The 50,637-nt window shown below is 51.0% G+C and carries 54 protein-coding genes and 1 riboswitch; of the genes, 7 read left to right on the forward strand and 47 right to left on the reverse strand.

What is annotated here, in order from left to right:
- Window positions 1–244: 244 nt before the first annotated feature.
- On the reverse strand, window positions 245–913 hold the full coding sequence (locus OEL90_RS10080) for a GntR family transcriptional regulator (protein WP_291400144.1): 669 nt from the start codon (window positions 911–913) through the stop codon (window positions 245–247).
- Window positions 914–1,099: 186 nt separating this feature from the next.
- Between OEL90_RS10080 and OEL90_RS10085 the strand changes: the two genes are divergently transcribed.
- From OEL90_RS10085 to OEL90_RS10095, 3 genes are all read left to right on the forward strand, one after another.
- Window positions 1,100–1,951 carry a YitT family protein gene (locus OEL90_RS10085; protein WP_291400142.1) on the forward strand — a complete coding sequence of 284 codons (852 nt, stop codon included), beginning with the start codon at window positions 1,100–1,102 and terminating at the stop codon, window positions 1,949–1,951.
- A 65-nt stretch (window positions 1,952–2,016) separates the two neighbouring features.
- A complete protein-coding gene (gene rbsK / locus OEL90_RS10090) occupies window positions 2,017–2,973 on the forward strand; it encodes a ribokinase (protein ID WP_291400140.1) in 957 nt (318 codons plus the stop codon).
- 31 nt (window positions 2,974–3,004) lie between these two features.
- Window positions 3,005–4,168 carry an amidohydrolase gene (locus tag OEL90_RS10095; protein ID WP_291400138.1) on the forward strand — a complete coding sequence of 388 codons (1,164 nt, stop codon included), beginning with the start codon at window positions 3,005–3,007 and terminating at the stop codon, window positions 4,166–4,168.
- Between the two features lie 130 nt (window positions 4,169–4,298).
- Here the strand turns inward: OEL90_RS10095 and OEL90_RS10100 are convergent, their stop codons facing one another.
- Window positions 4,299–4,688, reverse strand: coding sequence for a YbaN family protein (locus tag OEL90_RS10100; RefSeq protein ID WP_291400135.1), 390 nt, complete (start codon window positions 4,686–4,688; stop codon window positions 4,299–4,301).
- Between the two features lie 34 nt (window positions 4,689–4,722).
- A complete protein-coding gene (locus OEL90_RS10105) occupies window positions 4,723–5,178 on the reverse strand; it encodes a Fur family transcriptional regulator (protein WP_291400134.1) in 456 nt (151 codons plus the stop codon).
- A 721-nt stretch (window positions 5,179–5,899) separates the two neighbouring features.
- Here OEL90_RS10105 and OEL90_RS10110 point away from each other — a divergent pair.
- The 3 genes from OEL90_RS10110 to OEL90_RS10120 are packed head-to-tail and all read left to right on the forward strand — an operon-like array spanning window position 5,900 to window position 8,885.
- Complete coding sequence (locus OEL90_RS10110; RefSeq protein WP_291400130.1) at window positions 5,900–7,039, forward strand: acyl-CoA dehydrogenase; 1,140 nt, start codon at window positions 5,900–5,902, stop codon at window positions 7,037–7,039.
- Between the two features lie 12 nt (window positions 7,040–7,051).
- On the forward strand, window positions 7,052–7,843 hold the full coding sequence (locus tag OEL90_RS10115) for an electron transfer flavoprotein subunit beta/FixA family protein (RefSeq protein WP_300688328.1): 792 nt from the start codon (window positions 7,052–7,054) through the stop codon (window positions 7,841–7,843).
- Between the two features lie 25 nt (window positions 7,844–7,868).
- The gene (locus tag OEL90_RS10120) at window positions 7,869–8,885 is read left to right on the forward strand and encodes an electron transfer flavoprotein subunit alpha/FixB family protein (RefSeq protein WP_291400126.1); all 1,017 of its coding nucleotides are present in this window, start codon (window positions 7,869–7,871) and stop codon (window positions 8,883–8,885) included.
- Window positions 8,886–9,007: 122 nt separating this feature from the next.
- Here the strand turns inward: OEL90_RS10120 and OEL90_RS10125 are convergent, their stop codons facing one another.
- From OEL90_RS10125 to OEL90_RS10320, 40 genes are all read right to left on the reverse strand, one after another.
- The gene (locus OEL90_RS10125; protein ID WP_300688332.1) at window positions 9,008–9,736 is read right to left on the reverse strand and encodes an HAD family hydrolase; all 729 of its coding nucleotides are present in this window, start codon (window positions 9,734–9,736) and stop codon (window positions 9,008–9,010) included.
- 257 nt (window positions 9,737–9,993) lie between these two features.
- On the reverse strand, window positions 9,994–10,398 hold the full coding sequence (locus OEL90_RS10130; RefSeq protein ID WP_300688335.1) for an FMN-binding protein: 405 nt from the start codon (window positions 10,396–10,398) through the stop codon (window positions 9,994–9,996).
- Between the two features lie 14 nt (window positions 10,399–10,412).
- Window positions 10,413–11,015 (reverse strand): TetR/AcrR family transcriptional regulator, encoded by a 603-nt coding sequence (locus OEL90_RS10135; protein WP_300688337.1) that lies wholly within the window; start codon window positions 11,013–11,015, stop codon window positions 10,413–10,415.
- 176 nt (window positions 11,016–11,191) lie between these two features.
- Complete coding sequence (locus tag OEL90_RS10140; RefSeq protein ID WP_291400117.1) at window positions 11,192–11,584, reverse strand: DUF5655 domain-containing protein; 393 nt, start codon at window positions 11,582–11,584, stop codon at window positions 11,192–11,194.
- Between the two features lie 274 nt (window positions 11,585–11,858).
- Window positions 11,859–13,598: an NADH-dependent [FeFe] hydrogenase, group A6 gene (locus OEL90_RS10145; protein ID WP_291400115.1), complete on the reverse strand. Its 1,740-nt coding sequence runs from the start codon at window positions 13,596–13,598 to the stop codon at window positions 11,859–11,861.
- A complete protein-coding gene (locus OEL90_RS10150; RefSeq protein WP_300688341.1) occupies window positions 13,595–14,962 on the reverse strand; it encodes a complex I 51 kDa subunit family protein in 1,368 nt (455 codons plus the stop codon). Before OEL90_RS10150 ends, OEL90_RS10145 begins: the two co-directional genes overlap by 4 nt.
- Entirely contained in the window at window positions 14,955–15,524 is a 570-nt protein-coding gene (locus OEL90_RS10155) for a complex I 24 kDa subunit family protein (protein WP_300688343.1), read from the reverse strand. The genes OEL90_RS10150 and OEL90_RS10155 overlap by 8 nt, the downstream gene beginning before the upstream one ends.
- A gap of 252 nt (window positions 15,525–15,776) precedes the next feature.
- Window positions 15,777–16,703, reverse strand: coding sequence for a radical SAM protein (locus tag OEL90_RS10160; RefSeq protein WP_300688346.1), 927 nt, complete (start codon window positions 16,701–16,703; stop codon window positions 15,777–15,779).
- Window positions 16,704–16,728: 25 nt separating this feature from the next.
- A complete protein-coding gene (locus tag OEL90_RS10165; RefSeq protein WP_291400107.1) occupies window positions 16,729–17,103 on the reverse strand; it encodes a NifB/NifX family molybdenum-iron cluster-binding protein in 375 nt (124 codons plus the stop codon).
- 87 nt (window positions 17,104–17,190) lie between these two features.
- A complete protein-coding gene (locus OEL90_RS10170; protein WP_291400105.1) occupies window positions 17,191–18,744 on the reverse strand; it encodes a glutamate synthase-related protein in 1,554 nt (517 codons plus the stop codon).
- A gap of 73 nt (window positions 18,745–18,817) precedes the next feature.
- Entirely contained in the window at window positions 18,818–19,645 is an 828-nt protein-coding gene (locus OEL90_RS10175) for an Mrp/NBP35 family ATP-binding protein (RefSeq protein ID WP_291400103.1), read from the reverse strand.
- A 343-nt stretch (window positions 19,646–19,988) separates the two neighbouring features.
- Complete coding sequence (locus OEL90_RS10180) at window positions 19,989–20,921, reverse strand: ATP-binding protein (RefSeq protein ID WP_300688352.1); 933 nt, start codon at window positions 20,919–20,921, stop codon at window positions 19,989–19,991.
- Window positions 20,893–21,759, reverse strand: coding sequence for an ATP-binding protein (locus OEL90_RS10185; RefSeq protein ID WP_300688355.1), 867 nt, complete (start codon window positions 21,757–21,759; stop codon window positions 20,893–20,895). The genes OEL90_RS10180 and OEL90_RS10185 overlap by 29 nt, the downstream gene beginning before the upstream one ends.
- A gap of 1 nt (window position 21,760) precedes the next feature.
- Window positions 21,761–22,135 carry a NifB/NifX family molybdenum-iron cluster-binding protein gene (locus OEL90_RS10190; protein WP_291400097.1) on the reverse strand — a complete coding sequence of 125 codons (375 nt, stop codon included), beginning with the start codon at window positions 22,133–22,135 and terminating at the stop codon, window positions 21,761–21,763.
- Window positions 22,136–22,146: 11 nt separating this feature from the next.
- Entirely contained in the window at window positions 22,147–22,551 is a 405-nt protein-coding gene (locus OEL90_RS10195; RefSeq protein ID WP_330583694.1) for an iron-sulfur cluster assembly scaffold protein, read from the reverse strand.
- Complete coding sequence (locus OEL90_RS10200) at window positions 22,548–22,931, reverse strand: DUF134 domain-containing protein (RefSeq protein ID WP_291400095.1); 384 nt, start codon at window positions 22,929–22,931, stop codon at window positions 22,548–22,550. Before OEL90_RS10200 ends, OEL90_RS10195 begins: the two co-directional genes overlap by 4 nt.
- A 276-nt stretch (window positions 22,932–23,207) precedes the next feature.
- A complete protein-coding gene (locus OEL90_RS10205; protein WP_291400093.1) occupies window positions 23,208–24,470 on the reverse strand; it encodes an L-lactate MFS transporter in 1,263 nt (420 codons plus the stop codon).
- Window positions 24,467–24,946, reverse strand: a complete 480-nt coding sequence (purE, locus tag OEL90_RS10210) for a 5-(carboxyamino)imidazole ribonucleotide mutase (protein ID WP_300688389.1) — start codon at window positions 24,944–24,946, stop codon at window positions 24,467–24,469. The genes OEL90_RS10205 and purE overlap by 4 nt, the downstream gene beginning before the upstream one ends.
- A 44-nt stretch (window positions 24,947–24,990) precedes the next feature.
- Window positions 24,991–26,229, reverse strand: a complete 1,239-nt coding sequence (purK, locus tag OEL90_RS10215) for a 5-(carboxyamino)imidazole ribonucleotide synthase (RefSeq protein WP_291400091.1) — start codon at window positions 26,227–26,229, stop codon at window positions 24,991–24,993.
- A gap of 139 nt (window positions 26,230–26,368) precedes the next feature.
- On the reverse strand, window positions 26,369–26,731 hold the full coding sequence (locus OEL90_RS10220) for a DUF2294 domain-containing protein (protein WP_291400089.1): 363 nt from the start codon (window positions 26,729–26,731) through the stop codon (window positions 26,369–26,371).
- A 204-nt stretch (window positions 26,732–26,935) separates the two neighbouring features.
- Complete coding sequence (locus OEL90_RS10225; RefSeq protein ID WP_291400088.1) at window positions 26,936–27,226, reverse strand: YdeI/OmpD-associated family protein; 291 nt, start codon at window positions 27,224–27,226, stop codon at window positions 26,936–26,938.
- A 22-nt stretch (window positions 27,227–27,248) separates the two neighbouring features.
- Window positions 27,249–28,220, reverse strand: coding sequence for a hypothetical protein (locus tag OEL90_RS10230; RefSeq protein ID WP_300688361.1), 972 nt, complete (start codon window positions 28,218–28,220; stop codon window positions 27,249–27,251).
- Window positions 28,221–28,271: 51 nt separating this feature from the next.
- Window positions 28,272–30,335: an alpha-amylase family glycosyl hydrolase gene (locus OEL90_RS10235; RefSeq protein ID WP_291400083.1), complete on the reverse strand. Its 2,064-nt coding sequence runs from the start codon at window positions 30,333–30,335 to the stop codon at window positions 28,272–28,274.
- 46 nt (window positions 30,336–30,381) lie between these two features.
- Window positions 30,382–30,552, reverse strand: a complete 171-nt coding sequence (locus OEL90_RS10240; protein WP_291400081.1) for a hypothetical protein — start codon at window positions 30,550–30,552, stop codon at window positions 30,382–30,384.
- A gap of 34 nt (window positions 30,553–30,586) precedes the next feature.
- Window positions 30,587–31,066, reverse strand: a complete 480-nt coding sequence (locus OEL90_RS10245) for a DUF1801 domain-containing protein (protein WP_291400079.1) — start codon at window positions 31,064–31,066, stop codon at window positions 30,587–30,589.
- A 226-nt stretch (window positions 31,067–31,292) separates the two neighbouring features.
- Complete coding sequence (locus tag OEL90_RS10250; protein ID WP_291400077.1) at window positions 31,293–31,439, reverse strand: hypothetical protein; 147 nt, start codon at window positions 31,437–31,439, stop codon at window positions 31,293–31,295.
- 439 nt (window positions 31,440–31,878) lie between these two features.
- Window positions 31,879–32,454, reverse strand: a complete 576-nt coding sequence (locus tag OEL90_RS10255) for a DUF937 domain-containing protein (protein WP_291400075.1) — start codon at window positions 32,452–32,454, stop codon at window positions 31,879–31,881.
- Between the two features lie 380 nt (window positions 32,455–32,834).
- Window positions 32,835–33,311 carry a glycine/sarcosine/betaine reductase complex selenoprotein A gene (grdA, locus tag OEL90_RS10260; protein WP_291400074.1) on the reverse strand — a complete coding sequence of 159 codons (477 nt, stop codon included), beginning with the start codon at window positions 33,309–33,311 and terminating at the stop codon, window positions 32,835–32,837.
- A 179-nt stretch (window positions 33,312–33,490) separates the two neighbouring features.
- Window positions 33,491–33,757, reverse strand: a complete 267-nt coding sequence (locus tag OEL90_RS10265; RefSeq protein WP_291400073.1) for a YkoF family thiamine/hydroxymethylpyrimidine-binding protein — start codon at window positions 33,755–33,757, stop codon at window positions 33,491–33,493.
- Window positions 33,727–34,401 (reverse strand): class I SAM-dependent methyltransferase, encoded by a 675-nt coding sequence (locus OEL90_RS10270; protein ID WP_291400072.1) that lies wholly within the window; start codon window positions 34,399–34,401, stop codon window positions 33,727–33,729. The genes OEL90_RS10265 and OEL90_RS10270 overlap by 31 nt, the downstream gene beginning before the upstream one ends.
- Window positions 34,402–34,606: 205 nt before the next feature.
- A complete protein-coding gene (locus OEL90_RS10275) occupies window positions 34,607–35,356 on the reverse strand; it encodes an ABC transporter ATP-binding protein (protein WP_300688369.1) in 750 nt (249 codons plus the stop codon).
- Window positions 35,334–36,368: an ABC transporter substrate-binding protein gene (locus OEL90_RS10280; protein ID WP_291400068.1), complete on the reverse strand. Its 1,035-nt coding sequence runs from the start codon at window positions 36,366–36,368 to the stop codon at window positions 35,334–35,336. The genes OEL90_RS10275 and OEL90_RS10280 overlap by 23 nt, the downstream gene beginning before the upstream one ends.
- 78 nt (window positions 36,369–36,446) lie before the next feature.
- Entirely contained in the window at window positions 36,447–37,211 is a 765-nt protein-coding gene (locus OEL90_RS10285; protein WP_300688373.1) for an ABC transporter permease, read from the reverse strand.
- Window positions 37,186–37,470, reverse strand: coding sequence for a thiamine-binding protein (locus tag OEL90_RS10290; RefSeq protein WP_300688376.1), 285 nt, complete (start codon window positions 37,468–37,470; stop codon window positions 37,186–37,188). The genes OEL90_RS10285 and OEL90_RS10290 overlap by 26 nt, the downstream gene beginning before the upstream one ends.
- Before the next feature lie 54 nt (window positions 37,471–37,524).
- Window positions 37,525–37,631, reverse strand: a riboswitch (TPP riboswitch).
- 102 nt (window positions 37,632–37,733) lie between these two features.
- Entirely contained in the window at window positions 37,734–39,098 is a 1,365-nt protein-coding gene (locus tag OEL90_RS10295) for a DEAD/DEAH box helicase (RefSeq protein WP_300688378.1), read from the reverse strand.
- 292 nt (window positions 39,099–39,390) lie between these two features.
- Window positions 39,391–40,182 (reverse strand): arsenite methyltransferase, encoded by a 792-nt coding sequence (arsM, locus tag OEL90_RS10300; RefSeq protein ID WP_291400061.1) that lies wholly within the window; start codon window positions 40,180–40,182, stop codon window positions 39,391–39,393.
- 96 nt (window positions 40,183–40,278) lie between these two features.
- On the reverse strand, window positions 40,279–40,863 hold the full coding sequence (gene sigZ, locus OEL90_RS10305) for an RNA polymerase sigma factor SigZ (RefSeq protein WP_300688381.1): 585 nt from the start codon (window positions 40,861–40,863) through the stop codon (window positions 40,279–40,281).
- 27 nt (window positions 40,864–40,890) lie between these two features.
- On the reverse strand, window positions 40,891–41,631 hold the full coding sequence (locus OEL90_RS10310) for a hypothetical protein (RefSeq protein ID WP_300688383.1): 741 nt from the start codon (window positions 41,629–41,631) through the stop codon (window positions 40,891–40,893).
- A gap of 156 nt (window positions 41,632–41,787) precedes the next feature.
- The gene (gene glgX, locus OEL90_RS10315) at window positions 41,788–44,031 is read right to left on the reverse strand and encodes a glycogen debranching protein GlgX (RefSeq protein ID WP_331488128.1); all 2,244 of its coding nucleotides are present in this window, start codon (window positions 44,029–44,031) and stop codon (window positions 41,788–41,790) included.
- Window positions 44,024–44,788 carry a DUF434 domain-containing protein gene (locus OEL90_RS10320; RefSeq protein WP_291400055.1) on the reverse strand — a complete coding sequence of 255 codons (765 nt, stop codon included), beginning with the start codon at window positions 44,786–44,788 and terminating at the stop codon, window positions 44,024–44,026. The genes glgX and OEL90_RS10320 overlap by 8 nt, the downstream gene beginning before the upstream one ends.
- 238 nt (window positions 44,789–45,026) lie before the next feature.
- On the opposite strand from OEL90_RS10320, the gene OEL90_RS10325 reads away from it, so the two are divergent.
- Window positions 45,027–45,398, forward strand: coding sequence for a hypothetical protein (locus tag OEL90_RS10325; protein ID WP_291400054.1), 372 nt, complete (start codon window positions 45,027–45,029; stop codon window positions 45,396–45,398).
- A gap of 205 nt (window positions 45,399–45,603) precedes the next feature.
- On the opposite strand, the gene OEL90_RS10330 is transcribed toward OEL90_RS10325, so the two are convergent.
- From OEL90_RS10330 to OEL90_RS10345, 4 genes are all read right to left on the reverse strand, one after another.
- Window positions 45,604–46,131, reverse strand: coding sequence for a GNAT family N-acetyltransferase (locus tag OEL90_RS10330; RefSeq protein ID WP_291400052.1), 528 nt, complete (start codon window positions 46,129–46,131; stop codon window positions 45,604–45,606).
- Between the two features lie 222 nt (window positions 46,132–46,353).
- Window positions 46,354–47,856 (reverse strand): glycine betaine uptake BCCT transporter, encoded by a 1,503-nt coding sequence (locus OEL90_RS10335; protein WP_307730964.1) that lies wholly within the window; start codon window positions 47,854–47,856, stop codon window positions 46,354–46,356.
- Window positions 47,857–47,905: 49 nt separating this feature from the next.
- Window positions 47,906–49,231 carry a betaine reductase selenoprotein B gene (grdH, locus tag OEL90_RS10340; RefSeq protein WP_291400049.1) on the reverse strand — a complete coding sequence of 442 codons (1,326 nt, stop codon included), beginning with the start codon at window positions 49,229–49,231 and terminating at the stop codon, window positions 47,906–47,908.
- 15 nt (window positions 49,232–49,246) lie between these two features.
- The gene (locus OEL90_RS10345) at window positions 49,247–50,578 is read right to left on the reverse strand and encodes a glycine/sarcosine/betaine reductase component B subunit (protein ID WP_291400047.1); all 1,332 of its coding nucleotides are present in this window, start codon (window positions 50,576–50,578) and stop codon (window positions 49,247–49,249) included.
- Between the last annotated feature and the right edge of the window lie 59 nt (window positions 50,579–50,637).

The following is a 50,637-nucleotide window of genomic DNA, read 5'->3' on the forward strand; positions in this document are numbered from 1 at the left end:
AGACTGTCTGAATTTTTCAATTCTCTTGGTCACATTCATGATTTTAGCCTCCTGATATACAGCATTTCCAATGTTCGGAGCACATTATCTTCAAGCTTTATATTTTATATTTTATAATATATAATCTTGATTACATTATAATAGTCATTTCATTTTCAGTCAATCTAAAGGGCTGCTCTGCGCAACACAAATTTTAACCCCAATTTCAAACTTTTCCCAGCTTGTGTCTTACTGCTTGAATACGCTAAAGCTCTTCCCGTTTCAACGCGTCAATCAGTGAGGTCATGGCCATCCGCATGTGCTGTTCCAGATCAAAGCAGGCCTGATCCATATTTTTTTCCTCAGCCGCGCTGAGAATCCGCCGGTGGAATTCCTGGGAGAGATCATTGTTGAGATGCTCAATCAAATACCGGCGCATGTACCGCTCCACCTGATAGTGCAGCGTTTTGATCAGCTCCAGCAAAAAAGTATTGCCGCAGCGTCCGTAAAGCACCTTGTGAAGTTCCAGATTGAGCCTGCTCAGGGCTTTCCCCGTCTCTGCCCGGTCCAGCTGCTCAATGAGCTGGGCAGCTGCTTTAAAATCCTTTTTAGTCAGCCTGGGGATGGACATGGCTAAGGCGCCCTTTTCTATCAGGATCCGGGTCTCGAAAACCTCTCTGGCCCGCTCGCTCGAAAGTTCGCTGACAAAAGCGCCTTTATTGGGGTAAAAAGTGACCAGACCTTCCGTCTCCAGGTTTCTGAGTGCTTCCCGTACCGGAATCAGACTGCTGTCAAAACGTCTGGCGATCTCCTCCTGTTTCATCTGAGTACCTGCTTCAATCTCGCCATTCAGGATGGATTCCCTGAGCTCCTCGGCTATGATCGCCGGCAGATTTTGATAGGTCTTGCCTTTTTTCTTCAGATCGAGTGCCATGTCAACAACCCTTTCAGCGGACTAATCTAGCTTTCAACTTTTGCCATTCCCAAAGTCAAGCCGCAACCTATGTTTTTGTTTTAAGTATACCAGAAATGCCTCTCCCCTGAAGCCCCATTTACGCACACTGAAGAACGTGGTAACATTATGAGCAAATCATCAGCGTTTCCAAGGAGGCACCTAAACTTGAAAAAGAACATTAAAGAATTTTTCCTTATCAACCTTGGTCTAGCCATGGTTGCAGCGGGCATCTATTTCTTCCTGGTGCCCAACAATGTCGCCGCCGGCGGCGTCAGCGGCCTGGCCATGGTCATCAATTACTATCTGCCAGAGATCCCAATTGGCGCCTTTATGATGATGATGAACGTGATCCTGTTTATCATTGGGATTATTTTTATTGGCAAGGACTTTGGCGTTCGAACCATTTACTCCAGTCTGATGCTTTCAGGCATGATCTGGTTGTTTGAATCCCTCTTCCCCCTCACCGAACCGCTGACCGGAGACATCCTGCTGGAAATGATCTACGGGATCATGCTGGCGGGCGGCGGCATGGGCATTGTCTTCCTCAACAACGCCTCAACGGGTGGGACGGACATCATTGCCAAAATCCTCAATAAGTATTTTCAGATCGCCATCGGCAAAGGTCTTCTTATGGCGGACTTTCTCATTGTCTCTGCCGCAGGCGTCACCTTTGGCATTCAGAGCGGCCTCTATGCGCTGCTGGCAGTCATCATCAACGGCTTTGTGATCGACGCGGTGATCGAGGGCCTGGAGACCAACAAACAGGTGACGATCATTGCCACCGAGGTGGATCAGATTACGCGGTTCATCATGGACGACCTGGGACGCGGCGCGACGCTGTATCAGGCCAGAGGTGCCTATACCAATGAGTCAAAGGAGATCATCATGACTATTGTGGACCGCAAGGAATTTATCCGGCTCAGAAATTACATCAAGTCGGTGGATCAGCGGGCATTCATTTCCGTCAGCAAAATTCACGAGACGCTTGGAGAGGGCTTTAAGAGTTTATTGCATTAGCGCCCTGTGAGCGCGAACGCCGGATAACTTTGACGCCCTCCACTTAACCGAAAGGACAGAGGCTAATGAGATCAAAAATACTGGTCGTGGGCAGTCTTAATATGGATCTGGTGGCCACGGTGGAACATCTTCCCCGGCTTGGGGAGACCGTGACGGGAAAGCGCTTTGACACTTATTCCGGCGGCAAGGGCGCCAATCAGGCGGTGGCTGCGGCGCGGATGGGGGCCTCTGTGGCCATGGTCGGCGCGGTGGGTCAGGACGATTACGGCAGGCGACTGCTGGAGGGTTTGTCCCGGGATGGGGTTGACGTTCAGGGTGTCCAAACGCTGCCTGACCTTCCAACCGGCGTCGCTGTGATCACGGTTTCTGCCGATGGTCATAATACCATCACCGTCATCCCCGGCGCCAACGGCGGAGTCCAGCCTTCTGACCTCGACCTGGCGGCGGACGCGTTCTCAGCCTGCGACCTGGTGGTCCTCCAGCTTGAGCTGCCTACGGACACTGTTCTTCGTGCGGCGCAGCTCGCCCATTCCTACGGTAAAAAAGTCATCCTCAATCCGGCACCCTATCAGACGCTGCCTGAGTCGCTGCTTCAACTTGTCGATGTGCTGGTGGTCAACGAGATTGAAGGCCTGCAGCTCAGCGGACGTGCGCCTGAGTTTCACGAGTCGGGTAAAGTCACCGGCGCATCCCCTTCAAAGCTGTCTGGTATGGTTTTTTCACCTGGCGATGTTATGAAGGCTTTGGTCGAGCTGGGCTTTCCTATTGTTCTCATGACTATGGGGGCTGACGGGGTTTATTACAGCGGCGAGGGTCGATCCGGCCACATTCCCGCCGTTAAGGTCTCTGCAGTGGATACGACTGCTGCAGGAGATACGTTTGCCGGTGCCTTTGCGGCATTTTGGCAGTCGGTTGGCCTGGAGAAAGCGGTCGAACTGGCGGTAGAGGCTGCCGGCATAACTGTCACCCGCCCGGGAGCGCAAGTCTCCATCCCATTTGAATGGGAATTGAGGGGCAAGTAAAATAATCCAAAGTGGTCAGGAGGACTTTCAGATGTCTGTGAAAATGTTGATTAAAGAATACAAAGATTACACCATTGCCATGCGCAGAGAATTCCACCAACATCCGGAGCCCAGCATGAAGGAATTGCGAACACAGAAGCGCGTCATGGAGGAGCTTGCCGCCATGGGCATAGAATGCCGGGAAGCTGGCGGTACCGGTGTTATTGGCTGGATTCGGGGCGCACTGCCAGGCAAGACCGTGGCGCTGCGGGCTGACATGGATGCTCTGGAGCTGCAGGAAGATAATGCTGTCCCATACAAATCTCAAACTGATGGCCTCATGCACGGCTGCGGCCACGACGGCCACACTGCCAGCCTGCTCGGCGCCGCCCAGATCCTCAAGGATCTCAAAAATGATTTTGAAGGCACCGTAAAATTGATCTTTCAACCCGGTGAGGAAACCGCCAAAGGGGCTCTCGCTATGATTGATGCCGGGGCTCTGGAGGATGTGGATGCTATCTTTGGTCTCCACTTGTGGAATGATGCGGAAGTGGGCAGAATTTCCGTAGAGCCCGGTCCCAGAATGGCTTCTGCAGGGATCTTCAAGATTCACGTCACCGGCAAGGGCGGCCACGGGGCCATGCCGCATCAGACAGTGGATGCTGCTGTGGTTGGGGCTTCCATCCTTCTGAATCTGCAGACCATTGTCAGCAGGGAGATCAATCCGCTGGATCCGGCGGTGGTGACCATCGGCAAAATCACTGCAGGGTCGCGGTTTAATGTCATAGCTGCGGAAGCGTTCCTCGAGGGGACGACGCGCTGCTTCAGCCATGAAGTCAACGACGCTTTTGAGGGGCAGATTCGGCGAATTTCGGAGAGCATCGCGCACTCTTTTCGGGCTGAGGCTAAGCTGGATTATGAGCAGCTGGTCATTCCTACAATTAACGATCCGGGGTTGTCTGAGATCGCTGCCCGGTCGGTGGATGCCCTGTTTGGTCCGGAGGCGCGGCAGAGTGTGCCTCAGAATACAGGGGGCGAGGACTTTTCCTTTTATGCAAAATATGCGCCTGCCGTTTTTGCCTTTGTGGGCTCGAAAAATACCGAGAAGCTCGAGCACTTCCCGCACCATCATCCGAAATTCGATATTGACGAGGATGCCCTGGGCATTTCCGCCGGGCTGTACGCGCAGTTTGCGCTGGATTTTTTAAAGGCTTAATGATTTAACGTTTTAACGGTTTAACGGTTTAATGGTTTAATGGTTTAGGCGGGTAAAACTAAAGCCACCACAGGTGCCCAATAAATTATGGGCAATTGTGGTGGCTTATTCATTTTGGAAACCTAGATCTTTAATCTGCCGGCTGCTCGCTTTCGATTGTCTTCAGTGTAAACAAGTGTATGCTCACGGCGACGCCTATAAAAACGAGAAGGAGCCTGATGTGAAAGTGATCCACCAGGATCATGGAGATGCTTAGGGTCAGCCACAGCATGGATAAAGCCGCGGTTCTGGCCTTGCGTCTGACGCCTCTGTACGTGATGTAGTCATAGAGGTATGGGCCCAGGATTTTATGGTTCATCAGCCAGTCGTACAGGCGCTTTGAGCTGCGCATGTAACAATAGGAGGCCAGAAGCAAAAAAGGGGTCGTAGGCAGGACGGGTAATACGACGCCAATGATTCCGAGAATCAGGGCAAGACTGCCGGCCAAGATCAGCAAATGTTTTTTTAGTCTGCTCGACACCTGTTCACCTCCAAAATGTGGATTAAACGCCTTTTTACTTTTTCAGACATTTTGGGCAAGTCCCTTTGAAATAGACATTCTTGTCGTCAATGCCAAAGCCCTTTAACTCTTCCGATACAAGTGCCTCATCAATGACGCGAAAGTTGAAGATCTCGCCACAGGTGTTGCATTTAAAGTGCCCGTGAAAGTCGGTAAGGATATCATACCGCGCTTCATTTTCCACGATATCCAGCACTCTGACGAGCCCTGCTTTTAGAAACAGATTCAAGGTGTTGTAAACGGTAGCTCTGGACAGCGTTGGCACTTTAATCAGCAATTCGTTATAAATCATATCTACGGAAGGATGATTGTGGTGGGTCAGCAAATATTCCAGGATCATAAGCCGCTGCTGTGATGGGCGGACTTTGTGGACTGAAAGCATAGTGGTGAGCTGCTGGACGGTTGGGGGTTCATGCGCGTAGCCATCTGTTTGCTTTTTCGTGGCTTTCATTGGATTCCCAGCTTTCTCTTAGGATGATCTTCTCCTTGAAACCTTAGCCTAACGAAAGAAACCGCTATACTGAACCGGTGTAGATATTTTCTGGTTTTATAATGATTATAAGTTATTGTACTCTCATTCGAAATGAGCGTCAAGATTGGCGAAATGGTCGGTAAAGGTGGGGGACGCGGACGACTTCAACTTTGGTGACGCGGACAGCTTCAACTTTGGTGACGCGGACAGAAATGAAAATTGTACCGGAGCTTCAGATAACAATTCTCACTGACGTAAAAATGAACGCTTGTATTACAAAGACATTTCTGTCCGTCCCCAACCCAAAACCTGTCCGCGTCATCAACTCCCACTTCGTCCGCGTCCCCTTCCATTAAAAAGCCATGCCCGGCACTTGCCGGGCATGGCTTCAGCTCAACTTACAATCCATTTAACGACATTCAATAGTTTGGGGTCAGACACCAAAACAAAAATTCCTTCTTTGTCATAATTCCATAAAGCGAAACTGCTCTTTGTTAAATTAAAATCAAAAAAACTCAAATTAAATGATCTTTAATCACCACCTATCAAGAAGTGTTGCTCTGCTTTCAATCCCCTTCAATTAACACTTCAATTATTATATAATGGCGTTGGAATACCAATCCGTTAGTAGGTTTTACAAAAATGATTGAAATTTTTTTGATACTTTTTGTGAATCTATTAACAACTTTAGGAGGTTGTTATGAACTTCTCTTTGTCAAAAGAACACGAAATGCTTCGCGAACTGTATCGCAGCTTCACAGTTCAGGAGGTCAAACCTCTCGCAGAGGAAATCGATGAGGAAGAGCGCTTCCCGGTGGAAACCGTCGAAAAGCTTGCACGCTACGGCTTCATGGGGATCCCTTTTCCGAAGGAACTCGGCGGCAGCGGCGCAGGAAACCTGGCCTATGCCATGGCGGTCGAAGAGCTCTCAAAAGCCTGCGGCACCACCGGTGTCATTGTCAGCGCTCACACCAGCCTTTGCGCTGCACCTATCTACGAGTTTGGTACTGAAGCGCAAAAGCTAAAGTATCTCCCGCCTCTTGCCAAAGGCGAAAAAATTGGCGCTTTCGGCCTCACAGAAGCCAACGCTGGAACTGATGCCAGCGCCCAGCAGACTAAAGCGGTCCTCCAAGGTGACCACTACGTCCTGAATGGCAGCAAAATCTTTATCACGAACGCCGGTCATGCGGACACCTATATTGTCATGGCCATGACAGACAAAGCCGCAGGCACCAGAGGGATCTCGGCCTTCATTGTGGAGCGCGGTTTCCCGGGCTTTTCCATCGGCAAAAAAGAGAAAAAGATGGGCATTCGCGGTTCGTCTACCTGCGAGCTCATCTTCGAAAACTGCATAGTGCCAAAAGAAAATTTGCTCGGCAAAGAAGGCCAGGGTTTCAAAATCGCCATGAAAACGCTGGACGGCGGCCGTATAGGCATCGCTGCTCAAGCCCTTGGCATTGCTCAGGGCGCCATTGACGAGACTGTCAAATATGTGAAAGAGCGTAAGCAGTTCAACAGGCCAATTTCAGCCTTCCAAAACACCCAGTTCGAGCTCGCCGGTATGCAGACGAAAGTCGACGCTGCCCGTCTCCTGGTCTACCGTGCCGCCACCCTGAAGGAAGCCGGCGCGTCCTACGCCACCGAAGCCGCCATGGCCAAGCTCTACGCGTCAGAGGTCGCCATGGAAGTCACCACCAAAGCAGTCCAGCTGCACGGCGGCTATGGCTACACCCGGGAATACGGCATTGAGCGCATGATGCGCGACGCGAAGATCACTGAAATCTACGAAGGCACCTCGGAGGTCCAGAAAATGGTCATTTCGAGCGCAATGCTGAAATAGGAGGCCTGTCCCATGAAGATAATCGTATGCATGAAGCAAGTTCCGGATACCAATGAGGTCAAGCTGGATCCCGTCACCGGGACGCTGATCCGCGACGGTATTCCGTCCATCATCAACCACGACGACAAAGCCGGCCTCGAAGCCGCCCTTTGCCTGAAAGATCAGTATGGCGCTCACGTCACCGTCCTCACCATGGGACCGCCGCAGGCCGACAAGGCCCTGCGGGAAGCCCTGGCTATGGGCGCGGACCGCGCTATCCTCCTGACAGATCGCCGTTTCGCCGGAGCGGATACCTGGGCGACGTCCCTGACGCTCGCCAGTGCCATCCGCAAGATGGATTACGATCTCATCATCGCCGGCCGCCAGGCCATCGATGGTGACACAGCTCAAGTCGGCCCTCAAATCGCAGAAAAGCTCAGCATCCCTCAGGTCAGCTACGTGGAGGACCTCGAGGTCGAGGCTGGCCAAGCTTCCATCATAGTCAAGCGCATTTTCGAGGAAGGCTATCACCGCATCCGCGTCAAGTTCCCTTGCCTGATCACAACCCTGGCAGAGATGAACACGCCGCGCTACATGTCCGTTGGGGGCATAATGGCCGCTTATAATGAAAAGCAAGTCGAAACCTGGACCCTGGACCAACTGGACATGAACCCGGACCACGCCGGTCTCAAGGGCTCGCCAACCAAGGTCAGAAAGTCCTTTACCAAAGCGCCGAAGGCCCCGGGCAAGAAATTCAACACCGAGCCGGACGCAGCCGCCAGACTCATTCTGGACGCGCTCAAAGAACGCTTCATTGTAGAATAACGCTGATTCGATCAGGAGGTATAGCATGGAAATCCAAAATTATTCTGATGTCATGGTCTTTGTCGAGCAGCGTGAAGGCCACGTCCAAAAGGTGTCCCTCGAACTCATTTCCAAAGGCAGAGAGATTGCCGATGAGCTCGGAGCCCGCCTAAAAGCCGCCGTTCTCACAGCGGGTCTGACCCACCCTGTTCATTCGCTCATCGAACTGGGCTGCGATGAGGTCATCCTCGTCGAGCATCCAATCCTTGAACCTTACACCACGGAGCCTTATACCAAAGCGCTCACAGAAGTCATACGCGCCCACAAGCCGGAGATTGTCCTGTTTGGGGCAACGACCATCGGCAGAGACCTGGCACCTAGGGTTTCTTCGCGGCTGGATACCGGCCTCACCGCGGACTGCACGAAGCTGGAGGTCGACCTTGAAAGCCGAAATCTTCTGATGACGCGGCCGGCGTTTGGGGGCAACATCATGGCGACGATTATTTGTCCAAACCACCGTCCGCAAATGTCGACGGTGCGTCCCGGTGTCATGCAGATGGCGGAACCGGTTATTGGTCGAATTGGCGTCTGCAGGAATTTTGAGATCGCGTTCTCGCCGGAGGATCAGCACGTGGAAGTGCTCGAGGTCGTTAAGGCGAGCAAGAAAAAGGTCAATATTGAGGATGCGACGATTCTGATCTCCGGCGGTCGCGGCATTGGCTCGCCGGAAGCGTTCCCGATTCTGGAGTCCCTGGCGGACAAGCTGGGCGGCACCGTGTCTGCTTCCAGGGCTGCGGTGGATGCCGGCTGGATCGATCGAAACCACCAGGTCGGCCAGACCGGAAAGACGGTGCGCCCTGACCTGTATATTGCCTGCGGTATTTCAGGCGCTATTCAGCACCTTGCGGGCATGGAGGAGTCTGAGTTTATAGTGGCAATCAACAAAGATGAAGGCGCGCCTATTTTTGACGCCGCGGATCTCAGCATAGTTGGGGATGTCCATAAGATCATCCCCGAGCTGATCCGGATTTTGCCGGAGCTTGGGAATAGAAACGCGCAGTAGGGCATAAGCCGATGGGCGTTAGCATTAGGACATAAGCAGTACGGATTAAAAGGTAAGGCGTCAGGAAAACGGTTTTCAGCAAACCATTTTCCTGACGCCTTTTTATTTTAGTGTCACCCAACTTACCGTGTCGATTTTGCTGTCAAGTCCGGCAATTCTTCAATCCATGTCTTTAAAGTTTCGAAGTTGCCCTGTCTGTGATGGGACAGATCTTCCTCCCCTTTGTGAATCAGGTGATCCGTCAACAGGAAGGTGTCCATACCCAGATCCGCAACGCACAGGTCTTCTTTGGCATCATTGCCAACCATCAGGCATTCTTGCGGCTCTTTTTTGAGGGCCTTTAAGACGTCTCTGTAATAATCCAGGTTTGGCTTACAATGGCTGCAATTCTCGTAGGTGGTCACCAGCGAAAAGTCCTCTGGTTTTAAACCCGCCCACTGAATTCTAAAATGCGTCGCTATGGCAGGAAAAAGCGGATTGGTGGTCAGAGCCAGGGTATAGCCTTTGCGCTTTAGCAGGTCGACGCATTCGCGGGCCAAGGGATTTTGGCTGGCGACTACTTTAGCTTTATCGAATTCCGTCATATAAAATTCTTCAAGCAGAGGTCTCAGGGCATTGGCATCACCCTCGTAGACGTTGTCGAACACACGCCAGAACTTTTCCTCATTGGTCATGGGACCGTCGTTTCTGACCATGGCTTCCGTACCGGTCCAGATCGCTTTGAAAAGCGGTTTAGGCTCTATGCCCCTGGATGCCATCATCTTGCCCATTAGTCCAAAATAAGTTTCCAGAAATTGATCCTGATCCAAGGGAAGCAAAGTCCCGTCCAAATCGAATAATACGGTATTCATAACGCCATAACCCCATTTCTCAAGCGCTTGCGCTTAGCTAGAAAGTTTACCTTTCAAAGTTTACCATAATCGAATTGAAAAAGGTAGTTAAGGCATGGTGACAATATGGGAATTATTGCGCCTTAGCTCTGTCCCAAAGTTCAGTTCGGTGCCTGTCACTGAGTTAAGTTTGGTGCCTGTCACCAAGTCAAGTTCGGTACCTGTCACCGAGTTCATCTCGGTGCCAGAGCTTCACACAATTCACTACAATTTGTTTTTTACTGCTCAGCTGCTTGCATCAGCGCGTCTTCGATTGCCTTCAAAATCACCTTGCTGCTGTAAGAAGCGCCCACTACCAAATCGACGTCGAGAGATTGCGCCTGCAAAACAATCTCAGGCAAAATTTCAGCATTTGCCCCCTGGCCGTGCTTGTGCTCGATCAACTCAATCGAAACAATTTTATGATTTTTAAGCTCAACTTGAACTTCGGCTTCCACTGGAAGCGCAGAATGACTGCCTGTAAAGACGCCATCCTTTGTCTGATCCAGATCAATATCCGCCAGTTCCAACGCCATAAGCCCATTCAAATTGCTCTCAATTTTTTTCATAACCACCTGCGCAGCCAGGAAAATCAACACCAGCACTATCAAAATCCCAATGAGCAGTTTTTTCTTTTTAGACACTTCATCCCTCTCCTCTACAACAAATGATCCACAATTTTCTCCAAATCTTGATAGGCTTGATCTTCTGTCATATCCCCGGCGCTTGAAAAGCGCAGTGTCAGCAGTCCCTGTACGGAATAGATCATCAGCTTTGCCACAATCTCAACGTCTTCCGGTTTTAGAATGCCATTTTGAACAAAAGCGCCAAAGGTTTCCGACCACATAGAAGAAAAATCCGGATCATGACTTTGATCTTCCGAGCCTCCAATGGATTCAACATCAGGTTTGGTCAAAGGATAAAAATAGAAAAATCTAAAGACCTCCGGATGTTCAAAGAAGTAACCCATATACAGTTTAAATACTTTCTTGATATCTTCCTTATTTTTAACCGGTGATGACATCTTTGACTTAACGGCTTCAACGAGCTCCTGGATCATGAGCTGCCGCGTCTCCCACAATAACGCATTTAGATCTTTGAAATAATTGTAGATTGTCGCATAAGAATAACCTGCCGCATCAGCGACTTTACGGACCGTCAGCTGGTCAGCCCCCTCATTTTTTACGGCTGCAATCGCGGCTTCAAGGAAGTAGTTTTTCATGCGCTTCTTTTTGATTTCTTGACGTTCCTCAGGGTGCAAGTGGTTTCATCTCCTCCACGGGCAATTATTTACACTGCCGTTCAAAAATTCGAACAGAAGGTAAACAACAATATGTAATATTAACGTTGTTAATTATATGGACAAAAAATCGAATTGTCAAGTTGAATGCTAGCAACAGTCCTTGATCTTCTGCGACGGAATAGGATCCCCATATGTTATCGCATCCCAAAGTTATAAGCTTCCCTCAACCAATCCAGAAGCTCTTCATCCAGGTCTTCCTGCGCGGAGAGGATGAGGTGATGCATCCATCGGCCAGGGTAGGGCTCTACAGATTCAACGATTCGCGGGCTCACAACTTGGTGGTTCAGGCTTAAGCTCAGGATGAAATAGTGCTCCGGACGTCCCTTGACTTTGTGGATTGGCAGCCAAACGTAGGCAAAGCTCTTGCCTGAGGAAAATGAGATTTGGGTCTTTTGAACCTTGCGCGTTACGTCACCCAGCGCATAAAGGAGGGGTTCCAGCGCCTGATAAAGAGGCAGCACACAAGGATCCGCCGCGAAAAACGCGTCTATGTCATTTGTTGTTGGTGTAGTCTCAGCATCTTGCATTCAATTAGCCTCCTTCCGCAAGTTTTATTCAGCGTACGTTAATTATACCCATTGCGAGGCCGTAAAAAAGCAGCCCGCATTAATCGCCGGGCTGCTGAGGATTACATCATTCGCAAAACTAACAGACGTGCAGACTGTAACCGCGTACCCGGGTTGCTGGCGCAGCGAGGAGGCAAATCAATATTACAATTTCATTACCGTCCGCCCCAAGTCAAAACCTGTCCGCGTCCCCAGATTAAAACCTGTCCGCGTCACCAACCTTCAACTCCCCACATTACTTCCCCCTGCTGTGATAATGGGTGTGCAGCAGCTCGTGGGACTTGTGGCCCAGGGGCTCTCCCAGCCAGGTTTCATAAAGCTTCAGGACATCCGGATTCTTGTGGGACTTGCGGATTGGCTGTGCTTCATCAATCTTGTAAAGGGCGTCCATACGCTTCTCCCTGACATCGTTGGTCGAGCGGATCGGCTGTCCGCCGCCGCCCAGGCATCCGCCCGGACAGGCCATAATCTCAATAAAGTGATAAGGCGACTCACCCCTTCGAATCTGCAACATCAGCGTCTTGGCATTGGAAAGACCATTGGCGACGGCAACCCTGAGGACAACCTCATCCCCAATCGCAACTTCTGCTTCCTTGATCCCCTCAAGACCTCTGACCTCTTTGAACTCGAGGCTCAACAGTTCCTCCCCGGTCACGACTTCATAAGCTGTGCGAAGCGCGGCCTCAGTTACGCCACCGGTAGCACCAAAGATCGCGCCGGCTCCGGAACCAATGCCAAATGGCGTATCGAAGGTTTCCTCCTCGATCTCAGCAAACTCAATGCCGGCAGAGCCAATCATGCGCGCCAGCTCCCGGGTCGTTAAAACCGCGTCCACCTCACGAACACCGCCGGAAGTCATTTCAGGCCTGGCCGCCTCATATTTTTTCGCGGTACAAGGCATAACAGACACCGTGAAAATATCCGATGGCGCCAGCCCCTTCAGCTCCGCATAATAGGTCTTCGACAGCGCCCCAAACATCTGCTGCGGCGATTTGCAGGTGGACAGATGGTCTAACAAGTCATCGTAAACACCTTCGATGTAATTGATCCATCCGGGAGAACACGAGGTGACCATCGGCAAAACGGGCTTTTCTCCTTTGGAGAGTTGGGACAGCCTTGACAGCAGCTCATGGGACTCCTCCATAATGGTGAGGTCTGCGGTGAAATTGGTATCGAAAACCTGGTCAAAGCCCAGGCGCCTCAGCGCCGCCACGGTCTTGCCCGTGACAATTTCGCCCTTCGGCAGGCCAAAAGCGTCCCCGAGGGCCACGCGCACCGCAGGGGCAACCTGGACAATGACGTGTTTCGAAGGATCCTCAATGGCTTCCCAGACCAGGTCCGTATCATCCTTTTCCACAATGGCGCCGGTCGGGCACACCGCCGCGCACTGGCCACAGAAGACGCATAGGGTGTCCTCCAGCGGCATTTCGTAGGCCGGCGCAATGTTGAACCGGGTGGATCGGTGGGAATGGGTCAGGACGTGAACCTCCTGAACGTTCTGGCAAGCCTCCACACAGCGACCGCACTTGATGCATTTGCTGGAGTCCCTGACCAGGGACGGATTGGTATTGTCCAGAGGCAGCGCGTCGACTGCGTCCTCCAAATGAGTGCGCGAAATGTTAAACCGCTCGCAAAGGTCCTGCAGCTCGCAGTTCCCGTTGCGGTGGCATTTCAGGCAGTCCTGGTTGTGGTTGGCCAGCATCAGCTCCAGGATCCCCCGCTGCATGTCCCTGACTTTCCTTGTGTTGGTCAGAACCTCCATACCTTCCCAGACCCGGGTCGAGCAGGCGGCAGACAGCTTCCGGCTGCCCTTGACCTCAACGACGCAGATCCTGCAGTTGGCCTTGATCTCCTGGTCCGGATGGTAGCAGAGGTGCGGAATGTTGACCGCGACCTTCTTCGCCGCTTCCAGCACCGTCGTCCCCTCTGGCACCTGGATCGTCTTATGGTCAATGGTCAGTTGAATGTCCTTCATGCCCGCTCCCCCCTTTCGCCCTTAAAGCTGTGTTTGCCGATGGTTTCGCCCACAGCCACCCCAGCCGCACTTGCCTTTACATTTGCATTTGCCTTCAGACCCGCCTCATCCCCCTCGCCGAACGCGCCCAGCTCAAACACCTCTGGAAAATGCCGAATCGCCGAAAGCAGCGCGCTCTGAGCTGTCTCGCCCAATCCGCAGAATGAGCAGTTTGACATAATGGTCGCAAAGCGCTTAGCGGTTTCCAGGTCATCCGGCCTTGGTGCGCCGTCCGCAAAGCGGGCAATGATCCGCCCGATCTGCCGGTTCCCTTCCCGGCACGGCGTGCATTTGCCGCAGCTTTCGTGGATGAAAAAGTCCTGGATGGACTCAAGGAATTCAATCACGGAAGTGCGGTCGTCCACCACCAATATGCCGCCGGAGCCTACGTCGAGCCCGGCCTTGGCCAAGTCCTCGTAGGTATAAGGCGTGTCCAGCAGCGAGGCAGGTGCTATTCGCCCCGAAGCCCCGCCCAGCTGTACAAGTCTGAGTATCCGTCCTTCTTCAAGACCTCCGCCGATGGTTTCAATAATGGCCCTCAAGGTCATCCCAAAAGGGATCTCATAAGCGCCGGGTCGCCTGACATTGCCTGCCAGGGAGATCAGCTTCGTTCCCGGTGATTTCTCTGTGCCGTAAGCTTTGAACTCCTCAGCGCCAAAATCCAGAATCGCCGCGGCAGCCGACAGCGTTTCTACGTTGTTGACCAGCGTCGGCTTTTGAAAAAGTCCGCATTCTTTTATAAACGGAGGCTTGATCCGCGGTCTCCCACTTTTGCCCTCCATGGATTCAATAAGGGTGGAGCCTTCGCCGCAGACGTAAGCCCCGGCGCCGGAATAGAGCGTTATGTCGAAGCTGAAGTTTGTGCCTTGGATGTGGCTGCCTAACCACTGATTAGTTCTTGCCTGGTCTATGGCTTTTTGGAGCTTTGGCCTCAAATGGCGGTATTCCTCCCTGAGATAGATATAGCCATGTTTTGCGCCCACCGCATAACCTGCTATGGCCATGCCCTCCAGCAGCCTGAAGGGATCCTTTTCCATCAGGGTCCTGTCTTTGAAGGTGCAGGGTTCTCCTTCATCCGCGTTGCAGATGACGACCTTGTCATCTCCGGGGACATCCGCGGCCTGACGCCACTTGATCCCGGTGCTGTAGGCGGCACCGCCCCGCCCCTGAATGCCGGACGCAGTGATGATCTGAATGAGCTCCGCCGGGGTCAGACCCAGAGCGCGCTTCAACCCGCCAAATCCGCCAATGGCAAGGCAGCTGGCAAGATCGTCCGGATTGTGCTTGTCAAAATGCGCTGTAATAAAACTGACCGTATTAGGCACGCGCTTCGCCCCCTTTCTCATAGCGGGCCAGGGCGTCCCTGACGTCCTCTTCCGTTTTCAACGGCCCGTAGACGACGCCGTTGACCCGGATTGCCGGAGATATGTCACAGGCCCCAAAGCAAGGCGCTGCCTCAAGATGGTATTTTCCATCCTTTGTCGTTTCTCCGGTTTTTATGTCCAGGATGCCCTCCAAGGCCTCTTTTAGCCTGCGGCTTCCCACCACCTTGCACACAACGCTGTCACAAAACTGAATGACAATATCCGCCCGCGGCACGTCCGAGAGCGCTTCGTAAAATGAGATGACATCGTAGACCCTGCTGAGGGGCAGGTCGAGTTTCTCACCCACATAAACCGCTATTTCTTTTGGGAGGTACTGCTTTGGCGTGATGTCCTGAATGTCGAGCAGCATGCCGACGAGACGTGTTGGATCCTTGGCGAAGCGCTCGAGGATGCTGTCGATCTGAACCATCAGCTCTGGCGTAAGAATGGTCGTGTGGGCAGGCTTGTACAGACTGTCTGAACCTTGGTGTGTATTGGATGTGTTCGTCACATAGGCGTTCATAAAATGCCCTCGCTTTCATTTAAAAATTGCAGCTGTCTATTCTAAACCTGGAAGTGAGAAATCGAAATGCTGTTTACATAATTTACATTATGAACATTATGAACTTTATTAGGTTAATTATACACCTAATGCCTTTCCCATAGCAAGATTGCTGGTTTGAAAAACGGACAACATAAAAGCCTCCCTTATTTCCAGTCATGAGGCTCTTCACCATGACTAAAACAAAGGAGGCTTGAAGAGGGCATATGAATTTCACTTCATCCTAAAGGTCTCATAGCCCTTGTATAGGACCGTTGCCACCAGAGGATCCCGGCGCAGCGCGTTCAGAACATCTTTTACCTCGTCGCAGCCCCGTCGCTCCAAAAATGCCTCAATTTCAAACTGGTTCATGGGATGGCGCTTGATGATGCTGAGCACCGCCTCGCGATCATCTTCAATATCGCTGTGAAAACCATTCGATTCCAGCAGGTCGATTGGCAGCCCGCCCAAAATGTCGACAGCCCGCCCCATGACCTCGGGGTCAACCGCCTCCACCTCCGGCTCAGCCGGCGGGCGCACCACGGTGTTGATGTAGAGCCGGTCATAACGCAGCGTCTCAAGCAAGGCCTTAAACCCCGAAAGAGCAGCCTCGTCGTCATTGATCCCTTTGACGAGCATGATCTCAATCCAAAGCTGGCCTTTATATCTTTGAGAAAACACACGCAGCCCTTCAATCACCTGATCGAACTTCAAAGACCCATGCGGCCGATTGATCCGTTTAAACACACCCTCATCCGCAGCGTCAAGGGAGGGCAGTACTAAATCCGCTCCCATCAGCGCCTCTTGCACACGTTCGTCATAAAGCAGCGCTCCATTGGTAATCACCGCTACCGACTTCTCACTCAACCGCTTCAACCCGCGTATCAATTTACCCAGGTCCGCATAGAGCGTCGGCTCTCCTTCTCCCACAATGGTGATGACGTCAAACGCAGTACCGCCTTCAATTACAGCCTTCGCCTCATCCAGGATGTCCTCTACAGAGAAGTAATTCTGCCTCGTGTTCGTCATGTGATCTGTCCGGCCCAGCTGGCAGTACACGCATGCGTAATTGCAGGTTTTCTTTGGAATTGGACTGACGCCCAGCGACAATCCAAGCCGTCTCGATGGTACCGGGCCATAGACATAGTCAGGTGTTTTCATGACGCACCTCGCTTTGGTTAAGTCTCTAATGACCGCAATTCCCATGCTCGCCATGGTCATGGGCATGCTGATGCTCGTGGCAGATGGAGCCAGTGGATTCGAGCTCGCCTTTCAGGTAAAGCTCAGCCGCTTCTTTCGCAGTGTTGCGAACTCCCACAACGACCTCGATTCCTTTTTCATTGAAAATCTGGACCGCACCGCCGCCCATTCCGCCGGCAATGATGACGTTGACGCCAAGGTCGTTCAGGAAGTTCGGCAGAAATCCCGGCTTGTGCCCTGGATTGGCCACGACCTCATGATTAACCACTTGTTCGCCCTCAACATGAAATACATTGAAATTCTCGCAATGGCCAAAATGCCCTGCCACCATACCGTTGTCACTTGCGACTGCAATTTTCATAAAACGCCTCCACCTTCTAATTTTTTATGCCGATGGTCACCCAACGCCACATTGCCCGTCAAGGGACCATCGGCATGATAATTTTCTCTAGAGCTTACCAAGAGCGCCCCGCATGAGGTCTGAATAGTCCTCGAGTCCCGTCACCTCTTTAGCCAGGGGTGTGAGCGGCACCAAGTCCCGTCGATCCACGTGAGAAAGATCAAACTTGCGGTTCAAAGCCATCAGCTGTCTTAGACCGGCCGAGATCCGCTCCAGGTACGAGTAAAGCCCAATGGCCCCCGTGCTCATGGCGTCAGCCTCGTCCCCGTAAATGGCGCGCAGCGGCTTCACCTCACTGAAGAGCGTTTCCACAGTACCGCCAAACCGCGAAAGGTCCTGAGGCAGTTTGTCTTCCTTGAGCAGCTCACCCAGGCGCTTGCCCGTCATTGCCGCTGCCATGGCCGCCCGGCCTATGCCCACCAGGCTGACATAAGGTGCCCCAAGAGCCAGACCCTTGAACACGTGATCCTCCATGGAAAATCCACCGGTAATGGCTACCTGCGGCAGGTCATAGCCTTTCTCTTCCATGGTCTTAAGGATCTCGTAAACCAGGCTTTCGAGCACCACTGTTGGGATGCCCCATTCATTCATCATCTTCACAGGACTGTTGCCCGTGCCGCCACCGGCCCCGTCCAGGGTCACCAGGTCCACCCCTTCTTCAGAGGCAATTCTCAGGATTCGCGCCAGGTCTTCCGGATCAAAAGGCCCTGTCTTGAAGCAGATCCGCTCTGCGCCCAGCGCCCGCAGTTCAGCGATGCGCTTTTTCAGCGAAACCTCGTCCCACATTGGCAGCCTGCCTACCTTTTCAAAGACCGGGCCTTTGCCTTCATTGAAACGGGCGGCCACCTCAGGATCCGTCGGATCCGGGAACACGAGGTAGCCCATGTTTTTCAGCCTGAGCGCGTCCTCCAGCGTCCGCTGGAGTCCAAGCCCCTGAATGCCCTTGGCCGCCTGGCCAAACTTCAGCTCCACCGACTTGACGCCGAGGTGCTGCAGCGCGTAGTCCAGGACTCCGAGGCGCTCGTCGTCTTCGTTTGCCTGAAGGACAATGTCCCCGTAGCCGCGTTCGAACTTCCGGAACGCCCCGACCATGTCCGCGATCAGCGGCGCCGCCTTCACACGGCCGTTTTCGAGAACCAGACCCTTGTCCTTGGCCACTACGTCCTCGCCTATGACCACCAGCACGCCGGCCATTGCCGCGCCGGCAAAGTAATCCTGCCAGTTCAGCTTAGCCATGGCGGGTAAGACAATCGGCAGCCTCAGCTTTAAAGGATGCTTTTTGCCGATGCTCGTCTCGACCTTCACCTTGGCATAAGTGGCGGCGTCCGAGTCCTCAGTGGTCCCCCTGGCGCCGAATACGCGGCCGTTGATGTTGAGGTGGGAGAAGTCTAACGGATAATTCTTTTCCGAAGCGAACTGACTGGAATCTGCTGCGAAGGGATAAATGGCTTCCGGACCCCTGAGGGCTGAAAGGCCAATCTCACAGCTGCCGGGGCAATCCATGGTGCAGACGGCGCACATGCCTGAAAATGGGGAGGTGTGAGCCTCGGTGCGCATGCGGGTGTTGGTGACCGTGGTACCTAGTGAAGGGCTAAAGGACATGGTTAAGCCTCCTTATGTAGGTTGTGGGCCTGTGATGACTTCTTGCTGTGTAAGCCTATACCGGATTTATACCCTACGCTTCCAGCAGCGGCGCGATTTCTTCCAAATAATTTTCGTGGATCAGCTCAATCATGCCTGCATCGCAGGATGCGGCGATCCTGGTGTCGATAGGGAGCTTCGCCAGCACTTTTATGCCATGGGATGCCGCTACCTTCTCTATATTGCTTTCCCCGAAGATTCTATGCTCTTTGTCACAGTCCGTGCATTTGAAGTAGGACATGTTTTCGACGATGCCATAGATTGGGATGTTCATCATCTGCGCCATTTTGACCGCTTTCGAGACGATCATGGACACCAGCTCCTGCGGCGAGGTAACGATGATGATACCATCGACCTTGATGGATTGGAAGACGGTCAGCGGCACATCCCCTGTGCCCGGCGGCATGTCGATGAACAGATAGTCCACATCTTCCCAGATCACTTCTGTCCAGAACTGCTTGACTGTGCCGGCGATGATCGGGCCGCGCCATACAACAGGGTCGGTATCGTTTTCCAGCAGCAAGTTGATCGACATGATGTCAATGCCTGTCACGCTTTTAACTGGCAGAATGCCTGTATCCGTTCCGATCGCTTTTTTCTTGATACCAAACGACTTTGGAATGGACGGACCGGTGATGTCGGCGTCCAGGATGGCTGTATGATGGCCACGTCGGTTCATAGTCACAGCTAACAGTGACGTCACCAGAGACTTGCCTACGCCTCCTTTGCCACTGACTACACCAATCACCTTTTTGATATTGCTCAGGTGGTGGGGCTGCTCTGTGAAGTCCGTTTGGTTCTTTGTTCTGTCCGCGCAGTCGGCGCTGCACGAACCGCAATCCAGTTGGCAAGTTTCGCTCATTTAAGTTCCTCCTAAAAATGTAATTTCATATTGGTGACGCGGACAGGTTCTGGGTTCAACTGAGTGTCTGACACCAAGTTCAACTGAGTGTCTGACACCAAGTTCAACTGAGTGTCTGACACCGAGTTCAACCGAGTGTCTGACACCGAGTTCAACTGAGTGTCTGACACCGAGTTCAACTGAGTGTCTGACACCGAGTTCAACTGAGTGTCTGACACCGAGTTCAACTGAGTGTCTGACACCGAGTTCAACTGAGTGTCTGACACCGAGTTCAACCGAGTGTCAGACACCGTAATAATTCTGTAATATTACAAAGTCCAAATTCCCGTCTGCCCTGCCCTTTTTAATCTACGACCGGTATATTGTGAAATCCTGTCACCCGCTTTGGGACGCCTTCAAACAAAAGCTTCATCACCTTGGCATAGACCTCTTTGATGGCTTTGCCTGATGAACATGGAAACGCCACCACACTCTGACCTTGATTGGTCGCTTCGACCACCATGCCATCGAAGGGAATCAAGCCCGCGAGCGGCAATTGCAGCGTCTCGCACAACTTTTCAATTTCCCTGGTCTGACCCGGATTGGTGTCGTATTTGTTGACGCAAACCACGACTTCCGTCTGAAACTGACGGGCTGTCTCAATAATTCGCTTCATATCGCTCACTCCGGAGACTGAAGGCTCCGCCACAATCAATACCAGATCCACGCCGCTGATGGACGCAATGACCGGGCATCCTATGCCTGGAGATCCGTCAATAATAGCGAGGTCAACCGCCTCAGGCAAAACCTGCACCGCCTCCTTGAGCTGCTTTTTGACTTCTGACACCAATTTGCCGGAAGTCCCGCTTCCCATTTTGAGCTGGGCCGTAGAAAATACCGCGCCCTCTTTATAGAGCTTCAGTTCCCCCGCAACTGCCGGATGCATTCTTACAGCCCCCACCGGACATACCGCTTCACAGACACTGCAGCCTTCACAGGCAAAGGGCTCTACCACATAGCCGCCTTTTTCCTTAAGGTTCTCTATGGCATCAAAGCGGCAGCTTTCCCTGCAGAGATCGCATTCTATGCAGGACTCTGTGTCGATGACGGCTTTCTGGAGTCCATAGTACGGAGTCAACACCGGCTGTTCGTCAGAGTGCTGCAGGATCAGGTGGAGGTTGGGGGCGTCGACGTCACAATCGGCAAACGCCTTGGCTTTTGAAAGCGCTACGAAAGCGCTGGCCACCGTCGTCTTGCCGGTGCCGCCCTTACCGCTGAGAATCAGGAGCTGTTTCACGCGCAGCCGCCTCCTTCACTTTGAGCAGCAGCTCTGAGAAAAGCGCCGCATAGTGGGCCTGAACCCGAACCAGAATTTCCCCGTTTGAATTGATCGCACCCAGCTCAAGATCAAAGGGGATCTCACCCAGAACAGGAATACCCTGTTCGATACAGAATACTTCTGAAGGATTCGGCGAATCTTCCAGACACTTATTCAGCACCACGCCGTGAGGCTTTTCGAACAACCTCACCAACTCATGGACCATCGCCAGGTTGTGGGCGCCAAAGAGGGTCGGCTCCGCCACCATCAGGCAATAGTCCGCGTCCTTGATGCTCTCCATGACCACGCAGGCGCTCCCAGGCGGGCAGTCAATCAGCGTCAGGGTCCCATCTCCAGGCGCCTTTGCGAGCACCTCTTTGATGATGGGCACACCAGACGCCTGGCCCGGCTTCAAAAATCCAGAATGGACCTCCACCGTTTCCGAGGTACCGCTCAAGAGTTTGCCGATGGTCTTATCCCACTCACTTATAGCCCGTTCAGGACACACGATCGCACAGCCTCCACAGGCGTGGCAGACATCGTCAAACACCATGACTTTTTTGTTTATGTACGCAAGTGCATTAAACTTGCAGAAATCGACGCACTGACGACAGCCCGAGCAGGCGTCGTGGTCTATCTTCGGGATCTTGACACTGACGGGCTCCTCCACCGGATTTTCCGGCTTAAAGTAGAGGTGGCCGTTAGGCTCCTCCACATCACAATCCAGATAAGCGGCGCGTTGCGCGGCGGCGGCCAGATTCACGGAGACCATGGTTTTTCCTGTGCCGCCTTTTCCGCTGAGCACAGCGATTTTCATGCTAATGCCCCCCATCTCCATGACCATGGAAGCCAGCGTGGAATTCATTAAGCGTTGCCAAAAGGCCTGAATTAAAGGCGGTAAGGTTTTCCTTTGCAGATGGATATTCAGTTTTGTAGATCTTCATTTTAGCTGCAGTCAAAACCTCCGCCGCGTTCTGTCCACATCTTGGAGTGAGAAGGGCTTCGATTTGTTGGTCTACAAGGAGCTGGGCCGCTTTGACGCCCGCCCCGCCCTGACTGTTTGCCGCAGTGTTTTCAATAAAAGTCAATTCATTGGACACCGTATCCTTTATTAAATAATATGGTGCTCTGGCAAGGGATGCGCAGACCGCTGTGCCTGGATGGTTTTCGTCCACCGGAATTGCAATTTTCATATACAAGCCTCCTATAAATTAATCGTGTCTTTCAAACTAATTTTCTGCTCTTGAGTCATCCTATAAATTGTAATAGCTTCTCTCAAGGCGCTGACCCCGAGATTTGAGCAATGCATTTTGTGGGCCGGAAGTCCGCCCAAGGCGCTTGCAATGTCCTCTTCAGTTATTGAAAAAGCTTCCTCCAGCGTCTTTCCCTTGGCGAGCTCTGTGGTCATGCTGGATGTCGCTATGGCGGCGCAGCAGCCATAGACGAGATAACTAATTTCCTCGATGCGGTTATCTTTGACTTTAATGAACATCTTCAAAGCGTCTCCACAATCCGGATCCCCTATGATCCCTACAGCGTCGGCATCCTCCATGCTGTAAACATTGCATGGATTGGTAAAATGGTAGAGCACCTCCTGCGAATAAATCACGCGTCTCCCTCGCTTTTCATCTTGGCTTGAAGTTGAGCTGCAAACTCACGTCGGCACCAGCCGCACCCGTACATAGGCTCTTCCTCATCGCAAAGTTTATAGTCTCCGCCTTCTATCTTTAGGATCTTGCCATTGACAAGCGACTCCGCGATTTTCTTTCGGGCCTCGTTGTAAATTCTCTGAACCGTCGTCCTGGCCACGTTCATTCTCTCCGCGCATGCTTCCTGCATCAGACCTTCCAGATCAATCAGCCGAATGGCTTCGTACTCTTCAACTGACATGCAGACTATTTCCGGTTCACCTTCACTTGGCGTTAACGGTCCGAAAAGATTGCTTTCTGGTAAACAACAGACGCGCCGCCATTTTCTTGGTCTGGACATTGAATGTGCTCCTTTCGCGAAAATTATGGGCATATGTCATTATCGACTTTAATTTTACTCCGTTTTAGGCATATGTCAATAATAATAAGTAATATTCAGCAACAAAAAAAGAATGTAATTGATGCCAGTTAGAAAGCCATTGCTCCACCAACTATACATCAACTACATTCCCGACCTGCCTTGTCCCGCACTATTGACAGCGCTTTATTGTAAATATTTCCTCTTCAAAATTAACGTCATCCGCTCATAAGTGTCCTGAAAACTTTAAAACCAGGTTTAGAGTTTGCTGGACACTAGCTTCACCGCAAGACTTCCAATCATTGCAAGAGCGAACACCAGATAGAAGATCGTATGATAGCCTCCGAACCAATCTACCAAAAGACCTGAACTAATGACGCCAACCACTGCGCCTATACCATAGGCCGTAAATACTACACCATAGTTTTGGCTGTAATGGAGCGTTCCAAACAGGGACAAGGTAGACGCAGGCGCAATAGCCAACCAGCCGCCCAGGTTAAACCAGAAAATTGAGAACGCCAAACCAAAGGCAATCGGACTTAAACCTTTCGAAATAATCATTAATAAAGATGCCATCATAATGGACAGAAAAGAGAACAATGCAGCGCTTCTGAAGGAGAAGCGGTCGGTCAGCCACCCAAAAGCGGGTCTGCCAATGCCATTAAACACAGCGAAGAAGGACATTAAAAGTGCCGCACCGCCCTGGGAGAGGCCTACCCATTCAACTGCAACTTTTCCGGTCATCCCTATGAGCATCAAGCCAATCATTGTACCTATCAAAAAAGCAGCATACAGGATTTTGAATGACTTCGTCTTTATCATTACTGCGGATGGATATTCCATCTGTCGCTCATGACGCGTTCCCTGGGTTGTGTCTGCCTTGGATCTTAAGCGCTGACCCTGATTAGTTTTTTGATCCGGACTCCAATGCTCAGGAGGATATGACAGAAAAAGAGCCAATAAGGGGATAATCACACCAAAAGCAGCACCCAGGACTTTAAACGTCTGCATCCCCCCATAAATCTCGATCAGCTGCCTTGCAAGAGGCGCAGTTACGAGGGGCGACAATCCAAACCCCACAAGAACCAATCCAACCGCAAGCCCCTTTTTATCCGGGAACCACTTCGCCACTACTGCCATAGGTACACCGTAAGCAATACCTACCCCTGCGCCAATGACAACGCCATAAGTTAGTGTCAGCACATAGATATTGGACGCATAAGCAGACCCAATCCAACCGGCACTTATGAGCAGCGCACCAACTGTTATGACAAGCCGAGGGCTGAAGCGGCTCAAATACTTTCCGGAGATCAGCATAAACAATGCATAAAAAGCCAGCGACACCATATAAGGCAATCCGCTCAAAGTCGTCCCAATGCCAAAGGTCTGTTCAACAGGAATCCTAAAGACACTCCAGGCATAGACCGTTCCAAGGCACATCATCAGAAGATTGCCTGTCAGGACATATAACCAGCGGAAAGTCTGTCGACCTGTCCCGGAAAAAGCTGCATTCTGAATCATGTCATGACCTCACTTTCGTAGAATTTATCCTCCAGATCATAAACGACCTGATCCCTGATTTGGTCTATTCGCTTCTCCAAACACGCCCGGATCCATGGATATTTGATACTCAGCATTCTGGCTGCCAGGATCCCCGCATTTTTCGCATTATTGATTCCTACCGTCGCAACCGGAACTCCTGCGGGCATCTGGACAATTGACAGCAGCGCATCCAAGCCTTCCAATGTTTTGAGCTGTATCGGAACACCAATGACCGGAAGTGTCGTTAAAGACGAGACCATGCCCGGAAGGTGCGCAGCGCCACCAGCGCCAGCAATCACGATTTCAAGCCCCCGCCTGGCCGCTGACTTTGCGTATTCCACCATCCGTTCCGGCGTGCGGTGCGCAGAAACCACCTTAATCTCAAAGGGAATCCCCAGAGATTTCAATTCTGAGGCCGCAAGCCTCATCACCGGAAAGTCTGACTCACTCCCCATAATGATCCCGACGAGCGGCTTGCCACTATCCTTCACATTATTATTCACGCTCTCACCCTCTCCAATCCTTCATCTGATACTTCAATAGAAATCGATTTCATGACAGACTCAGCCTTTGAACGCGCGGCTTCGACACTTTCCCCCAGCACAGTTACATGGCCAAGCTTACGCAGAGGACCTGTGTCCTTTTTTCCATACAAATGCAAATAGCAGGCTTCCTCTTCCATCAGATACTCCGTGCCCCTGAGCTTATATTCGCCTGTGCCCTCGTCCGGCCCCAGCAGATTCCACATGACACAAGGAGCCAGCAGCGTACTCGACCCCAGCGGCATCCCTGTGATCACCCTGAGCAGCTGTTCAAACTGGGAGGTAACACAGGCCTCAATGCTGTAATGTCCGGAATTATGAGGACGCGGTGCAATTTCATTCACCAAAATGTTATAATTCTCATCCACAAAATACTCAACGCAAAAGATACCATAATCGCCAATAGCCTCGATGATCTTCGTTGTGATGCGCTGGATCTCTAACTCAGTTTTCTTGGGCAACCTGGCAGGAACACTTGAATGAATTAAAATGCCATCCCTGTGCACATTTTCCGATATGGGATAGAGCATGACGCCATCAGACCCTCTCGCGGCTAGGATGGAGACTTCTTTGATGTAGTCCACATAACTTTCCGCCATGATCTCTTCGCCCTCAAAAGCCTTCCAGGCCGCCTCAAGCTGATCCTGCGACTTAACAATTTGTGTCCCTTTGCCGTCGTAGCCATCCCTGCAACTCTTCAGGACCATCCTGGAGCCAAACTCTAAAAACGCTGCCTTTAGCGCTTCCAGGGACTCTATCCTGAGAAACGGCGGCACCTGAATGTCATGCTGCTTCAGAAAACTCTTCTGTACATACTTGTCCTGTATGAGCCCAAGGCTTTTAGCCGATGGCAGCACGCACGCACCCTCCGCCTCAAGCTTAGTCAGCTCGGCAAGATCAATGTGCTCAAACTCGAAAGTAATCACATCCACTTTGCGGGAGAGACTGCGCAGCGCGTCACCATCTGAATAGGCCGCCACGATTTGATAATCTGCAATCTGACCCGCCGGTGAATCCGGCTTTGGATCCAGCACGGTGACACTATAACCCATACGCTTCGCCACGACTGCTAGCATCCGCCCAAGCTGCCCTCCGCCAATAATGCCAATTTTTCCTGGCGGGTGCAGCCTTCTAATCCTATTTTGGTTCACCTCTTGAACAACTTGTTTCGATTCTGACATCTGATGTATCTTCACTCCTCAACCTCCAAGCATACAAAAAAAGCCAACAACAAAAGCTCCGAATTAAACGGAATTTTCGTTGCTGGCTTACCTGTCAACTGGTCTATGACCTTTTAACGTGTCTTCCAACTTTTTAGAAATTTAATTTGATCTGCTATTTAGAAATAAGCTCTTCCAGATCGCGATCCACTACAATGCCAATGAGCTTTTCACCGGTCTTAGTGCTCACATCTGAATAAGTACTGATCACATTGACCTCAATGAGCGCTTTAATGGCTTCCTCCAGGTTCTCTCTTGAGCTTTCAAACAGCGCCATCCTCACTTTTTTAATCAGTTCTACGCCATCCTTGCTCGTCGCGAGATTGGTCTCCGCTTTGCTAAGAAATCCCTTAATTCTAACGATGATCAAATCCTGGAATATAATGGTCCGAATTTTCTCAGGACCTCTGCCCATGTGCTCAATCTCAAACTTGCTTATGATTTCACTAATTTTTGCTTCCAATTGTCCCTTTGTCATTCTAATGTTATACCTCTTCATAATTCTGTTGGCAGGTCTCAAGGGTTTCACACGCTGCAAACCATTCTCAATGATTTTTCACATTGTAACACATATTCCACATAAAAATCAACACTATAATGAATAAAAATCCGCAAATGTCGAACAATAATTTTCATTTTCGTTTTTTTGTCCGCTTTTTGCGTTGATTTGGCTTCAAGCGCACTAGTCTTCCTGTTTTTCCTTCCGACTAGCCTCTTCAACGACTACTCGAATGCGTTTTTCTCTCGTCTCTAGACTCTTTGAGAGGTTGACCCAAATAATCCATCTGGACTGCTCCGTGTTGCGCCATGACTCAAACGTCTCCAGCGCTCCCGGCTGAGAAGCCAGCTCAAGTCTTAAGTCAGCAGGACACTCCGGCTTTTCTTTGGAAGAGTAGGCTAAGTCCCACCACCCGCTATCCTTAGCGGCGCGCACGCTCTCCATCCCGGCTTCGGTCATTCTGCCCTGCTCCATAAGATTACTTACCCTGTCGCGATTAATCTTTGACCACCCGCTTCAGGATCCTTTGAATGACAAAGGTCATCCATAAAGAAGGCTTTATCTTTTGTCCAAAGTCCCAGCCTTTCCAAGGCTGCCAGACAGATTCCGGCGTATAAAACCCTTCTCCGCCGGCTCTATCCAGGACTATGGACAGCATCTCAGCAAACCGCTCATCTCTAACCGCCACCTCAAACTGAGACAACACCTCCAGGACATGCAGAATGTCATACCAGATGAAGGGCAGCTTCAACTTCCTGAAGTCTGAGCCCATGTAAAAGATATAAGGATGTTTTGTTCTGCTGTTCTCCCACAGGTCAAGGAGTGTCTCAATCCCTGTCCTTGCCGCTTCACGACAAGAGGTATCGTCATACAGCGCCAGACATTTCAAGATGATCAGGTTCACATAAGGACATGGATCCTCTTTTCTGCCAGGGCCCCTGAAAGTTCCCAGTTCTTTTGAGACTGTGCACGGCCAGCCATTGTCTCTTGCCAGACTCACGAGATAATCACGGCCTTTGAGGATTCGAGGATCTTCCTTGTATCCCATTTTGGCTAAGGCATAAAGGCTGGTTGGCGCGTCACACAGTGCCCACCCCCAGGTTTCCTGGCCGCTGCCGCCGTAGTGTGTTGAGATGACCATCGGCAGAGTCACTAAGCCTTCCTCTGTTAAATGGCTGAGCACACGGTCGAGTATTGCAGGGATTCCGGGATCATCCCGGGTCAGACCCAGATCCGCCAGAAAGGCGAGCTTGTGATAGTGCTGGCTGGCGCTTTTGTGGCTGCTCAGGACGACCCCCGGCCAGGACTGCAGTTCAAGAATCAGTGCTTGGACCAGCGGGTGGGCAATCATGGCGGATCTGGCGGCAGCAACCGCTTCATGGGTCTCGTCATAGTCATATAACTCTGTGAGTACCCTGTACCGGACCCAAGGCTCCGGTGCATTGATCAACGCCGGCCAAATCTCCATGATCTCCACCTCGCTAGTATTACAATGACTGACCCCAACCTTAAAAACACTCTAATCCTGCAGCGTCACTTTCTTGAGCACCATAGCAGTGCGATTTGGAAGGTAGATCTGAATGCCGGTCTGCTGCTTCAGCCCCGGCAATGTTTTGACCTCATAAATCACGTCATGGGAAATGCGCGAATGGCCGCCAAACCTGGCTTCATCCGTATCCATGATCACTTTGTAATTACCCGCCTCATGAATTGGCAGCTCAAACTCAACCTGCGGATCTGATGAATGGAAATTGAAAATAAAAATATAATCCTTTTTCTTGTATGCTACAATTTTCTTCTTCTGATCGATCCACAGCGGCTGCGGAACGCCGCCGCCCATAAGCGCGTTGTCACGCATCAAGTGGATCATGGCGATATCAAAATGCTTTAGATCCTCATATCTCAGGAATGGATTATCCGCAAGGCTCCAGAGACGTCGGCAGTGCTTGAAGCTCCAGTTATTCCCTTCGCGTGGGAAGTCAATCCACTCCGGATGGCCAAATTCGTTGCCCATGAAATTCAAGTACCCTTCGCTGCCCATGGAAATGGTGATCAGGCGGATCATCTTGTGCAGCGCCACTGCGCGTTCTATGACCAGACTTGGGCTCTTCTTATTCATGTGCCAATACATATCTTTGTCCGCCATCCTGAAGATCAGCGTCTTGTCGCCAACGAGAGCCTGATCATGGGATTCGACATACCCAATGCGCTTCTCGCCTGGCCGGCTGGTGCTCAGCTCATACCATAGCTGGCCGACGCTCCAGTCTTCATCTTTTTTCATCAAGGTTTTGACCCAGAAATCGGGCATCCCCATGGCCAGACGGTAGTCAAAGCCTATTCCGCCGTCCTGGATTGGCAGACACATCCCCGGCATGCCGCTCATGTCCTCAGCAATAGAAATCGCATCCGGCCGCAGTTCCTTGATCAGCTCATTAGCGAATTGAAGGTAAGTCACAGCGTCTATGTCGGTATTCAGGCTGAAGTACTTGGCATAATCATTAAAGGCAGTTCCAAGGCCGTGATCATGATAGAGCATGGAGGTCACGCCGTCAAAGCGGAAGCCGTCAAAGTGGAACTCCTCCAGCCAATATTTGATGCTGGAAAGGAGAAAATGGATCACATTGTGCTTGCCATAATCAAAGAGCTTTGAGTCCCAGGCATTGTGATGGCCTCGGGCACCATGGTGGAAAAACTGGGTCGCGGTGCCATCGAATTCATTGATGCCTTCTGCGAAATTCTTGATGGTGTGAGACTGAACCATGTCCATCAAAACGGCGATACCCATGCTGTGGGCCTTGTTGATCAGGCTCTTGAGTTCTTCGGGATTGCCGAACCAGGAAGCCGGCGCGAAATAATTTGAGACGTGATAACCAAAGGAAGCGTAATAAGGATGCTCCATGATTGCCATGATCTGAACAGTGTTATAGCCCTGAGCTTTGATTCGTGGCAGGATCACCTCTTCAAATTCCTTATAGCTGCCGATGGTTTCTTTTTCCTGCGCCATGCCAATATGCGCTTCATAGATTAACGGTGATCTCGACGGATCGAGTTTAAAATCGTCATCAGTCCAGTGAAACGGCACCTCAGGCGCCCAGATCTGACCGCTGAAATCATGGGTTCGCGTGTCCTGGACGACCTTTCGTATGTAGAGCGGAATGCGGTCCCGGTCTCCATTTCTGGCGACTACCCTGACTTTGACACGGGATTCGTGCTGTAACGCATCATGTCCAGGCAAGTAAATCTCCCAGGTGCCGTCACCTTTATTCTCGAGAGGGTGTGAATCCCGGTTCCAGCCGTTGAAGTCCCCCATCAAATAGAGCGCGAAGGCGGATGGGGCCCATTCGCGGTATACCCATCCATCGCCAAAAGGATGAAGACCGAAGTGGTGGTGACCATTGGCAAAGTCCTTAAAGGTGCCTGTCTCACCAAGCAGGGATTTTCGAACGCCTTCATAACGCCGCATTCTGAGCGCAATATCTTCTTCATAGGGTTTTACCCAGGGATCAAGCTTGAAGATTCCGAGATCCGGATTCACAGTTGTAGAATTGGCAGCATTCTCTTTTTTCTTGACTTTGCTCTCCATAAAATCGCCTCCATAGGTGTAGTTATCGCGCATTTATGCTGCAGTCTTACGTGTCGCTTCTCCACATTTTCAAACCAACGGCCACCGAAATCAGGCCAAAAATCGTCAAGGCTGGAAGCCCGTGAAAAATGCCGGTTATATAGGCAATAGAGTTGTAAATCAGAATTGAAAATCCCACTAAAGCCATGACAAGACCCCGGGTTTTCTTTGTTCCCATATCGCCACCTCATTCGTTTTTCTCAATTCCGGCCCTAACGACGCTGCGGTTTTCTGCTCTCTTCATATAAACTGATATACTGCTCCACGGTAATTTTTCTGCACAGCTCCGCAATCAGATCGTAGGGGATTGCGTCCATTTTTTTAAATCTTATGCAGCTTTTCCCCATATCGAGCTTACTCACTACCCGTGCGGCATATTCCTTTTCGAACCACAACAGGAGATCCGGAAAAGCGTAGATTCCCATATGGTAGAATGCGATATGCTGCTTTTGTGAAGCCAAATTGATGAATGGCAGCGGTTCCTTGGGGTTGACGTGGTAACCGGCAGGATAAAGCGTGTGCGGCACGACATAGCCGAGCATGCCGTAGCTTATGACTTCTTCGAAACCATCGGGCAAATTTTCCAGAATCACTGTCCTCAGTTTTTCTACAGCCTCTCGACGTGATGCCGGTAGGTTCTCCAGGTATTCCTGCGGCGTTTTTGCTTCTTTTATCTGCATTTCGGAATCCAAGTCAATCCCCCCTCCTCCAGCAATTAGCCAGCTAAAGCATATATACCCCAATCGCGATGATTATGCAGACTTTGTAAGGTAAATCACCGTTTGCTGTCATTAAAGCCCGAGGGGGCACAGGCTTTCTGACAGCTGAACTCTTTAAGCTGCCTTTTGTGAATAAAAAAACTCCTTTCCAATCAGATTGGATAAGGAGTTTGCAGATGAACTATGTTAGGTTTTCTAATTAGAAGTCGGAACCTTCGTGAGCCAGTCTATGACACTGCACATCTTTGACTCTCATTTCTTCTTTAAGCTTATGGATTTGCTGATCCTTTTCCTTGAGCATTTCCTCGAGTTCTTTTACTCTTTCTTCACATCTCAAATTATCCATTCAATCCATCTCCTTCTTTAGGGATTGCCATTGGCCGTCTCCCGAAATTTATTTTCTTAAGTTACACTCATTTTAACCATAACTTCTACTAAAATAAAGCATCGTTATTTAGTGAACAACATTAGCCAATGTGTCTATCATTGATCGTTCTCTGAAAAGCCTGAATTTTCAGTCTTTTCAGAACTTCTCATGGTTTGGAATGCAAAAATAATCATAAAAAAATTTATTTATGCTACCCTGTTTGAAATTAGTTCGTTAATATCCAAACTACTGATTTGCCTGCTTTCTCTTGTCCTGTCCCGCCTTCCCCATCCAAAACAAAAACAGCCTGCCGATGGTCACACCATCCGCAAGCTGTCCATGTTTGACGCTTAGGCGTCTCTTACATAATGTAGTTTGTTGGGATTTTAGACTATTGGGATCTTCAAACTTAACTTCTTTATCTTTTCTTCATGAACCCGCCAATGAGATTCCCAATGTCGTCCATGATGTCGCCGTCTTTGTCTGCATCCAGTATTTTTGACGCCAACCCCATTAAGTCATTGCCGCCGCCTGACATTGCGCCGCTGAGCATATTTGAAATGCCGGACGCATCAAGATTTTGGCTCTTCTTTTGTTGTCCAAGTGCGCCAAGGACAAGTGGCGCTAGTTGAGTCAAAAGACCGGACACTTGGTCACTTTTGAGGCCGGTTTGAGTGGCCAGATTATTTTGAACCGTCTGTGTCTTGCCTCCAAGAACATGCTGAAGAATTTTAGCGCCATCGTTTGGATCCACTTTGCCAAGAAAACCGTCCAGGTCGTCCACATCATCCTCTTCGTGCTGTTCAAGCGCTTTTGCGAGGGCGGAAGCGCCTTCAGGCGTGCTGGCATTTTGGCCGAGTGCTTTCATGAGGGTCGGAAGGCCTATTTTAGCGAGCTGCTCGACTTGCTCAGGGTTAGCGCCAACAGATTGCCCCAGCTTGTTGAGGGCAGCCGGATTATTGAGCTGACCGGAAATCAGGTCCATGAGATTCATACAAAGTACCTCCTTTTTGTTTATATAGGTTATGTTTACCCATTACATTCAATTTGTATCTCAAGATTTCCATTCGAAACTGGGTGTCAGACACCCGGTTTCTGCTTTCGGAGCCATGTCGAAACAAGGTGTCAGACACCCAGTTTCTTCTTTCGGGGCAAGAAGACATCCGCCGCCGCACCAGCTTCCATTCCTTATATAAAAAAAGAGGAAGCCGGCTTCAGGACACCAGCTTCCTCTTATATGTTCTTGATAGTTTCATGGCTCGACCGAACCATGTATAGCATGGATTTTGGATTCATCAGGGTTATTATCAGGGTTTTAGTATTTCTAAGTGTTGCTTTGGTGCGTTTGGTGCCTCTAAACCATCGGCGCGAGTTTTAGAGGTATTTGCAGTAAGACGTTCTCATGTTTGTCATCTCAGCAACGATGTCGTCCACGTTGAGGACCATTTCCATCATGCCGATCTGATCTTCGTAGACATCTGCGTCTACGTCAGCCTTGAACTCAGGCTCTACCGCGTGGTAGACAGAAAGTCCAAGTGCTACGCCTGCAAGGCTGCCTGCAAACGTTGGGTCACCGTTGGTGACGGTCTCAGCTGCAAGACCAGCTGATTCTGCTTCTGCTGCGCCGAAAATCACTACGACATTCTCATGTCCGTACTCATCCGCTAAAGATTTCACCCTGTTCTGATTCTCCAAATCCATGGCCCCTGCAGCCGTTCAGACGAAACACTCTGTTGCGGAATAGACGACGGTCGCTTCGCTATTCGTTTTGACGCATTCTTCGATCGCTTGGCCCGGAACACCGTCACGGTCGCCAATGATGATCACTTTTTTGTTGGCTAAAATACTCATTCATCCCATCCTTTCATAATTTTCCATTAATCATGGATTAAAAATTTTTATACCCAATCCTTTTTGATCAGAAACTTTTATCCGATAATTTAATTATAGTTATTTTATAAACATGTTCAAGGTTTTTCATATTACTTTAGTATATTTATTTTGTTTCGCAGAAAGTCGGCGCCGGTATGCTAAATGCCGCAAGTGTTTGAGAGCCTTATATCCAGTGTGAACACACCCTGGCTGTCCATTGCCTTGTAAAGGGCACTGACCATGTCGAGAATGGTCTCCAGATCACCTCTGATCAACGTTGCCATGGCATTCGTTTCAATGGACAGCGGGAATTCATGGATCACTTTCAAAGCGCTCTCTACAGCTGCCTCGACGTCAGAGGTTTGAACAGGCGTGAAGATCACCTGCGCGCCCACTAAACCCGCGGCTTTTCCCATAGAAGACATATGAATCCTCCTCTGCTGTTGGCGCTGAATTTCAGCTCATTTTCCAGGCTGATATGCTCTTCCGGAGTGTCCGGCGGCAAAAATAGACATTCTTTCATCTGTTTCAGTGTCTCGGAATAGTAGGCCGCCATTTCCTCCAAAGTTTTAAAGACTGCATGCTTGAAAACGGTTTCCTTTTGGAAATACTCAGAGGTGTAAAGCCGGCCCCAGGAGGAGTCCAAGTGAATGGTCCCCACCATAAGTTTGCCGCCCGGCTTAAGGACCCGGAAAAGTTCGCCTAGTGCGCGCTCCGGGAACTCGACAAATTCAAAGGCTGCCATGGAAAACACGGCGTCGAAGGTATTGTCCTCAAACTCAAGCTTATATAAATCCATATTTTTGTAAGTGATGGGCAGCGCACCGGTTTTGTTTCTTGCTATGCTCAGCATTTCCTCAGAGACATCAATGCCTGTGACCATTGCGCCTTTTTCAGCCAGTTTGATCGAGAAGTTTCCAGTGCCGCATCCAACATCCAGGATCTTTTGATCTGGCTGCGGCATGAAAAGCTCGAAAGCACAGGCAGTTTCAACTTCATCCACAAAGCGCCCCATTTTGGTAGCGTACCACTGATCGTAATCTGTTGCGACTTCATTAAAAATTGTCATAACTCAATCATCCTTATGCATTGGCAAATTGTTTGAGAATTGTGTGAAGCTCCGGTACAGAGTGTAACTTGGTGTCAGGTACTCAGTGCAACTTGGTGTCAGACACTCAGTGCAACTCGGTGTCAGACACTCAGTGCAACTCGGTGTCTGACACCCACTTAACACCCATTTGCAGCTAATGTCCCACCAAAACACTCCAACGTCCCTAAAAGCTGTGAAGCAACTTCTTTTTCAATTGAATAAAGGTCTCCGAGACCATCATTTCCCTATACCGCGGCCTTGGAAGATCCACACAGATCTCTTCCTTGATCGTCGAGGGCCGGTCGGACATCAGATAAATCCGGTCAGACAGATATATGGCTTCTTCAATATCATGGGTAATGAACAAAATGGAGGCCTTCAGTTCGTCATTCACACCCAGCAGCCAGTCCTGCATCTTCGCTTTCGTCAGCGCGTCCAGCCCGCCAAAGGGCTCATCCAGCAGCATGATATCCCTGGAATAGACATAGGTTCTCATGAGCGCCGCCCGCTGGCGCATCCCCCCCGAAAGCTGGTGGGGGTATTTATGCTCAAAGCCTTCCAGACCAAAGGTTTTAAACAGATCCGCCACCTCTGACCTGGCCTCCTTCTTCGAAACGCCTTTCACTCGAAGAGGCAGGGCCACATTGTCAATGATCTTCAGCCATGACAGCAGCAAATCCTTCTGGTACATGTAGCTGACGAGGCCTTTGCGGGCTTTGACAGGGGCTCCATCGATTCGGATTTCGCCCTCGTCCTCCACAATCAAACCCGAAATCATATTGAACAGCGTGCTCTTCCCGCAGCCTGAGGGCCCTATGATCGACACAAACTCGCTTTCCCTTAGCACCAGAGACACATCGCTGACCGCAAACGTGTCCTCAAAGGTCTTCTTGACGCCGACGAGCTCCAGTCTATTTTTTAGGGAGGAAGTCATTGGTGAACGCCCCCTCAGCCTCAAGCTCTGACTCAATCAGACCATTCTCGAACATCCACTTGGAGTAATTAGACCAGATTTGAAGATCCATAATCCCCCACTGTGACGCCTCCGCCTGATACTGATCCGCCAGGTAAAACTGCGAGGCGACCGCAATTGCCTCATCCACTTCCGGCGCCGCCTTCAGCAGGGACTTGACCGCCTCTTCAGGACTCTCCATAGCAAACTCATAACCCTTGGACGTCGCCGCCAGGAATTTCTCCGCCAGCTCAGGACGCGCGCTCAATAGCTCTTCCTTGGCAATGATGACCGGCGTATAGAAATCGAGGTTCTCCTCGAAATCCTGCAGCAAAATGAAGTTGATCGGCACATTGTTGACCTCCGCCGCAATGCCGTCCCAGCCATAATAGATCCACGTGAAATCCACATGACTCTTCGTCGCCGCGAAGAAATCGAGAGCGCCGAGGTCCACCATCTCCAGCTTGTCAAAATCCGCGCCTTCCTTTGCCATCAGCCCGCTCAGCATCGCGACTTCAGCCGGCGAGCCCCAGCCGCCATACTTCTTGCCCTCGAAGTCCTTAGGCGTCACGATCCCCTTCTCCACCGGCGACGCGAAGCCCGAGGTGTTGTGCTGGATAATCGCTGCAATCGCTTTCACCGGAAGCGGCTCTGCTGCCGTTCTGGCATAGGTGATCTCTTCCTGGTAGGAGATTCCGAACTCCCCCTGCCCCGCGGCGATCAGGCTCGCCGAGCCCCCTTCAGCCGGCTGGATGATCTCCACATCAAGCCCGACCTCTTCATAGAAGCCCAAGTCCTGGGCCACATAGAGTCCCGTGTGGTTCGTGTTTGGTACCCAATCCAGGACTACAGTGACCTTTTCAAGCTCTGCCGATGGTTCCTGCGTCCCATCCCCCGCCCCCACGGCTTCCTTCGGCTGGCAGCCTGCGAGGGCCAGGGTTGCCGTCAAAATCAACATAAGCGCGACTATACTGAGTTTTTTCATCTTCTGCATGTTCGTTAACCTCCAATAATGTCTCTTCATTATATTTTGTTACATCACACGACCATCGGCCGCTTAATCTTTTATCCTTTACTTCTCTTTGCTGACTGCCCAAGGCATCAGCACTCTCTGTAGCAGATCAATGCCCTTGAACACTGCAATGCTCAGCACGACGACAATCAAAATAGCCGCGAACATCTTGTCCAGGGCGAAGGAGTGCCTGACCCGCAGCATGTAGACGCCCAGGCCGCCGGTGCCCCCCAGCCACTCGCCAATCACCGCACCCATGATGGAATAAGTCGCCGCAATGCGAATGCCGGAAAACAGGTTGACCAAGGCGCCGGGAAACTTGACCCAGCGAAACTGCTGCAGCTGCCCAGCGCCCATGCCCTCGATCAGGTGCAGCTCGTCCTGGTCCGCCGCTTCCAGGCCGTCCAGGAGACTGACAATGATGGGGAAGAAGCAGACCAGCATGACAATGACGATCTTGGGCAGCATGCCAAACCCGAACCACATGCCGAACAGGGGCGCCAGCACAATGATGGGCACCGTCTGAGACAGGACGAGAATGGGGTACAGACCCTTTTTGACCATGGGCACAAAATCCATCAGAAGCGCCAAGGCAATGGAAAAGCCAATGGCCGCCAGAAACCCAATTCCCGCCTCCTGGAGCGTGATCCAAATGTGGCTGCGCAGTCCCGGCAGCTCAGAAAACAGCACGCGTATGACGCTGGACGGCGCCGGCAGGGTGTAGGCATCTACCCAGCCCGATCTTACGGACAGCTCCCAAAGGGCCGTCAAGACAGCTAAGAAGACAGCGGCCGGCCACTTACCGGTATTTGCCGACTTTTTCATCAATGGTCACGCCCCCGGGCTTGTAATCGATCTTGACGACAGAGCACACGCGCTCCGCGCCCCGCTCGACGCAGATTTCCTGGGCGCGTTTGACGATTTTGAGAAGCTCGTCCAGGTCGCCCTCCATGGTCGTCTCCATGGGGCCTACGGTGTGTACGATGCCCGTGCTTTGGATGTACTCGATAACCGCGTCCACGACAGGATAGATTTGGCTTTCCGGAACGCTTGGAATGACTTGCAGACTGACATTGGTCAACATTTTGCATCTCCCTTCGAATTAAAAAAGACCCATCCGGAGGATGAGTCTCATAGGTGTAAGCTTATGTCTCCTCCCTTCGCTGGCATGATCCAGAGCAGGTGATATGGGTCGGAACTCACAGTTCCCTCTCAGCCAGTTTACTGACTCCCCCGTACATCTTCGTTTCAGTTGTCGTTTGGTTTGAACACCAACATCATAAGCCTTGAAATTTGATTTGTCAATCGCGTTAGAGCAACTTGATGACAATCGGCTTATGTCCCGGTTTATTCGGTGGGCTTTCTTCTACGGTTTCGCATGCGGTTCGCCGGAGAGGACGCTTCTGCCTGAGCCGCGGCCCTTGGCACGCCATGACGGCTGTCCTGCTTGGTCCTCTGATGCGTTTGCTTGCTCTGCTGGGCTTGCTTGCCCTGATGCTTTTGTTGCTGAGGGCGAGGCTCTATGAACAAGTCGTCCTTGACCGTGGCATCCAGAGGAAACGGGTGCTCTTTCATCTCAGGAATGCGTTTGCCGATGGTCTTTTCTATATCCTTCAGCAGCGGCAGCTCTTCCACATCACAGAAGGACATGGCGATCCCGCTGAGGCCCGCCCGGCCTGTTCTGCCAATCCGGTGAACATAGGTCTCCGGAACGTTTGGAAGGTCGAAGTTGATGACATAGGACAGCTCGTCAATATCGATCCCTCTGGCTGCGATATCCGTCGCGACCAGGACCCGAATGGCGCCTTGTCTGAAGTTCTCCAGGGCGTTTTGGCGACTGTTCTGACTTTTGTCACCATGGATTGCCATGGAGGAAATGTGCGCTTTTACAAGCTCCCGCACCACGCGGTCTGCGCCATGCTTGGTTCTGGTAAATACCAGCACAGACTCCAGTGCCGGATCCTTGAGCAGGTGGATCAGCAGCTTTCGCTTGTTGGCTTTGTTGACGAGGTAAACGCTCTGGCTGATCGCCTCCACCGTCACGACTTCTGGAGTCACCGATACCTTGGCAGGGTGCTTCAGCATGGCATCTGCCAAGGCGGAAATCTCCTTTGGCATGGTCGCGGAAAACAGAAGTGTCTGCCGTTCAGAAGGCACCTTCGCGACTATCCTTTTGACATCGTGAATAAAGCCCATATCCAGCATGCGGTCTGCTTCGTCGAGAATCAGAATTTTGACTTTGTCGAGCTTGATAATGCCTTGGTTTATGAGGTCGTTCAAACGCCCGGGCGTTGCGACCAAAATATCAAGTCCGTCCTTAATCATCTTTTCCTGAGGCCCCTGAGGCACCCCGCCAAAGATGACACCGGTCTTCAAATGAACGTGACGCCCATAAGCATGGAAGCTGTCCCGGATCTGAATGGCCAGCTCGCGGGTTGGCGTCAGGATCAGCGACTGTATGCCGTCATGCTTCTTCCCGGTTTGGGATGAAGCGCTTGAAAGACCTTCCTGCTTCATTTCAATGATCCTCTGGAGCGTCGGGATCGCAAAGGCAGCGGTTTTCCCTGTCCCCGTCTGAGCGCAGCCCAGAACGTCTCTCCCTGTCAGGATCAGCGGAATTGCCTGGTCCTGAATCTCCGTAGGCTCAACATAATGTTCTTCTTTAATTGCTTTGAGAATGGCGGGCATGATGCCCAATGACTTAAACTTCAATCTAAAAACTCCTTTGTAATGGCCTTTGCCCTGTGGTATAGAATTTTTTGGTAAAGGTCCAAACTACATTGTATGTTATTCGAGCCATTCTGTCCAATTTTTGATTTGGGGGCAATAGGCTATCAGCCACGGGGACAACTTTCAAGTGAGTGTCTGACACCAAAGTTGAGTGAGTGCCTGTCACCAAACCAAAAACGGGGCCAGAGGTTTGTAATATTTCTGTAACATTCGATAAAAAGAAAAGGAAAAAACCGGCAACGATTTTTTCCTTTTCCTTTTATCAACTATTCAACTATTTCACCGCTTCAATCAAATAAGACGCCACGAAATCCTCCGCCTTATGTCCAGGCGCCCATGAGGAAATCAGCTCACGGCTGTTGTCCTTAGGCACCAGCCGGATCTCTTTGAAACCAGCTTTCTCCATAATAACCCTTAGATCCTCAACATACTCCGCGCCGCTTATACAGCTGGCCACCAGCCTCAGGTCCTCACGCATGCTCTCGGGGATCACGGCCGTGGCTACCACATCTGATGCCGCAATGCGTCCGCCCGGCTTCAACACTCTATAAGCGTCTTTAAACACCTGCTGCTTGTCCACCGACAGGTTGATGACGCAGTTGGAAATAATTACGTCCACAGACGCGTCCGCAACCGGCAGATGCTCAATCTCACCCAATCTGAAATCCATATTGTCAATGCCTGCCTCATAGGCGTTTTTACGCGCCAGCCTGACCATGTCCGGTGTCATGTCGACACCGATGACGTAACCGGTTTCCCCCACTTTGGCTTGCGCCAGGAAACAGTCAAAGCCGCCTCCACTGCCGAGATCCAGGACGACCTCGCCGGGCTTCAGTGCCGCAATGGCCGTTGGATTTCCACAACCCAGTGCCATATTGGCACCTTCCGGAGCCTGGCTGAGCTCATCCGCCGAATATCCAATAAGCGCGGAAGCATCCAGAAAACTTACAGTCGATGTGCCACACCCGCATCCGCTGCTGCAGCAGCCACCATCGGCACCCTGCTTTAATGCCACTGCGGCATAATTATTTTGTATGTGTTCCCTGACTTTTTCTTTCTTTTGCATAATAAACCCTCCACTTAAATCTTAAATGACACTCACCCCTATAGACGATGCAGTGCAGAAAAGGACGCAAAAAAAGACGCAAATCCCGCGTCTTTTTCAACATTTTTTATCCGGCTGATACTTCTGAAACTCAATGATGTTGCCACAGCGGTCAAATTCCAGCCTGCAGCAGTCCAGCATCATGTCCTTCAGCAATTTCCTGGCCCTCTGGACCCTGGACTTCGCGCCGGACACCGACAGCCCCAGCCGCTCGGCCAGCGCCTTCTGCGTCAGGTTTTCGAATTCGGTGAGCAGAATGGCCTCCCTGTACTTCTCAGGCAGCTGCTGGACCATGCCCGTCAGGCAGCCCGCCATTTCAGCATTGGCGTTGCCGCCGGCCCCTGTCTCTCCTTCTGCCGATGGTCCCAAAACCCCATCCACGCCTTCTGCCAAATCCTCGGGAAGCTCAGCAAAGGTCTTCCCGCTGCGGTAATAGTCAACAATAACATTCCGGGCAATCTGATAAATCCAGGCATGGATCTTTTCCTGATCCATCAAGGTATCCAGCTTCAGACTGATTTTAACAAAAACCTCTTGAAGCAAATCCTCCGCGTCGTGGGGATTGGCCACGCGCCTCGCAATAAATTTTTCAAGCGGCTCATGAAAGTTTTCCCACAGACAAGTCACGCAGGTGCCCGCCATGTCATCACGCCCTCTCCTTCTTAATTATTATGCTGCTTCCTCTTCACTGACTTGCATGGGGTTTTTACGGATCGCGGCGACGTAGAGGAAAGGATATTCTGTTTTCAAGTATAGAATATACTGGATCCATTCTGCCACAAGGGCTTCATAGGCCCGACGCAGGTCGTTGGAGAGGTGCGCAATGTCGCTTGGATCGAGTTCACCGAAAGGACCACGGATTTTCAATTCATCCGCCACATGAAAGACTGCCCAGAGCATATCCGTAAAAGAATCGTGCTCAAGCAGGTTGGAGTTTTCGAGCATACTCAGGAGAGGCGCTTTATAACCCTCCATGACCAATGCCAGATCGCCAAGTTTTGCCGGATCAGCATAAAAATCATAAGGGTAAGCCTTTTGAGTGCGTTTGCCGCCGAACAAAGACTTCTCTTTTTTCAAATCCGTAATTTTGAGCATCTCACATAAGGCGTTGTTTTCCTGGTTGAATTTTCCTATTTCACACAACAAAGTTGTGCCGGTTTCTGAGAAAAAGGTGCTGATGATGACGTTGACTTTTTTTATTTTCTTTCGCTTTTCGGACAGACTCAGAAACCGATTGATCACCAGTGTCACAACCAGAACCTGAACCGGGACAAAAGCGAGATCCTGAAGCAGGTAGAACAGAGTTTCGTCTCCTCTTTGAAAAATTATGTATTGAACACCATAAACGGCTGCAGACGCAACTATGAGAATTATGGTCAGGAACAGGTTGTCACGCAGTTTAATTAACAATTTTATATTCACCCTTCTGTATATAATTAAATGACCTAACGCTTCAGACTTCAATGACGAGAAGTTAATCTATTCTAACACAAGGGAAAAAAGAATAAAACCGGTGCAAGGAAATCAAGGCCATCGCGCCTTCCCTGCACCAGCTTCACTTTCGTGCTATTTATGCCTGCCGCCTCGTGAATCTTCCCTGTGGATTCGGCAAGCCATCATGATGACCACAGACCTCGGTTCAAAGTCGAACTCATGATGGACAGCCTTCATCTTACACAGCTCATCGACGATTTCTTCTCCGGCAGGCAGAGCTGTATTGACTGCCATCCGCCATTCTAAGCCCAACGGCAGAGCGGGCAGCACCACGTGCCGTGACTCCCAGTGCATGTTCATGCCCACGTAAATGACCTCATCTTCCTGGTCCGCCCCCGCCTCTTCAGCTTTTCCAGCGAACATGACCCCCAGATAGCGGGTTTCAATGTCCTCCGTCAGATTCCACGGCTCCAAACCATGCTTACTGACATACGGGAAGCCGCATTTAGCCTGGCCCGTACTGTCCCGCAGATTCGGATGCCGCTTCCGCAGCGCGATCATCTTCCTGAAGAACTCATAAACATCCCGGTTTTTCTCAAGCAGTGTCCAGTCCAGCCAGGAGACCTCATTATCCTGACAGTAGGCATTGTTATTCCCGTATTGTGTGTTGCAAAATTCATCGCCCGCATAGAACATGGGCGTCCCCTGGCTGGCCATCAAAACCGCGCAGGCATTCTTAATCAAGCGCTTGCGCAGCGCTATAACCCCAGGCTCCTCCGTCTCCCCTTCCGCGCCGCAGTTCCAGCTGTGGTTGTGATTCTCGCCGTCGGAATTATTCCAGCCATTCGCCTCATTATGTTTTTCATTGTAACTGTACAGGTCATATAAAGTGAACCCATCATGACACGTAATGAAGTTAACCGAAGCATTCTTGCCGCGGTGCACCGGATCATAAAGATCGTGGGATCCTGCGATCCGTTCCGCGACCGCCTCGGCAAGTCCGGAATCCCCCTTCAGAAAACGCCGCAGGTCATCCCGATACCGGCCATTCCACTCCGACCATCGCTTCCAGGACGGGAAGCTCCCAACCTGGTACAATCCGCCGGCGTCCCAGGCTTCCGCAATCAGCTTAACATTCGCCAAAATTGGATCATAGGCCAGATTTTTCAAAAGCGGAGGATTGTTGCTCGGGGATCCATCCTCATTGCGCCCCAAAATCGACGCCAGATCAAACCTGAAGCCATCCACCCTGTACTCCGTCACCCAATACCTGAGACAATCCAAAATCAGGCGCTGCACCACAGGATGATTGGCATTCAATGTGTTGCCAACTCCACTGAAGTTATAATACCGCCCATCCGGGGTCAGCATGTAATAAACGTTATTGTCAAGACCCTTGAAAGAGATATACGGCCCCCGTTCATCCCCCTCAGCCGTATGATTGAAGACCACATCCAAAATGACCTCAATGCCATTTTCATTAAGAGTTTTTATCAGAGCCTTAAGCTCTTTCCCTTCCTGATTGTATTCCACGCCTGCTGTATAACTGGTGTTTGGCGCAAAAAAGCAGATAGGATTATACCCCCAGTAATTCAAAAGTTTGACCCCGTTAACCTCCCGCAGGTCTCTGCATTCGTCGAACTCAAAGATGGGCATCAGCTCCACCGCGTTGACGCCGAGCGCCTTCAAATAAGGCAGCTTTTCCATCAGGCCGTCAAAGGTGCCGGGATGCTTGACGCCGGAAGACGCATGCCTTGTAAAGCCCCGCACATGCAGCTCATAGATGATCAGATCCTGCATTGGAATCAACGGCTGTTTGCAGTTGGCCCAGTCAAAGCCATTGGTCACCACCCGGGCTTTGTAGGGCTCCTCAACACCTTGCCGCTGCCCCCACTTGCTCTGTCCGGTAACCGCCTTTGCGAAGGGATCCAGCAAATACTTAGTCTGGTCAAAGATCAGCCCCCTTTCAGGCTCATACGGTCCATCGACCAGATAGGCATATTCAAAATTCTCAATGTCCAGGCCAAAGACAATCATGGAAAACACATTGCCAATTCTATAGGGCTCCGGAAATGGTATGACCACAAAGGGATCTTTGCAGCCCCGTTCAAACAACGCCAGGCTGCAGGCGGTCGCATGCTGGGAGTAAATAGTGAAGCTAACGCCCCCAGGCACCACCACAGCGCCGTTTTGAAGAAAAAAGCCCGGCCGGATTTTGTAGTTTTGATACGTGTCAATAGGTACCAGCTCTTTCCACACGAAATGGTCCATACCGCTGGACTGCCTGACCTTCTTTACTTTGAAGGTTGCCACGCGCTCACCCCCGCTTCCTGATTCGTCCGCGTTGTCGCTGACGTTTCTTTTTATATTAGTCAAACTTCCCCACTTCAGCTTCCGTCATCCGCAGCTGTCCGCCACCGCTTTCCAGGTCGACGATCCAAGCTTCCGGGATCCACCTTTCAATGATCCACCGTCCGAGGTTCAGCCAGCTGCTGCAACTGTCCAGGATCACCGAGTCCCCCGTGACGACGCCTTCAGCGCCTGCGAGCGCTACATCCGCGTTCTTCACGAGCATCACTTCGACGGGAACACCCCAGGCAGCCGCCTCTCCCAAAATCAATTGTCCAAGCCTCCCGGAGTTGGAAACAGGCGCATCCAAAAAGAATTTTGCCGATGGTCCCCCAAGCGCCCCCAGCGCCCGGCCAATCCACGCGAGCGCAACCTGCGTCTTGTCCACAATACCGTAGGTTCCCCTCAGCCCGGCTAAATCCCTTAGGACCCCATCCCGGCCAAGGATCAGCGGACTGCCCGACAGCGCCACCTCCAGCAAAATGATGAGATTGAACCCGTCAATGTTCAGCGGGGTGTGCTGAACCGCGACCATCGGCAGCATGGTTTCTGCTCTATGGACCTGCCGACTGTGTGTAACCGCCGCCCGCTGAAGGGCAATCCGCTGCCTGGCCGTCAACTGGTAATGACCGCCCACCAGTTCTACCACTGACCTCAGCTTATAGCCGCGGTCGAGCAGCCAAACGATCTCGTCGAGAGCTGTTCTGAGCAGCGTCACCGAAGCCTCCGAAAAGCACTCTGCATCCGAGGGATCAAAGCCCCTTCGCTTAGTTTTGAGTGTCATGGCAGCCCTTCTTTCACTCAGGTGTAAACTTATTATTCCTTATATTACCCATTTCGACTAAGTTCATTACAAATTGCGTCAGCAAAGGAAGGAAGGAAGGAAGGCGGTATCATTCAGCCATAAGCTTTAGACACCGCCTTAAAATTTAATCTTTGTAATCTTTTATAAACCCTATCTATAGATTTATCTGATAAAGTGGTCCTCAGTGAGAATTCTTTTTCTGAAGGAGACCAATACCATGACTTCAAAAACATCAAGCAAATTTCTTCAAAGCACAAAATTCCTGATTTTTTCTGCTTCTCTTCTCTTTATAATGGGGATCTTATACCTGATTAACCATATTACATACTTCTCAAAATCAGTCGCTATTTATACCGCGCAAGGATTCACCCAATCAGAGATCCTCAGCCTGCTTGTGCCCGACCGGCTGCTGCCAGGCCTCTTTGAAGGGATTGGGCTCTTTTTTGGCGTGTCGGCGCTTTTGTTTGGTACAGCAATGATCAATCAAAAACTGTCAGCTTCTTCCTATGAGTCAGCAGCCTCTGCACGCGCTGAAAAGGAAGCCCTCGAAGCCGCCAAAGTCTTCATGGCTGTAGAGGGGCTAGAGTGATAGTTAGCTAAGTATTTGGCTTAATCTGGTACACCCCAAAGTAAAATAAACAGATAAAAAATAAGCGCTGGCATTTCGCCAGCGCTTATTAGTTTTTTCAACCCTTCACAGGTTGGGGACGCGGACAACTTTCGAGTTGGGGGCAATAGGCCACAAGCCGCGGGGACTGTAGTATTTCCGCAGCACTTCCCTTGAACAAAGCCACTTATAACACAAATTCCATCTGGAGATCCCTCGGATCTGCGTCAAATAACGCCCTATTCACTTCAACCGCAGTTTTGCAGCCAATCGCCCAATAAAAAGCAATGGTCTCTTCCGCTGACCCCGCGCAGATGTAAAGCTTTTCTGCACCCCACTGCCTCGCACCTTCAGCCGCAGCCTCAAACAATTTTCGACCCAGCCCCTTGCCCCTGGCCTCACGCGTTATGAACAACTGATCGAGCAGGACATATCGTGCGCTTTCTCCGAAAAAATCTCTCCTGACCGCCACAAATCCAATCATTTTTTGCCGATGGTCAAACGCCCCAACCGCCAACCCATCCCCCACCACAATCTCCACCAAATGTTTCAGATGCGTTTCATAGCCGTTTGGCCAGCTCGGGTCAAAATAATCAATCTCAACCAGCTGCAAAAGACCATCCACTTCCCGCCAGGCCTTCCCAATATGCTGAGAGGCGTCTATGTCGCTTATGCTCTTACAGTCTTCCAATGCCAAGGCTTTGATTTCAATCATTTAATCAAGACCCTCCCACAAAAGTTCTTATCTTATATTAGCATAGATTTACCCTCGTAAGATTAGGTGGATTGGCCATCTGACACAGACATAACCTTTCATGCAAATTAAAAAGAAGACAGTGTCAGCAACCTGCGCCTATTGCGCTTATCTCGTTTCCAAAAAAAAAGGTAGGAAGGCGGTGTCTGACACCGCCTTCCTACTATTATTTGTAAGTTAAATCTACGTCACTTTTTCCTCACGCAGCGCCTTCATAAGCGCTAGTGCCGCCCCAAGCATAATCGCTATGAATGGGAATGCCGCAGCCACAGATACCGTCTGGAGAGGTCCAAGACCTCCTGCCAGCAGCAGCGCCGTTGCCAGAGCCGACTGAATGAGACCCCAGCTGATCTTCTTGGTGTTGCTCGGATTCAAGTCCCCATCAGAAGTAAACATACCAAGGACAAAAGTCGCCGAATTCGCTGAAGTGATAAAGAACGTGCACAGAAGGATCAGCGTCAAAGCCGACAAGATCATTCCCAGGGGCAGCTGACTGTAGACAGTAAACAATGCGGTCTCCGGCTTCGCCACAACCGCGGCAGTTGCCTCAACACCCATCTTCATGCCATAGTCAATGCCTATACCGCCAAAGATTGCGAACCATACCATAGACGTAATCGCAGGTGCCACAATAACCCCGGCAATAAACTCGCGAATGGTTCTGCCTTTGGATATGCGGGCAATAAAGGAACCGACAAACGGTGCCCACGCAATCCACCAAGCCCAGTAAAAGACCGTCCAGCCATTGACCCAGCCATTATCACCGCCAATGGAGTAATTGAGGCTGTCCGCGAAGAAATAGTTGAGATATTCGCCGAACGCGCCGGCAAAGCCCGTCAGCATCAGCAGCTTCGGCCCCACGAGGAACGTCAGAAGCAGAATGCCGCACGCCAGATACAGATTTATATCTCCTAAAAGCTTAATGCCCTTATCAATGCCCGTGACAGCCGTCCAGATAAAAATGACGGTAATGACGACAATGATGATTATTTGCATCATGAAGTTCTCCGGAAGCCCAAACACCGCGTTCAGTCCGCTGTTGATCTGAAGTGTCCCAAGTCCGAGTGAAGTGGCAACCCCGGCAACGGTCGCAAAGACCGCGAGGATATCAATAGTTTTGCCAATTGGGCCTTCCGCGCCCTTCTCCCCAATCAAAGGGATGAAAATGGAACTGATCAGACCTTTGTGGCCTTTTCTAAACTGGAAATACGCCAGCGCCAGACCTATGATGCTGTAATTCGCCCAAGGATGGAAGCCCCAGTGTTTGAAGGACGCCCTAAGGGCAAACATAGCTGCTTCGGGCGTGCCCGGCGTCGCGCCGAGCGGTGCCGCGTAATGTGACATTGGCTCCGCCACACCCCAGAACACCAGGCCTATACCCATGCCGGCACCAAACAGCATGGCGAACCATGATGTCGTTGAAAACTCGGGCTTGTCGTCGTCCTTACCAAGCTTGATCTTGCCATAAGGGCTGATCGCCAGCCCTATGGCAAAGATGACAAACAACAGCATGGAGAACAGGTAAGCCCACCCAAAGTTGGTGGTGATGAAACCCAGCGTGCTCGAAGCCGCTGCCGCGAAGCTCTCCTTGGACAGGATGCCCCAAAGCGTCAGGATAATAACAGCGATAAGCGGAATTAAATAGGTCAGCTTCTGACCAAGAGATGTTGTTGCCGATGGTTTCAATCCATTCACTCCCCGGTAATTCGTCTTTTGGACTTAACTGAACAGCAGGTTAGAACTTGACCGGAAAAACAGTTTGCTCATGCACATCCGCTGTTAAAGCATCCAGCGCGACGCCGACTCTGTGGTAACGAAGCTTATATTGCGCTTCTTTCGTCGTCGACGGATCGCCAAGTGGATAAGGGATTGAAATAGTTGGAACGATTTTGTTGCTGCCTACAGTTTTCGCGACCGGAATCAGGTTGCACATCTGAACAATCGCAAAGCCAGCTCTTTCGATTTCTTTGACCATCGTTGCACCGCAACGAGTACAGGTGCCTCATGTCGAGGTGAGAATCACGCCGTCCACGCCTGCTTCGCGCAGATATGGAATCATTTCTCGGGCCATTCTTGCAGCTTCCGCTTCTGTTGTACCCGTGCCAACCGTACTGTAGAAATACTCGTGGACCTTTCCAATTTTGCCTTCTTTTTCGTAGGCTTTCAATGCATCCAGCGGCACAATGACATCCGGATCCGCATCTGCGGCAGCCGGGTCAAAGCCAGCGTGAATCGTCTTGAACACCCCGGTCTCAAGGTCAACCAGCTCGGAAATGTCATAACGTCCCCAGCGCGTCGCAGAGGCTGACTGAATTCTGTCAGGATTCGCCACTGGCACTATGCCACCGCTTGTGATAATAGCAATCGTCGCCTTTGATAAGTCCGCAATAGGCGGCGCAATATCCACGCGATCAATCTTAGGAATCGGAAGTTCTGTTTGGAAAGGCTCTCCAGCCAGTTTTTTCAGAAGCATTTCAACGACGCGGTCTGAAGCCGGTTTCTGATCCTTGAGCCAAACTTGATGGCGGACGCCTCTTGGGTAGAAGCCTTCTTCAGCAGCCAGAAACATTGGCTTTTCGCCTTCCGGAAGGGCCAGGATCTTGTCGCCGAGTTCTGCCATTTTCTGAGTGTCAACCTTCATTGCCGCAGCGCTCTTTCCGCCCGGGAAGATATAGACATCTTTTTTGAACATCTCAACGCCAGGATTTTCTTCATTCATGGACGTCACAGCGTAAACACCGAACTTGTCCTGGACAAACTTGCTGACGACGCCGCAGGCATTGCCATAACGTCCAGCCTGAAATGCAGGCCCTGCAAAGAAGATATCAAATTCTTTGTCTTTTAGGAAGCCTTCAATAGCCGCGATCGCTTCATCCTGTCTGGAGCCCATGAAGTTGTCGCCGCAGATGATCGTATGAGTAATTTCTGCGTTTTTCAGGGACGCAGCCAGTGCAAGGCCGGGACCGACCAGACCTTCTCGGATTTCAGGCGCGTGGTCTGCTTTCTCTTCTCCACCGATACCTGCGAAAAACTGATTGATATATAAAATCGCTTTTTTCACGTTGATCTCCCCCCTCTAAAATTCTGCCATGGTCTTTGGTGACCAACCGCATACCTGGTCGCCGCAGAACATTGAGTTGTTCTCGAGGATGATGGAACCGTCCTCGCGGACAGATGACCCGAGTTTTTCGTCATAATCCCATCCGCCGGATAAACCGTCACGGCCGAGTGCTGCAAGCTCGCCGATTACTACGTCCATCGGCGGAAGCTCTATGAGCTCTGAAACGTTGCCGCAGGAGACAATGGCATTCGCTTTGATGTCGAGCGTGACAAGGGGCTGGGACTTGCCGTCGCGGCCGGTGCATTCATTCGTGATGCCGACGGTCTTAACGCCCGCATTCTCAAGTTCTACGAAGCACTCGATGAAATCCGCATCCGGGTTGCCATAGCCCTCTTCTGCGAGGATCGCGCCGTCTGCGCCGAGGAGCTTCGCCATTTTAGCGACGAATTGCGCCGAACGACGTTTTTGCTCAAGGGAGACGTTGAGGTTGCTCATAATGACGCCGAGGAAATTCAGAGACTTGCCATGCTCGTCATAGAGACGCTTGATGGTTGGGTTGTTTTGGAAGTCATAAGTCGACCATTTGGAGGAGCATGGCATGAAGGAGCCGGAGATCACAGCGCCGTCAAGCACCTCATTTGGATGCATGAACGTTGGGATGAAGTGGTTCAGGTCCCAGCCGTAGAGCAAGTCGTTATAGCCCATTTCTTCCATTTGGGACTGTGGCTGCATGACGTAGACTACTGAAGGCAGCGCGTTCATTTCAGCGCTTCTCTTAGTGACCGGCTCAAGCTCGAACACTTCAAGGGCCTCCGGTGTTTGTTCCTTTACGGTATTGCCTATATATTCCGCGAGTCTGTGAGCCGCCCAGCGAAGCGCGTGATTTTTCTTTTGCTGCTCGTGTCGCTCAAAGGCTTCGTCTGTATCTGCTACGAGGCAAAGATTGACTAGTTGAGAAAAGTAGGTGAGCTTCGCGCCTTCCCCGGCCATGTCGATGAGTCCATCTCCAAAGCTGCCCCAATGCTTGCCAACAGCCAGGACACTCATGCCTTTTAGAGCATGGGTTCTGCCTTCGCCAACCTGGAAGACTTCGCCTGTGACGCCCGGGAATACTGAATGTTCTGCGCCGACGCGTGTACGTGGTTCAATGGCTTCTTTAACCGGTACGATTCGAACAGACTCACCAGGTCTTGCAACTTGAAGGTCCACGTCTATCAGATGTTCATCTGCATCTTTCAGAAATGCAATAACTTCCTCCTTATTGATGGTGAGAACGCCGTTTTCAAACACTGTGTTGGCACCGAACTGGATGTCTCGTACATAGAAATTTCCGATTTCCAATCTCACTTCAATTTCACCCCTTGTCAGAATGCTTGCCTTTTGATTGTTATTTTTTTATTTATTTT

It is taken from the genome of Acidaminobacter sp. (genome assembly GCF_030247605.1).
Classification (GTDB): Bacteria; Bacillota; Clostridia; order Peptostreptococcales; family Acidaminobacteraceae; genus Acidaminobacter.

What these genes read in the sequence shown, in the direction of transcription:
- OEL90_RS10080 (WP_291400144.1), bottom strand. Translation starts at nt 913, where the DNA reads ATGGCACTCGATCTGAAGAAAAAAGGCAAGACCTATCAAAATCTGCCG.
- rbsK (WP_291400140.1), top strand. Translation starts at nt 2,017, where the DNA reads ATGAGATCAAAAATACTGGTCGTGGGCAGTCTTAATATGGATCTGGTG.
- OEL90_RS10095 (WP_291400138.1), top strand. Translation starts at nt 3,005, where the DNA reads ATGTCTGTGAAAATGTTGATTAAAGAATACAAAGATTACACCATTGCC.
- OEL90_RS10105 (WP_291400134.1), bottom strand. Translation starts at nt 5,178, where the DNA reads ATGAAAGCCACGAAAAAGCAAACAGATGGCTACGCGCATGAACCCCCA.
- OEL90_RS10110 (WP_291400130.1), top strand. Translation starts at nt 5,900, where the DNA reads ATGAACTTCTCTTTGTCAAAAGAACACGAAATGCTTCGCGAACTGTAT.
- OEL90_RS10115 (WP_300688328.1), top strand. Translation starts at nt 7,052, where the DNA reads ATGAAGATAATCGTATGCATGAAGCAAGTTCCGGATACCAATGAGGTC.
- OEL90_RS10120 (WP_291400126.1), top strand. Translation starts at nt 7,869, where the DNA reads ATGGAAATCCAAAATTATTCTGATGTCATGGTCTTTGTCGAGCAGCGT.
- OEL90_RS10125 (WP_300688332.1), bottom strand. Translation starts at nt 9,736, where the DNA reads ATGAATACCGTATTATTCGATTTGGACGGGACTTTGCTTCCCTTGGAT.
- OEL90_RS10140 (WP_291400117.1), bottom strand. Translation starts at nt 11,584, where the DNA reads ATGCAAGATGCTGAGACTACACCAACAACAAATGACATAGACGCGTTT.
- OEL90_RS10145 (WP_291400115.1), bottom strand. Translation starts at nt 13,598, where the DNA reads ATGAAGGACATTCAACTGACCATTGACCATAAGACGATCCAGGTGCCA.
- OEL90_RS10155 (WP_300688343.1), bottom strand. Translation starts at nt 15,524, where the DNA reads ATGAACGCCTATGTGACGAACACATCCAATACACACCAAGGTTCAGAC.
- OEL90_RS10160 (WP_300688346.1), bottom strand. Translation starts at nt 16,703, where the DNA reads ATGAAAACACCTGACTATGTCTATGGCCCGGTACCATCGAGACGGCTT.
- OEL90_RS10165 (WP_291400107.1), bottom strand. Translation starts at nt 17,103, where the DNA reads ATGAAAATTGCAGTCGCAAGTGACAACGGTATGGTGGCAGGGCATTTT.
- OEL90_RS10170 (WP_291400105.1), bottom strand. Translation starts at nt 18,744, where the DNA reads ATGTCCTTTAGCCCTTCACTAGGTACCACGGTCACCAACACCCGCATG.
- OEL90_RS10175 (WP_291400103.1), bottom strand. Translation starts at nt 19,645, where the DNA reads ATGAGCGAAACTTGCCAACTGGATTGCGGTTCGTGCAGCGCCGACTGC.
- OEL90_RS10185 (WP_300688355.1), bottom strand. Translation starts at nt 21,759, where the DNA reads ATGAAAATCGCTGTGCTCAGCGGAAAAGGCGGCACAGGAAAAACCATG.
- OEL90_RS10190 (WP_291400097.1), bottom strand. Translation starts at nt 22,135, where the DNA reads ATGAAAATTGCAATTCCGGTGGACGAAAACCATCCAGGCACAGCGGTC.
- OEL90_RS10200 (WP_291400095.1), bottom strand. Translation starts at nt 22,931, where the DNA reads ATGTCCAGACCAAGAAAATGGCGGCGCGTCTGTTGTTTACCAGAAAGC.
- OEL90_RS10205 (WP_291400093.1), bottom strand. Translation starts at nt 24,470, where the DNA reads ATGATTCAGAATGCAGCTTTTTCCGGGACAGGTCGACAGACTTTCCGC.
- purE (WP_300688389.1), bottom strand. Translation starts at nt 24,946, where the DNA reads ATGGGGAGTGAGTCAGACTTTCCGGTGATGAGGCTTGCGGCCTCAGAA.
- OEL90_RS10220 (WP_291400089.1), bottom strand. Translation starts at nt 26,731, where the DNA reads ATGACAAAGGGACAATTGGAAGCAAAAATTAGTGAAATCATAAGCAAG.
- OEL90_RS10225 (WP_291400088.1), bottom strand. Translation starts at nt 27,226, where the DNA reads ATGGAGCAGGGCAGAATGACCGAAGCCGGGATGGAGAGCGTGCGCGCC.
- OEL90_RS10230 (WP_300688361.1), bottom strand. Translation starts at nt 28,220, where the DNA reads ATGGAGATTTGGCCGGCGTTGATCAATGCACCGGAGCCTTGGGTCCGG.
- OEL90_RS10235 (WP_291400083.1), bottom strand. Translation starts at nt 30,335, where the DNA reads ATGGAGAGCAAAGTCAAGAAAAAAGAGAATGCTGCCAATTCTACAACT.
- OEL90_RS10240 (WP_291400081.1), bottom strand. Translation starts at nt 30,552, where the DNA reads ATGGGAACAAAGAAAACCCGGGGTCTTGTCATGGCTTTAGTGGGATTT.
- OEL90_RS10250 (WP_291400077.1), bottom strand. Translation starts at nt 31,439, where the DNA reads ATGGATAATTTGAGATGTGAAGAAAGAGTAAAAGAACTCGAGGAAATG.
- OEL90_RS10255 (WP_291400075.1), bottom strand. Translation starts at nt 32,454, where the DNA reads ATGAATCTCATGGACCTGATTTCCGGTCAGCTCAATAATCCGGCTGCC.
- OEL90_RS10265 (WP_291400073.1), bottom strand. Translation starts at nt 33,757, where the DNA reads ATGTCTTCTATGGGAAAAGCCGCGGGTTTAGTGGGCGCGCAGGTGATC.
- OEL90_RS10270 (WP_291400072.1), bottom strand. Translation starts at nt 34,401, where the DNA reads ATGACAATTTTTAATGAAGTCGCAACAGATTACGATCAGTGGTACGCT.
- OEL90_RS10275 (WP_300688369.1), bottom strand. Translation starts at nt 35,356, where the DNA reads ATGACTTCCTCCCTAAAAAATAGACTGGAGCTCGTCGGCGTCAAGAAG.
- OEL90_RS10280 (WP_291400068.1), bottom strand. Translation starts at nt 36,368, where the DNA reads ATGCAGAAGATGAAAAAACTCAGTATAGTCGCGCTTATGTTGATTTTG.
- OEL90_RS10285 (WP_300688373.1), bottom strand. Translation starts at nt 37,211, where the DNA reads ATGAAAAAGTCGGCAAATACCGGTAAGTGGCCGGCCGCTGTCTTCTTA.
- OEL90_RS10290 (WP_300688376.1), bottom strand. Translation starts at nt 37,470, where the DNA reads ATGTTGACCAATGTCAGTCTGCAAGTCATTCCAAGCGTTCCGGAAAGC.
- arsM (WP_291400061.1), bottom strand. Translation starts at nt 40,182, where the DNA reads ATGCAAAAGAAAGAAAAAGTCAGGGAACACATACAAAATAATTATGCC.
- sigZ (WP_300688381.1), bottom strand. Translation starts at nt 40,863, where the DNA reads ATGGCGGGCACCTGCGTGACTTGTCTGTGGGAAAACTTTCATGAGCCG.
- OEL90_RS10320 (WP_291400055.1), bottom strand. Translation starts at nt 44,788, where the DNA reads ATGACACTCAAAACTAAGCGAAGGGGCTTTGATCCCTCGGATGCAGAG.
- OEL90_RS10325 (WP_291400054.1), top strand. Translation starts at nt 45,027, where the DNA reads ATGACTTCAAAAACATCAAGCAAATTTCTTCAAAGCACAAAATTCCTG.
- OEL90_RS10330 (WP_291400052.1), bottom strand. Translation starts at nt 46,131, where the DNA reads ATGATTGAAATCAAAGCCTTGGCATTGGAAGACTGTAAGAGCATAAGC.